At 33.7% G+C, this 57,671-nt stretch carries 44 protein-coding genes (2 of these 44 cut by a window edge); 23 read left to right on the top strand and 21 right to left on the bottom strand.

The features are described from left to right. From J8M14_RS13650 to J8M14_RS13615, 8 genes are all read left to right on the top strand, one after another. On the top strand, positions 1–837 hold the end of the coding sequence (locus tag J8M14_RS13650) for a cytochrome c biogenesis protein CcdA (protein WP_211075364.1). Its footprint begins 1,146 nt before the window's first position; only the last 837 of its 1,983 coding nucleotides appear in the window; the start codon falls outside the window, past its left edge; the stop codon is at positions 835–837. A gap of 93 nt (positions 838–930) precedes the next feature. Further along, entirely contained in the window at positions 931–1,566 is a 636-nt protein-coding gene (locus tag J8M14_RS13645; protein WP_211075363.1) for a Crp/Fnr family transcriptional regulator, read from the top strand. Between the two features lie 201 nt (positions 1,567–1,767). After that, positions 1,768–4,134 carry a spondin domain-containing protein gene (locus tag J8M14_RS13640; protein WP_211075362.1) on the top strand — a complete coding sequence of 789 codons (2,367 nt, stop codon included), beginning with the start codon at positions 1,768–1,770 and terminating at the stop codon, positions 4,132–4,134. A 163-nt stretch (positions 4,135–4,297) separates the two neighbouring features. Further along, positions 4,298–4,897 carry a TetR/AcrR family transcriptional regulator gene (locus tag J8M14_RS13635; RefSeq protein WP_211075361.1) on the top strand — a complete coding sequence of 200 codons (600 nt, stop codon included), beginning with the start codon at positions 4,298–4,300 and terminating at the stop codon, positions 4,895–4,897. A gap of 48 nt (positions 4,898–4,945) precedes the next feature. Continuing rightward, positions 4,946–5,728, top strand: coding sequence for an SDR family oxidoreductase (locus J8M14_RS13630; RefSeq protein ID WP_211075360.1), 783 nt, complete (start codon positions 4,946–4,948; stop codon positions 5,726–5,728). Positions 5,729–5,882: 154 nt separating this feature from the next. Then, on the top strand, positions 5,883–7,775 hold the full coding sequence (locus J8M14_RS13625) for a CocE/NonD family hydrolase (protein WP_211075359.1): 1,893 nt from the start codon (positions 5,883–5,885) through the stop codon (positions 7,773–7,775). A 20-nt stretch (positions 7,776–7,795) separates the two neighbouring features. Continuing rightward, on the top strand, positions 7,796–9,637 hold the full coding sequence (locus tag J8M14_RS13620; protein WP_211075351.1) for a DUF885 domain-containing protein: 1,842 nt from the start codon (positions 7,796–7,798) through the stop codon (positions 9,635–9,637). A 238-nt stretch (positions 9,638–9,875) separates the two neighbouring features. Then, positions 9,876–11,852 (top strand): ATP-binding protein, encoded by a 1,977-nt coding sequence (locus tag J8M14_RS13615; protein WP_211075349.1) that lies wholly within the window; start codon positions 9,876–9,878, stop codon positions 11,850–11,852. 31 nt (positions 11,853–11,883) lie between these two features. On the opposite strand, the gene J8M14_RS13610 is transcribed toward J8M14_RS13615, so the two are convergent. From J8M14_RS13610 to J8M14_RS13585, 6 genes are all read right to left on the bottom strand, one after another. Next, positions 11,884–13,176 carry an HlyD family efflux transporter periplasmic adaptor subunit gene (locus J8M14_RS13610; protein WP_211075342.1) on the bottom strand — a complete coding sequence of 431 codons (1,293 nt, stop codon included), beginning with the start codon at positions 13,174–13,176 and terminating at the stop codon, positions 11,884–11,886. Positions 13,177–13,264: 88 nt separating this feature from the next. Next, positions 13,265–15,469, bottom strand: coding sequence for a peptidase domain-containing ABC transporter (locus tag J8M14_RS13605; protein WP_211075335.1), 2,205 nt, complete (start codon positions 15,467–15,469; stop codon positions 13,265–13,267). A gap of 176 nt (positions 15,470–15,645) precedes the next feature. Then, positions 15,646–17,094 (bottom strand): alpha-amylase, encoded by a 1,449-nt coding sequence (locus J8M14_RS13600; protein ID WP_211075334.1) that lies wholly within the window; start codon positions 17,092–17,094, stop codon positions 15,646–15,648. Positions 17,095–17,120: 26 nt separating this feature from the next. After that, positions 17,121–18,254 carry a SusE domain-containing protein gene (locus J8M14_RS13595; protein ID WP_211075333.1) on the bottom strand — a complete coding sequence of 378 codons (1,134 nt, stop codon included), beginning with the start codon at positions 18,252–18,254 and terminating at the stop codon, positions 17,121–17,123. Positions 18,255–18,284: 30 nt separating this feature from the next. Next, a complete protein-coding gene (locus tag J8M14_RS13590; RefSeq protein WP_211075322.1) occupies positions 18,285–19,940 on the bottom strand; it encodes a RagB/SusD family nutrient uptake outer membrane protein in 1,656 nt (551 codons plus the stop codon). Positions 19,941–19,951: 11 nt separating this feature from the next. Continuing rightward, positions 19,952–22,882, bottom strand: coding sequence for a SusC/RagA family TonB-linked outer membrane protein (locus tag J8M14_RS13585; RefSeq protein WP_211075321.1), 2,931 nt, complete (start codon positions 22,880–22,882; stop codon positions 19,952–19,954). Positions 22,883–23,200: 318 nt separating this feature from the next. Between J8M14_RS13585 and J8M14_RS13580 the strand changes: the two genes are divergently transcribed. From J8M14_RS13580 to J8M14_RS13540, 9 genes are all read left to right on the top strand, one after another. Next, positions 23,201–24,232, top strand: a complete 1,032-nt coding sequence (locus tag J8M14_RS13580; protein WP_211075317.1) for a LacI family DNA-binding transcriptional regulator — start codon at positions 23,201–23,203, stop codon at positions 24,230–24,232. 126 nt (positions 24,233–24,358) lie between these two features. After that, a complete protein-coding gene (locus tag J8M14_RS13575) occupies positions 24,359–25,735 on the top strand; it encodes an MFS transporter (protein WP_211075315.1) in 1,377 nt (458 codons plus the stop codon). A gap of 4 nt (positions 25,736–25,739) precedes the next feature. After that, positions 25,740–26,393: a beta-phosphoglucomutase gene (gene pgmB, locus J8M14_RS13570; protein WP_211075314.1), complete on the top strand. Its 654-nt coding sequence runs from the start codon at positions 25,740–25,742 to the stop codon at positions 26,391–26,393. Positions 26,394–26,513: 120 nt separating this feature from the next. After that, positions 26,514–28,820, top strand: a complete 2,307-nt coding sequence (locus J8M14_RS13565) for a glycoside hydrolase family 65 protein (RefSeq protein ID WP_211075312.1) — start codon at positions 26,514–26,516, stop codon at positions 28,818–28,820. Between the two features lie 104 nt (positions 28,821–28,924). Then, on the top strand, positions 28,925–30,781 hold the full coding sequence (locus tag J8M14_RS13560; protein ID WP_211075310.1) for a glycoside hydrolase family 13 protein: 1,857 nt from the start codon (positions 28,925–28,927) through the stop codon (positions 30,779–30,781). Between the two features lie 26 nt (positions 30,782–30,807). Then, positions 30,808–32,193: an alpha-amylase family glycosyl hydrolase gene (locus J8M14_RS13555; protein ID WP_211075303.1), complete on the top strand. Its 1,386-nt coding sequence runs from the start codon at positions 30,808–30,810 to the stop codon at positions 32,191–32,193. Positions 32,194–32,444: 251 nt separating this feature from the next. Then, positions 32,445–33,431, top strand: coding sequence for a 6-phosphofructokinase (gene pfkA, locus J8M14_RS13550; RefSeq protein WP_211075301.1), 987 nt, complete (start codon positions 32,445–32,447; stop codon positions 33,429–33,431). 46 nt (positions 33,432–33,477) lie between these two features. Further along, the gene (gene gap / locus J8M14_RS13545) at positions 33,478–34,479 is read left to right on the top strand and encodes a type I glyceraldehyde-3-phosphate dehydrogenase (protein WP_211075298.1); all 1,002 of its coding nucleotides are present in this window, start codon (positions 33,478–33,480) and stop codon (positions 34,477–34,479) included. Positions 34,480–34,609: 130 nt separating this feature from the next. Then, the gene (locus J8M14_RS13540) at positions 34,610–35,479 is read left to right on the top strand and encodes a BadF/BadG/BcrA/BcrD ATPase family protein (RefSeq protein ID WP_211075294.1); all 870 of its coding nucleotides are present in this window, start codon (positions 34,610–34,612) and stop codon (positions 35,477–35,479) included. 15 nt (positions 35,480–35,494) lie between these two features. Here J8M14_RS13540 and J8M14_RS13535 read toward each other — a convergent pair whose 3' ends face one another. The 6 genes from J8M14_RS13535 to J8M14_RS13510 form a co-directional block, all read right to left on the bottom strand. After that, positions 35,495–35,869: a hypothetical protein gene (locus J8M14_RS13535; RefSeq protein ID WP_211075292.1), complete on the bottom strand. Its 375-nt coding sequence runs from the start codon at positions 35,867–35,869 to the stop codon at positions 35,495–35,497. Between the two features lie 53 nt (positions 35,870–35,922). After that, complete coding sequence (locus tag J8M14_RS13530; protein WP_211075290.1) at positions 35,923–37,737, bottom strand: ATP-binding protein; 1,815 nt, start codon at positions 37,735–37,737, stop codon at positions 35,923–35,925. 7 nt (positions 37,738–37,744) lie between these two features. Next, positions 37,745–38,329: a DUF4202 domain-containing protein gene (locus J8M14_RS13525; RefSeq protein WP_211075288.1), complete on the bottom strand. Its 585-nt coding sequence runs from the start codon at positions 38,327–38,329 to the stop codon at positions 37,745–37,747. A gap of 55 nt (positions 38,330–38,384) precedes the next feature. Then, positions 38,385–38,762 carry a nitrite reductase small subunit NirD gene (gene nirD / locus J8M14_RS13520; protein WP_211075284.1) on the bottom strand — a complete coding sequence of 126 codons (378 nt, stop codon included), beginning with the start codon at positions 38,760–38,762 and terminating at the stop codon, positions 38,385–38,387. Between the two features lie 53 nt (positions 38,763–38,815). Next, a complete protein-coding gene (nirB, locus tag J8M14_RS13515; RefSeq protein WP_211075282.1) occupies positions 38,816–41,335 on the bottom strand; it encodes a nitrite reductase large subunit NirB in 2,520 nt (839 codons plus the stop codon). 158 nt (positions 41,336–41,493) lie between these two features. Continuing rightward, positions 41,494–42,807, bottom strand: a complete 1,314-nt coding sequence (locus J8M14_RS13510; RefSeq protein WP_211075280.1) for an alginate export family protein — start codon at positions 42,805–42,807, stop codon at positions 41,494–41,496. Positions 42,808–43,032: 225 nt separating this feature from the next. Between J8M14_RS13510 and J8M14_RS13505 the strand changes: the two genes are divergently transcribed. Beyond that, the gene (locus J8M14_RS13505; RefSeq protein WP_211075278.1) at positions 43,033–43,731 is read left to right on the top strand and encodes a response regulator transcription factor; all 699 of its coding nucleotides are present in this window, start codon (positions 43,033–43,035) and stop codon (positions 43,729–43,731) included. A 5-nt stretch (positions 43,732–43,736) separates the two neighbouring features. On the opposite strand, the gene J8M14_RS13500 is transcribed toward J8M14_RS13505, so the two are convergent. Next, positions 43,737–44,564 (bottom strand): type IV pili methyl-accepting chemotaxis transducer N-terminal domain-containing protein, encoded by an 828-nt coding sequence (locus tag J8M14_RS13500; RefSeq protein ID WP_211075277.1) that lies wholly within the window; start codon positions 44,562–44,564, stop codon positions 43,737–43,739. Between the two features lie 404 nt (positions 44,565–44,968). Here J8M14_RS13500 and J8M14_RS13495 point away from each other — a divergent pair, with 404 nt between their 5' ends. The 4 genes from J8M14_RS13495 to J8M14_RS13480 all read left to right on the top strand — a co-directional run bounded on the left by J8M14_RS13495 (position 44,969) and on the right by J8M14_RS13480 (position 49,294). Next, positions 44,969–46,372: a CmpA/NrtA family ABC transporter substrate-binding protein gene (locus J8M14_RS13495; protein WP_211075276.1), complete on the top strand. Its 1,404-nt coding sequence runs from the start codon at positions 44,969–44,971 to the stop codon at positions 46,370–46,372. A 117-nt stretch (positions 46,373–46,489) separates the two neighbouring features. After that, positions 46,490–47,587, top strand: coding sequence for an ABC transporter permease subunit (locus J8M14_RS13490; protein ID WP_211075275.1), 1,098 nt, complete (start codon positions 46,490–46,492; stop codon positions 47,585–47,587). A gap of 10 nt (positions 47,588–47,597) precedes the next feature. Beyond that, positions 47,598–48,461 carry an ABC transporter ATP-binding protein gene (locus J8M14_RS13485; RefSeq protein WP_211075274.1) on the top strand — a complete coding sequence of 288 codons (864 nt, stop codon included), beginning with the start codon at positions 47,598–47,600 and terminating at the stop codon, positions 48,459–48,461. A gap of 11 nt (positions 48,462–48,472) precedes the next feature. After that, complete coding sequence (locus tag J8M14_RS13480; protein ID WP_211075273.1) at positions 48,473–49,294, top strand: ABC transporter ATP-binding protein; 822 nt, start codon at positions 48,473–48,475, stop codon at positions 49,292–49,294. A gap of 214 nt (positions 49,295–49,508) precedes the next feature. Here J8M14_RS13480 and ccsA read toward each other — a convergent pair whose 3' ends face one another. The 8 genes from ccsA to J8M14_RS13440 all read right to left on the bottom strand — a co-directional run bounded on the left by ccsA (position 49,509) and on the right by J8M14_RS13440 (position 56,666). Beyond that, positions 49,509–51,284, bottom strand: a complete 1,776-nt coding sequence (ccsA, locus tag J8M14_RS13475; protein WP_211075272.1) for a cytochrome c biogenesis protein CcsA — start codon at positions 51,282–51,284, stop codon at positions 49,509–49,511. Further along, positions 51,281–52,594 carry a cytochrome c biogenesis protein ResB gene (locus J8M14_RS13470; RefSeq protein WP_211075266.1) on the bottom strand — a complete coding sequence of 438 codons (1,314 nt, stop codon included), beginning with the start codon at positions 52,592–52,594 and terminating at the stop codon, positions 51,281–51,283. The genes ccsA and J8M14_RS13470 overlap by 4 nt, the downstream gene beginning before the upstream one ends. Positions 52,595–52,683: 89 nt before the next feature. Next, positions 52,684–53,043, bottom strand: a complete 360-nt coding sequence (locus J8M14_RS13465; protein ID WP_211075265.1) for a hypothetical protein — start codon at positions 53,041–53,043, stop codon at positions 52,684–52,686. 18 nt (positions 53,044–53,061) lie between these two features. Further along, positions 53,062–53,778 (bottom strand): cytochrome c3 family protein, encoded by a 717-nt coding sequence (locus J8M14_RS13460; RefSeq protein WP_211075264.1) that lies wholly within the window; start codon positions 53,776–53,778, stop codon positions 53,062–53,064. 8 nt (positions 53,779–53,786) lie between these two features. Next, a complete protein-coding gene (locus J8M14_RS13455) occupies positions 53,787–54,827 on the bottom strand; it encodes a ferredoxin--NADP reductase (RefSeq protein WP_211075263.1) in 1,041 nt (346 codons plus the stop codon). Between the two features lie 13 nt (positions 54,828–54,840). Next, positions 54,841–55,335, bottom strand: a complete 495-nt coding sequence (locus tag J8M14_RS13450) for a hypothetical protein (protein WP_247672636.1) — start codon at positions 55,333–55,335, stop codon at positions 54,841–54,843. A 3-nt stretch (positions 55,336–55,338) separates the two neighbouring features. Beyond that, positions 55,339–56,199: a DUF3365 domain-containing protein gene (locus J8M14_RS13445; protein ID WP_211075262.1), complete on the bottom strand. Its 861-nt coding sequence runs from the start codon at positions 56,197–56,199 to the stop codon at positions 55,339–55,341. Positions 56,200–56,237: 38 nt separating this feature from the next. Next, entirely contained in the window at positions 56,238–56,666 is a 429-nt protein-coding gene (locus J8M14_RS13440) for a globin family protein (protein ID WP_211075260.1), read from the bottom strand. A gap of 551 nt (positions 56,667–57,217) precedes the next feature. On the opposite strand from J8M14_RS13440, the gene J8M14_RS13435 reads away from it, so the two are divergent. Further along, positions 57,218–57,671, top strand: partial view of a nitrate reductase gene (locus J8M14_RS13435; protein ID WP_211075259.1) — the start only. It continues 3,068 nt past the right edge of the window; the window shows 454 of its 3,522 coding nt (coding positions 1–454); the start codon lies at positions 57,218–57,220; its stop codon lies off the right edge, out of view.

The following is a 57,671-nucleotide window of genomic DNA, read 5'->3' as shown; positions in this document are numbered from 1 at the left end:
AATTGGCTGAATTCTTTACCAAAAAGTGGAGGATGGTTAAATGCTGTAAAAGTAGTATTAGGATTCATAGAATTGGCATTAGCATTTAAATTCTTGTCCAATGCTGATTTGGTAGAACATTGGGGGATCCTTAAAAGAGAAATATTTATCGGAATTTGGATTATTATAGGGATCGGAATGGTATTGTACCTTTTCGGAAAAATTCGTTTTCCGCATGATAGCCCTATACAAAAGCTCAGCATGGGTAGAAAAACCTTGGGAACCTTGACGTTGGCATTTGTAATTTATTTGCTTCCTGGTTTAACAAATACGGCATATGCTAATCTTAAGTTGCTTAGTGGTTTTCCACCACCATTATTTTATAGTATTTATGAAAAAGAGGCGCATGGACCTTTAGGTCTAAATGCATATACCGATTTTGAAGCAGGTGTAAAAGCTGCAAAAGCTCAGAACAAACCTATTATGATCGATTTTACAGGTTGGGCTTGTGTGAACTGCCGTAAGATGGAAGAACAAGTATGGAGTTATCCCGAAATTATAGATATTCTGAAAAATAAGTACATCCTAATATCTCTATATGTTGACGACCGTAAAACACTTGAAGAACAAGATCAGTTCAAATTTCTAAAACCTGACGGTAGAGTCAAAAGTATAAAAACGATAGGAGATAAGTGGGCAACTTTTCAAACTTTGAATTTTGAGAATAACTCACAACCATTTTATGTATTACTTGATTCAGAGATGAATTTGTTAAATACTACAACTGCATATACTCCAGATACTAATGAGTACTTAAATTGGTTAAAAGAGGGATTAAAGAACTATACAAAACCATAAGAACTTATAGCACTATAGTTTTTTATTATAAAGCTGCTGTAAGTACAAGATAATTTTTCGACTTTATTATTACTAACTCAAATAAGTTGAAAAATGACAATCGACAGTATTGAACTTTCTAAGTGCTTTCCGTTTATAGAAAAAGAATTAAAGGATGATTTCTTGTTGTTTGGAGAACTTAAGAATATCCCAAAAGGTCAGTATGTAGTAAAACAAGGAAGTTATCTTAGTTTTTTGCCAATTATTTTGGATGGATTAATTAAAATGTATGCAGAAGAAGATGAGTTAGAATTCTTACTATATTATATACATCCTAATCAATGTTGTATTCTTAGTTTTAATCATTTGTTTGATCAGGAAGCAGTTCGATTCTCGGCTAAAACGGAGAAGGATACTACCGTTTTATGTTTACCAGTTAACAAAGTCAAAGAGTGGTTTGTAAAATACCCTTCATTTTCTAAGATAGTCTTAAAAGATTTTCAGCGTAATTATGAAGATCTATTAAATACAACAAAGCAAATTGTTTGTTATAAAATAGAGGATAGATTAAAAGAATATCTTTTGCAGAAGGCAAAGTTGACAAGCAAAAACCAAATAGAAGTATCGCATAAACAAATAGCTTCTGATTTAGGAACTTCTAGAGAAGTAATTACTAGAATAATCAAAAAGCTTCAGAAATCAGGAATGCTAATTCAGCATAAAAGACATATTCAGCTTAGTGTAGCTTAACAAAAATAGTCAACTTTACCAGTATAACTCGAGTGCTTGATTTGTGCTCGGGTTTGTTGTGTTTTATTTAATTAAAATACTGAAAATCAATTATTTAAATAACATTTATTTAACGTTTTTTGGTGACAAAAGTCACCGTTTATTGGATAGATCACGTGATACATTTGTGTCAAATAAGATGAACAAATAAAAGTATGTATCATGAAAAAAATTAACATTTATCTAATTATTAGTTTATTGGTTTTTGCCGCGTGTAGCGACGATGACGATTTAGTAATCCTACCTAATGGACCAGATCCGGTGGTGAACAATGTAGTCTTTAATGAAATTAAATTTCAAGGAACTGATCTCATAGAGATTTTTAATCGAGGAAATCAAGAAGCTGATTTAAGCGATTATTGGTTATGCTTGGGTCCGGGAACATATCAAAGAATAGGTGATCTAACACCCGAAAGCGGAAATATAGTTATTCCAGGTGGGGAATACCTTGTATTGTCCTATAATCTTCCAGATACCGAAGGTGGCTTAGGATTATACTCCAGTAATGCATTTACAGACGCTAATGCTATTGTAGATTTTTTGCAATACGGTTCGGGAGCCAGCGCCCGAGAAGATGTGGCCGTCACCGCAGGATTATGGACAGCAGGTGATTTTATACCAGTGGTGAGTAGTGCGGATAATAGTATCATATTTGATGGAGAAGGTAATGGAGTAGAAAACTGGTCAGAAACAACCACTGTGACCTTTGGTGCAGAAAATATCCTTACTATGCCTAATAATGATGTACGTTCCATAGTAATTAATGAAGTAAATTATGGTGAAGATAAGCTAATCGAATTATGGAATAATGGAACCGTTGCTGTCGATATAGCTTCTTATTGGTTATGTTTAGGGCCTGGTCAATATGTTCAGATCCAGAATGCTACTATTATCAATGGAGATACTAATTTAGATCCAGGAGAATTTGTTGTATTCAACTGGGATCAATTAAGTGATAGCGAAGGATTAGGATTATATACTAACAATTCTTTTACCAGTGCAGATGCTATCATGGATTTCGTACAATGGGGAGCTGGAGGAAGTGCACGTGAAAATGTAGCTGTAGCAGCTGGTATATGGAGCTCTGGAGATTTTGTTCCTGGAGTAAGATTAGCTAGCTATAGTATCGCATATGATGGTGAGGGTGATGCTTCTTCAGATTGGACAGAGGCTATTAACCCTACTTTCGGGATAGGTAACGCAACAACAATTAACACTACCACCTTTTCTGTTACAATTACAAATACAGTAAACTATTTGAATGTACATACATTTACAACTCCCGTAGGAGCATCAAGCCCAGGACCTTTAGGTGTAAATGGAGCACAATATCAATTATCATTTAAAGCTGTTCCTGGAACTAAATTTACACCCGTTACTATGATGGGGAATAGTAATGATTGGTTTTTGGCTCCAACCAATCTAAGCGGAATAGATTTATTTCCAAACGGACAGGCATTAAATGGTGTTGATATTGCAGATCAACTTTCTCTGTACGATTTGGGAACAGAAGCTGACGGAGACCCTAGTACTTTTCCCCCTGCAGGAACTGATGTTGGTCCCGCAGATCCAAACTCATCCGTTCGTTTAGTACCTGGTCGCGGTACTGGAGATATTTATATTACAGCAATACTTAATTATACAAATGGAGACGGTAATTCTGCAGGTACATTTACCTTAACTATTACAGCAATCAATGCGCCGGATTCGGGAATAGCACCTAGTCAGGATAATGGGTTTGTAGTCACCCCTGGAATAGTAGTATTACACGCTCAACCTGAGCCTTTATTTACCCTTGGAGACGAAGATAGAGGGGTAGGGCTAGAAAGAATAGCAGAAGACGGTATGCCAGGTGTATTGTATGAATGGTTTACAGAAACGGGTTCTCAAGGAACACCACTTAGATTATCTTCCTCATTAACACCTTTTTCACCTGCATTAATCTACGCTTTTAATACAGAAAGAGACCCTTGGTTTACACAAGGTGATACAGCTAAAACCTCTAGTGGGTTAGAAGAGATAGCTGAAGATGGAAATAGAATGGTGGCTTATAATTACTTAAAAGATTTTGGTATTCCTGTTGCACTTCCAGCAGAGGATGGACCTATTGGACCGGGAGGATCATTTACATTTATTATTGAAGTACCACAAGGGCAAGATTATAAATTAGGTTTTGGAACCATGTTTGTCAAATCTAATGATTGGTTCATTAGTAACAATAATGTTGGTTTGACATTGTTTAATGCAGATGGAACTCCATTCTCAGGAGTTGGAACTAGTTCCAATACGTATCTATATGATGCAGGAACAGAAGAAGATCAACCAGTAGGATTTGGACCTGATCAGGTGATGAATCAAAGCGGTCCTAACTCAGGCGTAGCAGATGCAAATACTACTATTAGACGAGTAGGAGCTCTAGATGATGTACAATTCGGAAAGGGAGTAATCAATAGTACTCCGGGAGTCACTTGGTTTGGAGATCCAAGAGGAGGGTATAATCTAATAGAAGTTGATATTCAACCAAGATAATACCTAACTTAATAGCTATTTTTCTATAATGATATAGATTTTATAAGTGATAGATGTAAGCCTTTGACCACAGGTCAAGGGCTTTTTTGTTATTTATAAATGATATTTATAAGTTTATAGTGAATAAATATTCATTTATTCTTAATTGAATAAAAATTCACTTATGTTTGTATGGAATTTTAGAATAATGCCAAAATTAAAAGATCAAAATAAAGTAGAAGCTATTCATAAAGCTACCATAGAACTAATTACCAAAACTGGTTTTTCTGGTTTAAAAATGGCTGAGGTAGCTAAGAAATCTGGTGTTGCAACAGGTACATTGTACGTATACTATAAAAGTAAAGAAGAATTGATCAATGACGTATACGTGAATACTAAAAAAGAGATTTCGCGAGCTATTATCAACCCTGAATACCTCAAAGATACTTTCTACGATACCTTTAAAGCAATGTGGTATGGGTATTTTGGATATTGTTTGAAACATCCGGAAAAGATGATGTTTGTGGAGCAATTTATCTATAGCGGATTTATTTCTGAAGTTAATATTTCTGTTACGGAATCTTATTTTGAAGCATTGAATCAGTTTCTTATTGATGGACAAAAACAAGGAGTAATAAAGGATGTAGATATGGAGATTCTTAAGGCATACTTACAAGGTTCAATTCATGAAATTGTAAAAATGGTTGTAAAGGGAGCTATAGAACTTCAGAAAAATGATATGCATACTTGCTTTACCATGGCATGGAATAGTATTAGGAAATAATTTTTTTTAACTTTTAAATGAATAAAAATTCACTAAAATAATTTTGAAATGAGAAAAACAGCATTAATTACAGGAGCGTCTAGTGGTATTGGACTAGAATTAGCTAAAGTACACGCTGCCAAAGGTGATAACCTGGTTTTGGTAGCCAGGAATCAAGTTAAGCTTGAAGAATTGAAGGTAGAATTAGAAAGCAAGCATAACATAAATGTGTTGGTAATAGCTAAAGATCTTTCATTACCCAACGCTGCTCAGGAAGTTTTTGATGAAACGATTCATAAAGCAATACCGGTTGATTATTTGATTAATAATGCCGGTTTTGGAGACTTCGGAATGTTCTCCGAGACCAATTGGGAGAAGGAACATAAAATGATTGAGCTTAATATTACTGCTCTTACACAATTCACCAAACTATACCTAAAAGAAATGGTTAAACGTAATAGTGGTAGGATAATGAACGTAGCTTCTACTGCAGCTTTTCAACCTGGACCGACGATGGCAGTATACTATGCAACCAAAGCTTTTGTATTACATTTTTCTGAGGCCATAGCCAATGAGGTAAAAGGCAAAGGAATTACGGTTACAGCATTATGCCCGGGAGCTACTGAAAGTGGTTTTCAATCTGTTGCTGAGATGGAGGAGAGTAAACTGGTAAAAGGGAAAAAACTGCCGCCATCAGCAGAAGTAGCACAATACGGTTATAAAGCCATGATGAAAGGAAAAACTGTTGCCATTCATGGAGTTATGAATAGGATATTAGCAAACTCTGTTCGTTTTATGCCAAGAAATATGGTTACTAAGATTACCAGAAGTGTTCAGGATAAGGCTAATTAATTAGATTTGTTTTTTGATTTTGTAGAAAACCTGTCGGTTATAAAGAACCGGACAGGTTTCTTTTTACCTATGTTTTGAGTTGTTAAAATCTCCTTAAAACTATAATACTCGAGAATCCAATTTTTTATCTTCAGCACAAACTAAATTCAAACCAATGCGATCAATCAGAATACTATTGTTGTCTTTTTCATTCCTTACTCTTTTTGTTTTTTCTTGTACAAAAAAAACTACTGAACTAGAAACTAAAAAAGAAACAAAAGAAACTATTGTAGAAGATTCTTATGATGTAAAAGAATATTATAATAAACAAGAAGTAGATATTGTAATGCGGGATGGAACAAAGCTTCATACTACTATCTATTCACCAAAAGATACTTCAAAGAAATATCCCATATTAATGAATCGTACCCCTTATAGTTCAAGACCCTATGGAGTAAATCAGTTTCGATCAAAAATTGGTCCGAATGAATTTTTAATGAAAGAAGGTAATATTATAGTTTATCAAGATGTTCGTGGTCGATGGATGAGTGAAGGTGTATATGATAATATGAGAGCTTATATTCCTAATAAGACAGAAAAACAATTTGATGAAGCTAGTGATACCTATGATACTATTGATTGGTTAGTTAAAAATGTGGAGAATAATAATGGAAATGTTGGAGTGTGGGGGATTTCATATCCTGGTTTTTATGCTACATATTCACTATTGGATTCACATCCGGCGTTAAAAGCAGTTTCGCCACAAGCTTGTATTGGAGATTTCTTTTTTGATGATTTTCATCATAACGGAGCATATTTGTTAAGTTATTGGAGAGCAACAGCCGTTTTTGGTTATGAAAAGACAGAACCCGTTTCTGAAAGTTGGTATACTTTTCCTGAATTGGGGAGTAAGGATCAATACCAATTCTTTTTGGATGTGGGGCCTTTAAGTAATTTGGACCAATATTATAAAGAGGATAATGTGTTCTGGACGCAGCTTAAGGAGCACCCTAATTATGATGAATTTTGGCAGAGTAGAGGAATTATTCAACATCTAAAAGATATCAAACCCGCCGTGATGACTGTCGGAGGGTTGTTTGATGCAGAGGATTTATATGGCCCATTCGAAACGTATGAAAATATAGAAAATAAAAGCAATAATTATAATATTATGGTTTTTGGCCCCTGGAGTCATGGAGATTGGGCACGTACTAAGAAGCGTCAAGCAATTGGAAATGTATATTTTGGAGATGATATTTCTTTGAACTTTCAGAAGAACGTAGAAACCAAATTTTTTAATCATTTCTTAAAAGGAGAAGGAGACGAAACTGGATTACCAGAAATTCAGATTTTTGATACGGGTAAAAAAGAGTGGAATTCTTATGAAAATTGGCCTCCAAAGAATATTCAGAAAAAAACATTCTATTTATCTGCTAATGAAGAATTATCTGAAAAAGCAGGAACCGGAACTTCAGAATTTATTAGTGACCCTAAAAAACCGGTTCCGTACTCAGAAGATATCAAAATGGTATTCACTCCAAGAAAATATATGACAGATGATCAGCGATTTGCTGCCCGTCGCCCTGATGTTTTGGTTTTTGAAACTCCGGTATTAACCGAAGATGTTACATTATCCGGAGAAATATTGGCAAAACTAAAAGTTGCTACCACAGGAACGGATGCTGATTGGGCGGTTAAACTAATAGATGTGTATCCTAATGATATTGAAGACACAGAAGAGACTCAGAAATACCTTAAAATGGCTAATTATCATATGATGGTACGCAGTGAGGTGATGAGAGGGCGTTTTAGAAATAGTTTCAGTAACCCAGAGCCTTTTATAGCTAACCAAAAAACGGATGTGAATATAAAACTTCAAGATGTTCATCATACCTTTAAGAAAGGACATAAAATTCATATTCAGGTACAGAGTACTTGGTTTCCTTTGATAGACTTAAATCCACAGACTTATGTGCCTAATATTTTTAAGGCTGAGGCTTCTGATTTTACGAAACAGACACATAAAGTATATCATGATTCTGCAATAGAAGTTTCTGTACTAAAATAACTAACCCTAATATAATCACCATGAACAAATCAAAAATCAGTGTGTTATTTCTTTCTTCGTTTTTTGTGTTAAATAGTTGTAAGCAAGAAAGTAAAGAACCGGAAAAAAACGATGTTGCTTCTGTAGAAGAAGTGATTGAGGAACATTCCAAAAAACTAAATGATTGGTTTGAGGCACAATTTCAGGAAGAAGTGTCTGAATCACCAATGATGCAAACCTATTTGGGTGTTAAAACAAAAGATTATGGTAAGTGGGATGATATATCTTCTAAAAAAGAAGCAGAAGACTTAGAGAAAGCTAAAAAACGTTTAGGATATCTAAAAGATTCCGTTGATGTCTCAAAGCTAAATGAAGCTACAGTATTGAGTTATAAATTAATGAAACAAGATCTGGAAAATGAAATAGAAGATTTTCAATATCGATTCTACAACTATCCAGTAAATCAAATGCACGGATTACAAGCGGAAATCCCCGCTTTTTTGATCAATATGCATAGAATAGAGGATAAAAGCGATGCAGAAGCTTATATCTCTAGATTAGACGGTATGGATGAAATGTTTGCTCAGGCCATTGATAATATGAAGATGAGAGAAAAGAATGGAATCCTTCCTCCTAAGTTTGTTTTTGCAAAAGTTCTTGACGATAGCCGTAATATTATAAAAGGAAGGCCTTATGAAAGATCTAATGAAGTAAGTACTTTGTTGGCTGATTTTAAGGGAAAACTAGAGAAAATTCAACTCTCTGAAGAAGAAAAAGACCAATTAATTCTTGATGCAGAAAAGGCTATGGTGCTAGGGGTAAAACCTGCTTTTGAAAATTTGATATCCTTGTTGGAAGATCAACAACAAAGAGCTACTACAGATGATGGTGCATGGAAGTTTCCAAAGGGAGAAGCTTTTTACAATAATGCACTTAAACGAACTACTACAACTGATATGACTGCAGATCAGATTCATGAGCTTGGTTTAAAAGAAGTAGAGCGCATACATAAGGAAATGAGGGATATCATGAAACAAGTGAAGTACGAAGGAACTTTACAAGATTTCTTTAAGTATATGAAAGAAGATAAGCAATTCTATTTCGCTAATAATGAAGCCGGTAAAAAAGCATATCTGGAACAAGCCGTAGGGTTAATTAATACTATGAAATCCAGAATGGATGAGTTATTTATTACTAAACCAAAAGCTGATATTGATGTAAAAGCTGTAGAGGCTTTTAGAGAAAAAAGTGCAGGAAAAGCTTTTTATCAAAGAGGTACTCCTGACGGATCAAGACCAGGAACATATTATGCTAACTTATATGATATGGAAGCTATGCCAAAGTATCAAATGGAGGCTTTGGCATATCATGAAGGTATACCAGGGCATCATATGCAGATTTCTATTGCTCAGGAGTTACAGGATATTCCAAAATTCAGAAAATTTGGCGGTTATACTGCCTATGTAGAAGGATGGGGTTTGTATAATGAATTATTACCAAAAGAAATTGGAATGTATAGTGACCCGTATTCTGACTTTGGTAGGTTAGCTATGGAATTATGGAGAGCTTGTAGATTAGTAGTAGATACAGGAATTCATGCTAAAAAATGGACTAGAGAAGAAGGTATCAAATATTATACAGACAATACCCCAAACGCAGAAAGTGATGCAGTGAAAATGGTAGAACGACATATTGTAATGCCAAGTCAGGCAACTGCTTATAAGATCGGGATGAATAAAATTTTGGAATTACGAGAAAATGCCAGGAAAAAGCTCGGCGATAAATTTGATATTAGAGAATTTCATGACGTAGTATTAACTAATGGAGCTGTACCGCTTAATGTCTTAGAAGAATTAGTTGATGCTTGGGTAACTTCTAAATAAAATCAAAACTTACAATATACATCATAAACCTTAATAACTTTAAGGTTAACTTCTTAGTATGAAAACCTCTTCAAAAATCAATTTGAAGAGGTTTTTACTTGTATTAACATGTTTTTACGGTAAAACCGTAAAATATTTGTAAGAATAATATTACTAAATTTGTTTAAATTTAAAAAAAATAAGTATTTTGAGGATTAAATTAGTTTTTTGACTGATTAACGCCCCAAAAACAAAGAGTATGAAATGGAATTTTTTGACAGTATTGGTATTGATGTTTTCCGGTTTCCTGGTTTTCTCACAAGATAATTTTTCTGATAATTATTTTCTACATAACAGTACCATAAAAGATACTTTGACTTTTAACAAAGCTATAAATCATTTACAAGAATTAGTTGTAGAAAATCAATACGATAGAGCAGAAAAATTGGTAAACAATCTTATTGAGTCAGGCGATAAGTTGAATTATCAAAGAGGGCTGGGTGATGTTTATTTACAAAAGGGTAGAATACTCAATCGTACTAATAGAATTGTTGAAGCAGAAAAAAATTATGAAATAGCAGAAAAGTATTATAAAGACATAAATGAGCTTAGAGGTTTAGCAATGTTGAACAATGATCGATTTATTATTGAAGAAAGCAAAGGAAATTTAGAAAAAAGTGCTGATCATCTTTTAGAGGCTAAAATGTACTATGAAAGATTAAATGACAGCTTAGCAGTGTCTGGTATGTACAATAATTTAGCAATGATTTATGCAGGGTTGAATAAAATAGAATCTGCAGAGGAATATTACCAAAAATCTATAACACTTAAAAAACAATTAGGAGCCACAGGAACAGGAGTTACTATGAATAATTTGGCTTTATTATATATTGAAAACAACAAATCTAAAAAAGCACATGATTTATTATTAGAATCTATAGAAATAAACAGAAAAGAGAATAACCTTAGAAATACTGCTCAATCCTATAGCATTATGGCCAAGGTTGCTTTGTATAATAAGAATTACGAAAAAGCTAAGAAATACTATGACACCACTTTATGTGTGGCGAGTCAAACTAATTTCGAAATCTTATCTGTTAATGCTAAACAACAGCTAGGACTAATTGCTATTGAATCAAAAAATTATAAAAAAGCAGAAGAATTACTAAAAATTACAAGAGAAAAGTTTTCTAGCTTGCAAGCGACACCTTTATTATTAAAAAATTATCAATTTTCTTTTAAATTAGACTCTGCTCGTGGAAATCTTCTAGGTGCTTTAACCTGGCAAAAGGAATACCAAAAACTTTCTGACCAAAGAAAATCGGAAGCATCTGCAAAAAAGATTGAAAGAGCAGAAGCACGATATAAAGCAGAATTGGAGCACTTGAGGTTAATAGATGAACAAGAAAAGAGAGAACAAGAAACAGAAGCTAAACTGCTTAGATATCGAGTTATTACCTATACAGCACTAGGAGTTATTCTGGTGATATTGACTTTTTTAGTTTTAATCATAAGAACAAGAAATGAGCGTAAAAGACTAATAAAACAATTGAACGAATCCAACCAAATCAAAAACAAGCTGTTTTCAATTATTTCGCACGACTTAAAAAATGAGATTCATGGATTGGATAGTAGTCTTAATCTCCTTAAAGAGAATGCATTGTCTGAAGAAGAATTTAGAGAGATTATTCCGTTATTAGCAAACAGAACACATCAGACGTCTATTTTATTAAATAACCTATTAAATTGGTCAAAATCTCAATTAAAAGAACTGAATGCAAAACCTACAAGTTTTGATATTAATGAAGTGATTTCTGATAAATTCACCTTTTTTGAAACCAAGGCAATTCAAAAAAACATACGATTAATTAATGAATTGAATCCAACTAATATTTATGCAGACAAAGCAATGTTTGGTATCGTTGCACAGAATTTAATTGCCAATGCAATAAAATTTTGTAATCCTGGTGATAGTATTGCGCTGGAATCTAATGAAAGAGATGATGGTTACGAAATATGTTTTAGAGATACAGGCGTTGGGATCGATCCTAACCACTTGGATAAACTTTTTGCAGAAGAAACCTTTACAACTGATGGTACACAAAATGAAACAGGAACCGGTCTAGGTCTTAGGATATGTAAGGAATTAGTGGAACTAAATAAAGGTAAAATACAAGTAGAAAGCAAGCCTGGAGAAGGAAGTACATTTTGTGTTTTCTTGCCCAAGGCTGCATGAGTTCTTAAAAAAAGTCTAAACAGTAGCTTTCTTATTTGTCCATTAGTGTTCTAAACTGATAGAAGAAGCGTTCTATAAGACGAAGGTCTTCAGTAATAATTTCTACCATACCTCTCATTTCTTGCTTAAAAGGGATTTCTTTGTTGTAAGAGGTAATTAACTTTTCAGGTAAAGCGACATCAATTAAATATAATCCATCTTTATCCGGAAAAAGGGAAATGTGTTTTACAACACCTTTTAATGTTCCGAACTCATTATCCGGAAAATTCTCTAGTTTTATGTTAGCTGTTTGACCAATTTTAATTTTTCCTGAGTTTTGAGAAGGAGCCTTGATTCTAGCAATATAAGAAGACTCTTCTACAGGTATGATTACAAAAACTACGTCACCTGCAGTTACTGATTGGTTTTTGGTTCTATAGTTCAAAAAAGAAACGCGACCTTCCATATCGGATTTCAGCACGTATTGTAGCTCCCAATCTTTGATGCTTTTCTTAAGCTGATCAAATGACTGAAGTACTCTTTTGCGAAGATTTATATCTTCTTTTTGTTTATTGATTTCAGTTCCTCTAGATGTTTTTGTTGCATTACTAATGTTTTCTTTTATCTGAGAAAGGGTAACATTATTATTTTCATAACTACTTTTGGCCTGTAAATACTCTAGTTCTTTGTTGTCAAATTCTTGCTGAGAAATACTTCCTTTTTCATAAAGTATCTTATGACGCTCAAAATCTTTCTTTTTGATCTTTAGTTCTGTACTTCTTAGGTTCTTTTGTGCCTTTGCGGTTTGATATCTGCGATTTAATTCAGAAATAGATACTTCATTGGCAATAGCTTCATTAAAAAAAGGTTTTAACTCTTTATTTAAGAGATACTCTGAATAACTATTTTCGAATAAGGCATAATCGGTCTCAATATCTCCTAAAAATAATAAAGGAATCTTTTCAATAGGAAAACTAAAAGACTTGCTATTTACAGGAATAGTATCTATAATTGATTTAAGAGAAAAAACATCAAGATAGTTAGCATTGTTTTCTAATATAGCCAGAGGTGTTGCTTTGGATACTATTTGTCCATCTTCAACAAGTATAGACTCTATTTTTCCGCTAACTCTGGCATACTCTTTTTGAGGAGGGATTTGTGTAGTGATCATAGCTTCTGCGGGGATAACATCCGGATACTTGACTAACCAGGAAAGAAATAGCAACATTAATACTAAAACTAATATTAGCACATTCCCCCAGCGAATCATCCAGTGTGGTACACGAGTTAATATTTCTTGGACCTCTTCACTTCTTAATTGTATATCGTCTAAATTATCCGGCATATTTTTATTACGAATTGAGATTTTTGATTTACGATATTCTATTATCAATAAAATCCTTAGATCGTACTTCTAAAATCGTATTTTGTTATTACTTTCCTAATTCAAGTTGGTTTTTAACTAAGTTAAAATAGTTTCCTTTCTTTTCAACTAATTCTTGATGATTTCCAACTTCTACAATTTCTCCTTGATCTAATACTACAATTTGATGAGCATTTTTTACTGTACTTAGTCGATGAGCTATAACCATTACCGTTTTATCCTTAAAGAACATGTCCAGATTCTCCATGATCTTCTTTTCATTATTAGCATCCAAGGCAGAAGTGGCTTCATCAAAGAATAAGAACTTAGGGTTTTTATACACAGCCCTAGCGATAAACAAGCGTTGTTTCTGTCCTGTGCTTAGTCCTACACCTTCCATACCAATTTTTGTATTATAGGATAGTGGTAAAGACTCAATAAATTCTTTAATATTTGCAACTTCAACAGCGTGAGCTAGTTTATTCTTGTCTACATAATCTTCTCCTACGGCAATATTATTGGCTATAGTATCATTGAATATATATCCTTCCTGCATCACTACCCCAAATTGATCTCTCCACGCTTTTTGGGATACATTTTGTAAATCATGTGTACCAATAAATATCTGCCCATTTTCAGGTTCATAAAATTTCAGTAAGAGTTTCATTAACGTAGTTTTTCCACTACCACTCACTCCAACTACTGCTGTAATTTTATTTGCAGGGATGTTAAGATCCAAATTTTCTAAAACCGGTTTGTCGGATCCTACATATCTAAAATTAAGCCCTTTTATCATAAAACCTGAGTTTTCAGGAATTTCTCTAATCTTTTCATCACCAGGATGTTCTTCATCTTCTTTATTATGAATCTCACCTAAACGTTCTAGTGAAATCTGTGCATCTTGTAACTCTCTTAAGAAATTAATAAGCTGTGTGATTGGAGCATTCAATTGACCAACAATAGCTGTAATTGCTAGCATCATACCTAAGGTAATATCGCCATCGATAACCAGTTTGGCGGATAATACGGTGATAAGAATATTTTTTAATTCATTAATGAATGAAGATCCTACACTTTGATATTGTTCAAGAGCCAGATTTTCAATTGATATTTTGAAAAGCTTGGCCTGAACAAATTCCCAATTCCATCGCTTTCTTTTTTCGGCATTATGGAGTTTTATTTCCTGCATGCCATTTACCAATTCAATTACTTTACTTTGCTCCTCGCTAATCTGAGAAAACCTTTTGTAATCTAGTTTCTTTCTCTTTTTGAAAAAGACAAGTATCCACGCAAAGTAGAAAACACTTCCTATGGCAAAAATTGTAAAAATTGGAACACTATAATATATTAGAACAAAGCTATAGACTATTAAATTAACCATAGAAAATAGCGTGTTCAATGAAGACATTGTTAATATCTGTTCTATACGTTTATGGTCATTAATACGTTGTAATAAATCTCCTGTCATTTTCACATCAAAGTAGGAGATAGGTAAATTCATTAATTTGATGAAAAAGTCAGAAATAAGCGAAATATTAATTCTAGTACTGAGATGAAGTAATATCCAACTTCTTAAAACATCAATCAGTGTTCGACCAATAAATAGTGAAAGCATAGCGATCAATACCAGATATACAAAGTCAATATCTTGATTCTCGATCCCTACATCTACAATGCTCTGTGTTAAGAAAGGAGTAATAAGTTGTAATAAACTACCTGCTGCAAGACCAAGGATTAATTGAAAAAGAAATGCTTTGTATTTAAAAACATATTTTGAAATAAACTTAAAGCCAAACTTTTCATCCTCTTCATCTAGATTATCACTGTAAAACTTTGGAGTAGGTTCTAGTAATAAGGCAACACCTTCTTCTGTATGTTCATCTGCATTGTTTCCAATCCAAGCTTTAATAAATTCATCTTTATTGTATGTTATTAACCCATGTGCAGGATCCGATACATAAATGGTCATATCTCCTTTTCGGGAGGTCTTTATCTTATATACAACCACATAGTGAACTTTATTCCAGTGAACAATACAGGGTAGGGGTACTTCTTGTAGTTTATTGAGAGAGAGTTTAACTCCCAGAGACCTGAATCCTATTTCTTCTACAGCATCACTAAGTCCTAACAGTGAGCTTCCCTCTCGGGTGGTTTCACTCAATGATCTTAGCTTTTGGGTATTTAAAATTTTTCCATAGTGCTTAGCTATAATCTTGATACAGGTAGGTCCACAATCTTTAGATTCAGCTTGTTTATAAAAAGGAAATTTTGGCATTCAGAGTTTTAATTTTGTGTAATAAGATCTTCTACAAAGAAAAGTAATTCTTTTCGATTATACTATACCTTAGATTTTGGTATAAAGAAACAAAAAAAGAGTGTTTTTTAAAAAACACTCTTTTGATAAAACTGTAGTCGAATTATTTGGGTTTCATCCCAAATTTTGGCTAACTCCTACTGAGCAATAGACCAGATTGTAAAACTTTTACCTGGTGCATAGATAGTAGTGTTTCCACTTCCATCGGTAACTGGAGTAGCTTTAGAATTATTAGCATAATCAGCCAGTCTTCTATTGTTCCAGTTTGTACTTACCTCATATTGCTTAGTATTACTACTTATATTCATATAAAGAATCAGACCTGGGTTACTGCCAGTACCATTTCTTCTCATGATATATTCATTTTCATTAGCAACTAAAACCTCTACATCTCCTGTAGCAATAGTATTATAGATAAGAATTAAATCCTTTAATTTTCCTTTAAAAGAATCATTTTCATAATCACTATAGAAAATAGTTGGATATCCGTCGTGTGTAAGGATATAAGAATAAGCTAATAACTTGTTAGCATAGCTAATTCTATTATCAGGATTCGGATCTTTTTCTGTATCATGATTAGCTGTAAAAGTAACTGCATTGTCAGGGTCTAACTTTCTTAGCATATTTCCAGCATCGCCTAGTGCTGTTAGATCTTTAGCTCTATCTAGTGTTTCATCTAACCTGTAGAAACATGCAAAATCGAAAGCCGGAGATCCCGAAGCATCTACCCAATCTTTAAGAACTTGCTCATTACCATCAAAATTTTCACCTACAGAGAAACCTCCAACTTTGTCATTCCAAGCTGTTACCCATTTAGGAGCAAAACTCTTTACATAATCAAAACGCCATCCATCAAAACCTAAAGATTTATAAAACTCTGCTACAGAATCATCACGTCCCCATAACCAATCTTGAACATATTGTTGATCATGGCATAAATCTGTTTTTTCAAAAAACAAGGCCTGCTCATCATTGTCATGGATATCATTTGGGTGGAAATGTTCATAAGAGCGGTTAAATTTACCAGAAGCATTACCATTATCTTCATTAAATAAAGAATAAACTTCAGTATCTCCTGGTCTGAAAGGATTCTCTTGAAGACCACCACCAGAATTATGACCCATTACAATATCAGCTACTACCTCAATATTTTTGCTATGAGATTTTTGAATCAAGCTTTCTAGTTCAGCTCTCGAGCCGAAACGAGTTTCAACACTTCCTTGTTGATCAAACTCGCCTACATCAAAATAATCTGAAGGGTCATATCCCATAGAAAAGCCTCCTGATTGACCTTTTCCTGGTGCTGGAAGCCATATTCTATTGACACCCGAAGCAGCCCAATCATCAATTTTACTACTTACTTCGTCATACCATGCACCACGAGGTTCTACATCCCAATAAAAGGCCTGCATCATTACACCAGCATCAGCTTTTCTAAACTGATTTAGGTCTAATTTTACATTTTGTATTACAACATCAACTCCTGTATTTGTAGTAGAATCATCATCTTCTACACAAGAGTATAAACCGAGAGCTAACCCTCCTAGGAGGATAGCTCTGGTTGATATATTTTTTATATTTTTCATCTCTATTTTTTAGTATTTACACTTGGTTATTTAACAATAAAAATGTAACGTCCATCTAAATCATTGAACCAGATGTCATAAGTACCAGCACTTACTGGGATTGCTGGTGGATCTCCGGCAGTTGTCGTTTCACCACTAATTGCAGTCGTTCCTCCCCAGTTACCTGGCCAGTCATTACTATGTCTAAACTTAAGAACACCATCAAATAAAGTAACATCCTGGATATACCATAAATGCTCGTCAAATGATGATTTTGTCATATCAGTATCATCACCACCCCATCCAGTATCATCTCCTGTTCTAGAAGAACCAATAATAGCAATAGTAGCATACGTTGGAGCAGAACTAGCATCAAAAGCAACAATAGAAAATGTATTATCTTCAATGTTAGCAGTAATTTCATAATAACCATCTGTTCCTACACTAAATGGATTAGGATCAGAGCCTGAACCATCATTTACTGATAAGGTACTACCATCATTAGTACCCCATTGTGGTTGCCATTGACCAATAACCTCTAAAAATTTAAAAGCATTACTTCCTCCAAGTAATCTACCGGTATACTTAAACTCATTAACGTTATTTGGATCTCTAACAAGAGGAGGGTTAGGGTGTGTACTAGCTGCAACACCATCATTTTCCCATCCTGGAGCAGTAGCATTACCCACCAAGAAAAGATCTTTTTGCGGTATTACAGCTGGATAAGGAGTTACTGTTAAAACCACAGCATTAGACTCAAAAGAAGACCCACCGTTAGTTCCAATAGAAGAAACCACACGAAGTTCTAAAGTACCTTCCGTATTATCCGCAAGACCGGTAGAAATTGCTAGACTATTTAACTCTTCAATGGTCCAGGAAAAAGAACGAGAACTAGTTTGAGCAGCAACGTTTGGTGTTGCAAATCCAGTACCGCCAACTCCAGCTTCTATAGTATATGTTATTGGAGTAAGAATATTATAAGAAGCATCATCCCATACCAAAGTATACGCAGGGAAATCTTTTAAATCTCTATCTAATGTTACTGCTGCATTTGCAGTTGTAATTGCCGGTCCTGTAGATTGAGTAGGCTCAATCATAAATGTAGGTTCATCGTCTTCTACACAAGCATTAAAGCTAATTACAGCTATAAATGCTAAAATTAAGTTTGATATCTTTTTCATGACTTATATAAATTAAATTTTAAATAATTTTTAGTATCCAGGGTTTTGCCCTAGGTTTTGGTTTGTTGATAAACTTTGTGTCGGAACAGGGAAAAGTTTAAAGTTATCTGAGATCGCAGTACCATTTTGTGGTCCTCCTTTATATGTCCAGTTATATGTTCCTCCGGTATATCGATCAAAACGAATAAGGTCTTGTCTTCTATGACTCTCCCAGTGTAGTTCTCTAGATCTTTCGTCAATTAAGAAATCAAGAGTTAAGTCACCTTCAGCAATGTTTGCAGAAGTATTACCAAATGCTCTTTCTCTAAGTTGATTTACATATCCTGTAGCTGTTGTAATATCTCCACCACCACCTCTTAGATGTGATTCTGCATACATTAAGTATACATCGGCTAATCTAAATAATGGGAAATCTGTATCTGTAAATAATGTATTAGATCCTGCGTCTCCAGTAGAGGTACGGTTCGTATATTTTGCGATTAAATACCCTTGAGAGTTGTCACCAATATTATCAATATCTATTGGTCTGTCAACTGGTGCATCAACACCATTACTATCTTGGGTTACCACAGTATTTCTACCATCATTTGCAAAAAGAGGGTCAGCAGTAAATAACTCTGCAAACTCTTTTCTTAATCTGTACAGACCACCAAATCCACCATCTTGAACACCTAAAGTTGCTCCAGTAGGTTCGAAATCGGTATTACCATTTACGGTACCTTGGATAAGAATGGTTGTTCCTCCAAAATTTTGAGTATTAACTCCGTCATTAACAATTGGGAATATAATTTCATTCTGTGCACCATTAGAATTATTATCTGCCATAAAATTGTACAAATAATTAGGAGCAAGAGAATAACCACCATTAATCAATTCACTACACACGCTTAGACAATCAGCATACCTTCCTTGTCCGGTACCTAAATATACTTCTGCATTAAGGTAGATCTTTGCTAAAATCATTTTAGCCACTCCTTTATCTACTCTAGCATATTCTGAAGCAGAACCTGCATTAATATCTATAAGTGCAGCGTCTACAGCTAGTAATTCACTTTCAATAAAAGCAAACATCTCAGGTCTTAACATTTCAGGCCCTTGTATAAATCCAACAGGATCATTTTCTGTCAATTTTGGTGCTCTACCGAACATGTCCATTAAATGATAATATGCTAGAGCTCTTAATACTCTAGCTTCTGCTCTGAAAGTGGCTATCTCAGCTCTTAAATCAGGACTTACACCTCTTTCATTTAACTTGTCATCGGTGGTTTGACGTAAGAATTCATTGGCTAATGCTACTTGGAAAGTTGCTCTAGCAAAAACTCCTAAAATCAAAACATTATTAGCACCCCAAGAATTTCTTTGCATTCCACGAAGTCCGGGGTCATTTTCAAAAGTCCATATTACTTCATCAGTAGATAAATTCTGTAAGTTAAAAAGTCCTCTCATATATTGACCTGTACCTGCGTCAAGTCCAGAAATATTTGAGGTTCCGGCACCATTTAGTCCTACTAAAGATAAATTTGCATAAACTCCTGCAATCGCACGTTTATAAGCATCAGGACCACTAAATAGATCATCTGATGTGGTTATATCATCGTCTTCCAGCTCTACATCTAAATCTCCTTCACAAGAGGTAAATATACCTATGAACAGAAATGCGTATAAAAATATTTTATTTAGTTTCATTTCTTATGTTTTTAATATTTATAATTTATTCCAAATAACAAAGTACGTCCTCTTGGGAATATTGTGTTGTCTATACCATTATTGGCAATTTCAGGATCTAGACCTGAGTAGTCAGTGATTACAAAAGCATTTTGAACACCACCCCATAGTCTTAGACTAGATACACCCTTCATAACATCTCTTAGCGTATATCCTAGAGTAATATTATCCATTCTTAAGAAAGAAGCGTCCTCTACATAAAAATCAGAAAGAATTACGTCTGGAGTATTTACAAAATTAGTTTCTAAAGCAGATGTCGGGATGTTATTTAATACTGTTCTAAAAACATTCCCTGATTGTGCATTAGAAGAAGCAACATTATTATAAATCTCGTTTCCTAAACTGGCTCTAAGACTAAAGCTAAAGTCAAAATTTTTGTAATTCAAATTTGATTGAAGTCCCATAGTGATATCTGCAGTTCCATTACCAGAGATATATCTGTCATTAGCATTAATTACTCCATCACCATTAAGATCTGCGTATGCTCCTTCTATTGGGTTACCATTAGCATCATAAATCTGAGCACGAGTAAAGAATGAATTAGGTGCTTCTCCTTCTCTTTGAACCTGGATATTGTTACCGGTTCCACCACTAATACCTCCAGTTAAAATATCTTGTCCAAAAGCAAGTGTTTCAATTTCTCTATCAATAAATGTTGTATTATAACTTAAATTCCAGTTTGCATCATCAGTATTGATAATATCAGCGCTAATAGAAAACTCTATTCCTTCTGTTACAAATTTACCAATATTTTGGAAACCTGAGTTAGAGAAGTTAGCACCATCTGCAATAGGTGCCTGTGATAAAAGATCATCAGATTCTTTTCTAAACACATCTACAGCTCCAGTAATACGATCATTAAAGAAACCGTAATCTAAACCAACATTGTATTCAGAAATTTTTTCCCACTCTATACCTTCATTTCTAAATTGAGGCTGTGCAATATTTATTACTTCTCCACCAAGGATATACTGTGAATTAGAATTACCTGTACCATATCTAGCTATGTAATCGAAAGCTGCAGAAATATCTTGCTGACCTGTGATACCATATCCTAATCTAAGTTTTAAATTACTCAATGTAGATGAATTCTTTAAGAACCCTTCCTCACTTATTTGCCATCCAAAAGATACAGCTGGAAAATAACCCCATCTATTGTCTGGTCCAAATCTTGAAGAACCATCTCGACGTATAGAACCTGATAGGAAATATCTGTCATTAAGTTTAAAATTGGTTCTTAAGAAATAAGCCAATAATACTGCGTCTCCAGCAATAGTTTCATCTGGTTCATTATCGGTTGGATTTCTTTGATCAAATGTTTCAAATTTTTCTAGTTCCAGTTTCTGATAAGAATAACCACCAGTAGCTTCAATATCAAAAGAACCTAATGTTTTGTTATATACTAAATAAGCATCCAAAAGTTTATTAGAAACCTCTAAGTCAGTATCTGATTTGGAACCGTTAAATTCTCCTTCAGAAGCATTAAATCCAGTTGCACTATTAATGTCTGTTTCTGAAGTTCGCTTGGTTAATGAGTTATCAACACCTAAGTTCAGCACTGCTCTTAGATCAGGAAAGAAATGTAATTTATAATCAAACTTTATATTACCATAGTATCTTCTTACGTTAGCAATATCTCTGGTTTGTTGTAATTGAGCAACTGGGTTTCTCTGTACGTTGTTCTGTGCAAATCCATTAGCATTTAAATACTCAAAATAACCTCCATAAGGAGAAGAAGGATCAAATACAGGTTGAGTAGGGTTAAATGTTAATGCAGCTCCTTCAACACCAGGTGCAAATCTATTTTTTTCAAAATTCAAGTTACCATTTAAGTCAATCTTAAGATGACCATTAAAAAGTCTTGGGTTTAAAGAAAGTGAAGTAGATGTTCTCTCGAATTTAGAAGTTAATCTTAATCCTTCTTGATCAGATCTTCCAATCGCTAAACGAGCAGGTAAAACATCACCTAATAAAGATCCGCTAATGGATAAGTTATGATCTGCGGAAAATGCATCTCTATATATTTCATCCTGCCAATCTGTACTAGCATTTCCTAACAAATCTACTCTGTCCGGGAAATTGGTAGTTATATAATCACGGTAGTCATCTGCAGAAAAAACATCAATAGTTTGAGGTAATCTGTTTACAGTTGTTTTAGAATCAAGTGATATTTGTAGTTTCTTCCTACCTTTTTTAGTTGTAATAATAATTACCCCATTTGCACCACGGTTACCATAAATAGCGGCAGAAGATGCATCCTTAAGAATAGAAAATGATTCAATATCATTTGGGTTAATAGCAGAAAGAACAGATCTTGAACCATTTGATAGATCACGTGGATCATACAATGGTAACCCATCCACTACAATTAAAGGGTCGTTAGATGCATTTAATGATGCACCACCTCTAATTCTAATTTCAGAGTTTGCAGCAGGACCACCACCAGTATTAATATTAACACCTGCAACTCGACCAGTAACTAGGTTTTCTGCGGTAACATTATTACCTGTGTTAAAATTGTCTGATGTTACTAGTGCTACAGATCCTGTTAAATCTTTTTTACGAGAAGTACCATATCCAATTAGTACCACTTGCTCTAATTGAGCCGTGTCTTCTTCTAAGACTACATTTAATGAGGATTGACCTGAATAAGTGAATTCTTGTGCAATAAATCCAACATAGGAGAATACAAGTATATCTCCATTGTTTACATTATTCACAGAATAAATTCCATCAAAATCCGTTGTAGTTCCGTTTGTTGTTCCCTTAACAATGATATTTACACCGGGAATCGGTTGTCCGTTTCCAGCATCAGTCACTGTACCAGTTACAGTGGACTGCGCAAAAAAGCTCATTGGTATCAACCACAACAAAAACAATGCGCTTTTAGTAAATGTTTTCATATAAAATTTATTAGTTTTTAATTGTTTTTAGCCTTATATTTTCACTTTCTGGATACCAATGTATGTAAATTCTATGTTAAATTTGAAATACGGTGTAGCCGTAACCTTACGAAAACGTTTGCGTGTGAATAACTTTTAAAATTTCGTTAAAATTTTAGGTATAAATATAGGTTTATGACATATTTTCGCCGCGGAATTTAGTTAGTTGGCAAAAAAATCAAAAAAACACCATATTCGAAGAATACTGATTATATTGCGATTGCAGAAGTTTTTTAAGATAAATTTCATAAAAAAAATCAAAAAATTAATAAGAAATAAATGAGACAAAAAGTTACGTTAAAACAAATAGCTAAAGAACTGGATGTTTCTATTTCTACAGTGTCAAAAGCATTAAAGGATAGTGTAGAGATAAGTTTGGATACTCGACAAAAAGTAAAAGCTTTCGCTAAACTGTATAATTACAAGCCTAATAATATTGCTTTAAGTCTTAAGAATAAAAAAACTAAAACTATAGGGGTAATTATTCCTGAAATTGTTCATCATTTTTTTACTACTGTAATAGGTGGAGTAGAGAAAGTGGCTAATGAAAAGGGTTATAATGTGATCATTTGCTCATCTAATAACTCTTTTGATAAGGAGGTGATTAACCTGGAAATGCTGGCCAGCGGAAGTGCGGATGGATTTATTTTATCAGTTGCAAAAGAGACTCAACTTAAAAAAGACTATCACCATATAGAGGAAACTATGAGTCAAGGGATGCCAGTGGTCCTTTTTGATAGGATTATAGATGAAATTGTTTGTGATAAAGTAATTATTGATGATGCTAAAGGGGCACAAACAGCAACGAACCATCTTCTTACATTGGGTTGTAAAAAAATTGCGATTCTTACTACAGTCGATTACATCAGTGTTGGTAAACTTAGGACAAATGGTTACTTAAGAGCTTTGAGGGCGTATGATGTACCTGAGAATGAAGGCTATATCCTTAAAATCGAAGATATAGATAATTGTGAGTCTGAAATATCAGAATTTCTAAAAGATAAAGACGTGGATGCTGTTTTTGCAGTAAATGAATTATTTGCAGTTACCGCTACCAAAGTTTTAAAAGAACACGGTAAAATTGTACCGGATGATGTTTCTGTAATAGGTTTTACAGATGGAATTCTTTCTAAACACTTCATTCCTTCATTAACTACCATAAGTCAACATGGTGAGGAAATGGGTGTTAGAGCTGCAAAACTGCTTATAGATAAGTTAGAAGGGGATGATAGTGTAACAGAAGAATATAAGACAGTTATTATAGATACAAGCCTAATTCAGAGACAATCTACCAAAAAAAAGGAAGTTTAGTTTAAACTATTTAAAAAATATATAATATATTTGACGCCTATCAGAACTTATATTTTCACTTTCTACTAAAATAAGTTTTGATAAGTTTAAACGCTTATCACGTAATAAAACACAAATATTTACTTGATGAACAAGCGTAAATTAGGTTTCTGGGAAATCTGGAATATGAGTTTCGGTTTCTTAGGAATACAATTTGGATTTGCCTTACAGGGTGGATTCATGTCTAGAATATTTCAAACTTTAGGTGCAGATAAAGATGCTATTCCATTGCTGTGGATAGCTGCTCCTCTAACGGGGTTATTGGTTCAACCTATTATAGGTTATCTAAGTGACAGGACTTGGAGCCCTAAGTGGGGTCGTAGAAGACCATACTTTTTAATTGGAGCAGTTTTAAGTTCAATTGCTTTATTTTTGGTGCCTCATTCACCTGTACTATGGGTAGCTGCTGGGTTTTTATGGATTCTAGATGCTTCTATCAATATTTCTATGGAGCCTTTTAGGGCTTTGGTTGCAGATAAGTTGCCTGAGTCTCAGCGTTCTTACGGTTTTGTTACTCAGACACTTATTATTGGTATTGGAACGTGGGTAGCTAGTAATTTACCTTGGATGGTTTCACAAATGGGTGTTAGTGATTCTGCTCCTACAGGAGTTGTTCCAATGTCAGTAAAGATAGCCTTTGGAATTGGTGCAATAGTTTTTCTTGGAAGTATTCTTTATACAGTTTTTACAACATCTGAATATCCTCCAGAGGATATGGAGGAGTTCGAAAGAGAAAAAAAGAAGAAAAACCAATTCATTTCTGATATTGTGAATAATATTGGGAGTATGCCGTTAACGATGAAAAAATTGGGATTAATCCAGTTTTTTTCATGGTTTGCATTTTTTACTATGTGGAGTTTAGCTAACCCTGCACTTACAGAGCATGTTTTTAATACACCGGTACCTGTTGAATCTTCATTTGATATGAATGTTCCAGAGTCTGCCGCAGCATTTAAAGAAGCAAGTACCGCTTTTCAGAAATCATCTAATGATGTTGGTAGATATATGGGTACATATGGTTTATCATCGATGGCGTTTGCATTAATTTTAACTTTTTACACTTCCAGAAAAAGAATAAATAGAAAATTAGTACATCTTGGATCACTTGTTTTAGGAGGGATTGGTTTTATATCCATGTATTTTATTCCTTCGCCGGAATGGTTAATCCTTTCATTTACATTGGTTGGTTTTGCTTGGGGTAGTATATTATCTATGCCATATGCGATGTTATCTAGTTCTGTAGATCCTAAGAAAATGGGAGTTATAATGGGTATATTCAATATGTTTATTGTTATACCTCAGATTATTGCAGCAGTTGGAGGTGTTAATTTTGCCTATAAGCTAATTGGCGAAGAAACTATTAATGCGATGATCATAGCCGGAATAAGTTTAATCATAGCAGGTCTTTGTAATTTATGGATTACTAATAAAGACGCAATAACCTATAATCCAAAAGAAAATTAGATAGATGAAGAAAGGATTTATATTTGATCTTGACGGTGTAATTGTTGATACAGCAAAATATCACTTTTTAGCTTGGCAAAATTTAGCCAATAGCTTAGGTATTTCTTTTTCTGAAGAACAAAATGAACAACTAAAAGGAGTTAGCCGAGTACGATCTTTAGAAAAAATTTTAGAATGGGGTAACAAAACCATTTCAGAAGAAGAGTTTACCAGATTGATGACGGAAAAGAATGTTGAGTATCTACAGTATATTGATAAAATGGATACTACAGAAATTCTCCCAGATGTTCCAAGAGTGTTGGAGTATTTGATTGACAATCAACAATTGATAGCTTTAGGGTCTGCAAGTAAGAATGCAAGAGTGATTCTTGAAAAAGTTAAACTTAGTAAGAAATTTCATACTATAGTAGATGGTAATGACGTTTCTAAAGCAAAGCCGGATCCAGAGGTATTCCTAATAGGAGCGGAAAAATTAGATTTAGCCCCCGGAAATTGTATAGTTTTTGAAGACTCTGTTGCAGGGGTTCAAGCGGCAAATATTGCGAATATGGTGAGTATTGGTATAGGTGATGCTCAAGTGTTACATGAGGCAGATTATGTGTTTGATGATTTCACACAGATCACAGAAGAATTTATAAGTAATTTAATTAAGGCTTAACTATTAAAATGGATGAGCTATGTTTTAATCAATAGCTCAAAATGAAAGTTTAATGGCTCTCTGAAAAAAATCAGAACCATTTGTATTGATAACTAAAATGTATAAAAAAGAAACAGATAGATGAACCAGGATTATATTAAACCAGATAACTGGTCGATTATTGAAGAAGGATTTGATGCAGAAAGGGTTAAATCCTCAGAAAGCTTATTTAGTATTGGTAATGGAGCGATGGGACAGCGTGCTAACTTTGAAGAGGCGTATACTGGACCTACATTCCAAGGAAGCTATATAGCAGGAGTTTATTATCCCGATAAGACCAGAGTAGGTTGGTGGAAAAACGGATATCCTGAATATTTTGCAAAAGTACTAAATGCTCCTAATTGGATTGGTATTAATGTAGAAGTGAATGGAGAAAAATTAGACCTTAACCGATGTAGATCTGTGTCCGATTTTAGAAGAGAGTTAAACATGAAAGAAGGTTGGTATCAACGTTCTTTTAAAGCTGTTTTGATTAATAAAACTGAAGTATCAGTTAAATCGACTCGCTTCTTAAGTCTGGATTTAGACGAGGTGGGAGCAATTAAATATGAAGTTACTCCGTTAAGCGAAGATGCTGTAATTAAGTTTACACCATATCTCGATGCTGGTATTACTAATGAAGATAGTAACTGGGATGATAAGTTCTGGGATACTTATGAGGTGGCTCATAAAGGTAATTCAGCTCATATTTCTTCAAAAACAATGAAGACAGAATTCCATGCGTGTACAGGAATGCTGAACCAGATTTTCTTAGATGAAAAATTACAAGATACTTATCCAGAAGTAGAGACAAATAAAACTTTTGTAGGGTTAACGTATCAAATAGATGTTCCAAAAGGAAAAGTCGCAAGTGTTATTAAATATGGTGGATATACTGTTTCTTTAAATCATAAAGAAGAAGATTTAGCATCCGCAAGTGCAGCTGTACTAAAGCAAGCTTCAGAATCTGGTTTTGACGCTTTGCTTGATTTACAGAAGCAAGCTTGGTCAAAGATATGGGAGATGGCTGACATTATTATTGATGGTGATGTAAAAGCACAACAAGGTATTCGTTTTAATATTTTCCAATTAAACCAAACTTATTTAGGGAAAGATGCCAGGTTGAATATAGGTCCTAAAGGGTTTACAGGAGAAAAGTATGGAGGAAGTACATACTGGGATACCGAAGCCTATTGTATTCCATTCTATATGGCTACCAAGGATCAATTGGTTGCTCGTAATTTATTGACTTATCGTTATCATCACTTAGAGAGAGCTATTGAGAATGCAGAAAAGCTTGGTTTCACTAACGGAGCAGCATTATACCCAATGGTAACCATGAATGGTGAAGAATGTCATAATGAGTGGGAAATTACTTTTGAAGAGATTCACCGTAATGGAGCCATGACTTTTGCTATTTATAACTATGTTAGATATACTGGAGATTACAGTTACGTACCTGAAAAGGGACTAGAAGTAATGATTGCTATTGCTCGTTTCTGGCATCAGAGAGCTACATTCTCTACTGACAAAGATAAATATGTGATCCTGGGTGTTACAGGTCCTAATGAATATGAAAACAATATCAATAATAACTGGTATACTAACTATTTAGCTAAATGGTGTATAGAATATTGTGTTGAAAATATTAATAAAGTAAAAGCTGAATACCAGACTGATTATAGCAGAATAATTGAAAAAACTGATCTTGGTCAGGCTGAAATTGACGCTATGATGAAAGTTGCAGAAAAAATGTATTTCCCTTATTCAGAAAAACATCAAGTATACTTACAACAAGATGGTTTCTTAGATAAGGAATTGATTACTGTAGCTGATTTGGATAAATCTCAAAGACCAATTAATCAAAAATGGAGTTGGGATAGAATTTTAAGATCGCCATATATTAAGCAGGCAGATACACTTCAAGGGTTTTATATGTTTGAAGATCAGTTTTCTAAAGAAGAGTTGAAGCGTCATTTTGATTTTTATGAGCCGTTTACGGTTCATGAGTCGTCTCTTTCTCCTTGTGTTCATAGTATCCAGGCAGCGGCATTGGATCAAATGGATCAGGCATATACATTCTATCTTAGGACTTCCAGGCTGGATCTTGATGATTATAATAAGGAAGTAGAAGAAGGCTTACATATTACAAGCATGGCTGGAACCTGGATGAGTATTGTAGAAGGTTTTGGAGGATTAAGGATTAAGAATGATAAGTTATCATTTACACCTAAGATTCCAAAGGAATGGAAAGGTTATACTTTTAATGTGAATTTTAGAAACCAGATACTTAAAGTGAAAGTTTCTCAAGAAGGGACATCATTTAATCTAGAAGGAGATCAGGAATTAGTCATCTATGTTGATGGTAAAGAGTTTACAATTTCTCCAAATAGTTTAATCAATATTTAAAAATTGTATTGATGAAAATAAAAATACCCCAAAGGCTTTGTTTTTGGGGTATTTGTTTCTATAACAATCACACAAACTTTGTTTTGAAATTAAAAACTTACAAGATGAAAAACAGATTAGCCATTCTATTTTTACTATGCGTTGTTTCAACAATTCAGGCACAGGTAGAAAAAATAGAACCTCCTTTTTGGTGGAGTGGCATGAAAGGCGAAACACTTCAGTTGATGTGTTACGGAAAAAATATCTCTAAATATAATGTTGATATTGAAGGTGTTACTATTACTGATATCACCAAGACTGAAAATTCTAATTACTTATTTGTAACTATTGAAGCTAAAGATATTTCTGTAGGAAAGGTTTCTATAGATTTTAAGGAAAGCGATAAGGTAGTGTTTTCACAGGCATACGAGTTCAAAGCTAGAAGAGAAAATTCAGCGGAACGCAAAGGTTTTGATAGTAGCGATGTAATGTATTTGATTATGCCAGATCGATTTGCCAATGGGAATCCTAAAAATGATTCAAATTCGGATACTGTGGAGAAAGCAGACCGTTCTAATCCTGGAGGGCGCCATGGCGGAGATCTGCAAGGAGTGATTGATCATTTGGATTACTTAAAAGATTTAGGAGCTACAGCACTATGGAGCACACCTTTACTAGAAGATAATGAACCGGTATATTCATACCATACCTATGCGCAGAGTGATTTGTATAAGATTGATCCACGTTATGGAACTAATGAAGATTATAAACGTTTGGCTTCAGAAATGCATAAGTTGGATATGAAATTAATTATGGATTATGTTACCAACCATTGGGGTTCAAAGCATTGGATGATTAAGGATTTACCAACTACAGATTGGATTCACCAATGGCCTGAAGGTTTCAGACGTAGTAATTATCGTATGACCACGCAATTCGACAGTAATGCTTCTAAGATTGATGCTAAAGGATGTATGGATGGATGGTTCGATACTACTATGCCAGATATGAACCAAAGCAATCCTTTGCTATTAAATTATATTACACAAAATGCAATCTGGTGGATAGAATATGCTGATTTGGATGGTTTTAGAGTAGATACCTATTCTTATAATGATAAAGAAGGAATAGCAAAATGGACTAAAGCTATTATGAATGAATATCCTAACTTTAATATTGTAGGGGAAGTTTGGATGCACGATCAGGCGCAGATGGCTTATTGGCAAAAGGATAGTAAAATAGGAGCTTTAGATAATTATAATTCCGGTTTACCATCCGTTATGGATTTCACACTTCATGATGCTATTATGATCATGTTTAATGAGGATGAAAATGCCTGGGACAAGGGTATGATTAGGGCATACGAGAATTTTACAAATGATTTCTTATATCCTGACATCAATAATATTCTGTTGTTTGCAGGTAATCACGATACTAATCGAATCAATGAGATTTATCAAAGCGATATTAATAAGTATAAAATGGCAATGACATTAATCTTCACAACTCGTGGTATCCCTCAGATATATTATGGTGATGAAATAGGTATGTTAGGTAATCGTGATAAAAAAGGTGATGGTGATATACGTAGAGACTTTCCTGGTGGATGGTCGGGAGATGTTCAAAGTGCCTTTGTGTCATCAAAAGAAAAGAAAGGAAGAACTAATGATCAAGAGGCATATCATGCTTTTACTAAAAAAGTGCTAAACTGGAGAAAAGACGCAGAAGTTATTCATAAAGGCAAACTAATGCAGTTTATTCCGTTTGATAATGTATATGTATACTTTAGGTATAATGAAGAAAAAACTGTGATGGTAATCATCAATAACAGTTCAAAAAATCAAGAAATAGATATCACTCGTTTTAAAGAAGGTTTGAAAGATTTTAAAATGGGTACAGATATCATAACAGATTCTAATATTGATGTTACCGAAAACTTTAAAGTTCAGGCTAAAACACCAATGATAATAGAACTGAAATAATATACAACCACAGATAATTTTAACAAATGAAAAAAGTAATTTTAAGTTTAGTAACTATAGGTGTCTTATTTTCCTGCGGAAAAGTAAAAAGAGAAGAAACTGTTGCAAAAGTTGATACCACTCAGGAAGAAGTACCTGAAACATTAGCTCCTGTTAACGATGAAATGATGGAAAATGCTGTTATCTATGAGGCAAACATCCGTCAATATTCTGAAGAGGGTTCTTTTGATGCTTTTACTAAAGATATCCCTGAATTAAAAAAACTTGGAGTAAAAGTACTTTGGGTAATGCCAATTTATCCAATTTCTACTACCAAAAGTAAAGGTTCTTTAGGAAGTTACTACGCAATCTCTGATTATACTAAAGTAAATCCTGAGTTTGGAACTATTGAAGATTTTAGAGAGTTGGTAAAAGCTGCTCATGATAATGGAATCTATGTAATTTTGGATTGGGTGGCTAATCATACTGGCTGGGATCACGTTTGGTTAAAGGACCATCCTGAGTATTATACTAAAAATGATAAAGGAGAAATTACGCATACAGTAGGAACGGATTGGACAGATGTAGCCGATCTTAATTATGATAATAAAGAGATGCGCTCAGATATGCTTGCGGCAATGAAGTATTGGCTTCAGGAAGAGGGAGTTGATGGTTTCCGTTGTGATGTTGCAGGAATGGTGCCTGTAGATTTCTGGGATAATACTGTTGCGGAGCTAAAAAAAATCAAACCAGTATTTATGCTAGCTGAAGGATGGGAGCCTGAATTGATGGAGAATGCCTTTGATATGGGGTATGGTTGGGATACGCATCATAAGATGAATGATATTGCTCAGGGAAAAGCAGATGCAAAAGAATGGGATAAAAGAATGGTTCAGATAGATACTATGTATGCTGCTGATGATATTCTAATGAATTTTACTTCTAATCATGATGAAAATTCATGGAACGGAACTGTTGAAGAGCGTATGGGGGATGCTAAGGAAATGTTCGCAGCATTATCATATGTTGCACCCGGTATGCCTTTAATCTATTCTGGTCAGGAATATGATATGGATAAACGCCTATTGTTCTTCGAGAAAGACACCATTATCAAAAAGAAAGGAAAATTCTTTCCACTGTACGAAAAACTGGGTAAGCTTAAAAATGAAAATCCTGCTTTGCACGGAGGAAAAAAAGCTGCCTCTTATGAACGTATTAAAACTTCTGAAGATAATAAGGTGTTAGTTTTTAAAAGAGAAAAAGATGGTAGTAAAGTATTGTTTGTGGCAAATATGACTAATGAGACTGTAGAATTTACTGCAGAATACTCAGGTAAGTTTACTGATTATCTTTCTGGAACAAAATATGAAGGAAGCCCTGAGCAAAAATATGGATTGGATCCGTGGCAATACTTGATCCTGATTCAGGAATAATCAAAATACTATATTATATATTGAATAAACGACCTGTGTAAACGGGTCGTTTTTGTTTTTAAAACAATTTTTGAGATGATAAAACCTTTAGAAAATGTGATTTGAGGTATTACCTTTTTCTTAACGCAATCATTGAAAATGTGTTAAAATAATGTCTTTTTTGTCGGTAAATACTGAATTTATCAACCGAAAACGTTTTAGTTTTTTAGCAAATTAGGTTATTAAACTCTTTAACGATAGATTTGGCTTCAATGACAAAAAAGGTTAAAAATATAGCTGTGCTGACTTCTGGAGGAGATGCTCCCGGAATGAATGCTGCAATTCGCGCTGTTGTTCGTGCTTGTAGTTATTATAAGGTACAATGTTTTGGAGTTTATAAAGGATATGAAGGTCTTATTCATAATGAGATCGAAGAATTAAATGCACGTTCTGTTCGTAATATTATTAATAAAGGAGGAACCTTTCTTAAGTCTGCACGATCAAAAGACTTTAGAACTGTAGAAGGAAGGCAGAAGGCCCATGAGAATTTGATTAAAAATAATATTGATGCTCTTGTAGTAATCGGAGGTGATGGAAGCTTTACCGGAGCATTAAAATTATCAGAAGAATTTAATTTTCCAGTAGTAGGAATTCCAGGCACTATTGATAATGATATTAATGGTACCGATTATACGATTGGCTATGATACAGCATTAAATACAGTTGTAGAAGCAATTGATAAAATCCGTGATACGGCAAGCTCTCATAATAGACTGTTCCTTATTGAGGTGATGGGTAGAGATGCTGGGGATATTGCTCTTAATGCAGGTATTGGAGCAGGAGCAGAAGAGATTTTAATTCCCGAAGAAGACATGGGGGCTGATAGATTATTAGAATCCCTTAAAAAAAGTAAAAAAACAGGAAAAACCTCTAGTATCATTGTAGTTGCTGAAGGTGATAAGTCGGGTAAAAATATTTTTGAATTAGGCGAATATGTTGAAGAGAACCTTAATGACTATGAAGTAAGAGTTTCAGTCTTAGGTCATATTCAAAGAGGAGGAGCACCGAGTTGCTATGACAGAGTTTTGGCAAGTAAACTTGGAGTAGGAGCGGTAGAAACTTTATTAGAGGGGCAAAGTGAAGTAATGATAGGTATTGTTCATAAGAAGGTAACAATAGTCCCGCTTAAGAAAGCTTTAGAAAAGAGAGCGCACAAACACGATGGATTAATAAAAGTAGCCGATATCACTTCGGTATAATATTTAACCACATTTTTTTAAATCAAAAACAACTAAATTATTAAATATGAGTACGTTAAAAATTGGAATTAACGGTTTTGGTAGAATTGGAAGAATTGCATTTAGAATTGCTTCTAAGCGCAATAATGTAGAGATTGTAGCTATCAATGATTTGTTGGATGTAGAGCATTTAGCTTATTTATTAGAATATGATTCTGTACACGGAAGATTTGATGGATCTATTGAGGTGAAAAACGGAAATCTTGTAGTTAACGGAAAAGAAATTCGTGTAACTGCAGAACGTAACCCTGAAGATCTTAAATGGGATGCTGTAGGTGTAGATGTTGTAATGGATTGTACAGGTATTTTTACAACTTTAGATACTGCTGATGCTCATCTTAAAGCTGGTGCAAAGAAAGTTGTTATTTCTGCTCCTTCTAAAGATGCTCCGATGTTTGTAATGGGAGTGAATCATAATGATGTTAAGGCAACAGATAATATTGTTTCTAATGCTTCTTGTACTACAAACTGTTTAGCTCCTTTGGCTAAAGTAATTGATGATAATTTTGGTATTGAAGAAGGTTTGATGACTACAGTACATGCTGGAACTGCTACTCAAGCTGTAGTAGATACTCCATCTAGAAAGAATTACAGATTAGGTCGTAGTGCTTTGAATAACATTATTCCATCTACAACAGGTGCTGCAGTAGCAGTTACTAAGGTTATACCTGCACTTAAGGGTAAATTAACAGGTATGGCGTTTAGAGTACCTACAGCTGATGTTTCTGTAGTGGATCTTACTGTAAAAACTAAAAAATCAGTATCTTATGATGATCTTAAAGCTGTCGTAAAGAAAGCTTCAGAAAATGAACTAAAAGGGATTCTTGGATATACAGAAGAAGACGTGGTATCTCAAGACTTCGTTGGAGAATCTCAAACTTCTGTTTTTGATGCTAATGCCGGGATTGCACTTAATGATAACTTCTTCAAGTTAGTGTCTTGGTATGATAATGAATTTGGATATTCTACTAAGTTAGTTGACTTGTCAACTCACGTAGGTAATCTATAATATATAAACACTAAGTGTAGCTGTCACCTTGAGCGTAGTCAAAATATAATTAATTCTTTTGACTACGCTTGACAAGACAGATGGATTAGGGTGTTATTTTTCTCTTTGCTAACAACAAATAAATTTTCAAATGATTTTATTAGCTGATGGTGGTTCTACTAAATGCGATTGGATTCTTCTTGATGATTCAGGAGAAATCGTTTTTAAAACCCGTACAGAAGGTTTAAATCCTGCTGTATTTGAGAAAGCTCTTTTGGAAGAAAGAATTAGAGCTAATAAAGAGCTTTCTTCTTATAAAGAAAGGGTAGAGGTCATTAATTTTTATGGAGCAGGATGTGGTACTCCTAGACCCGCTGCTATGCTTACAAAAGTTTTTGAAGAGTTTTTTATCAATGCAGAGGTTGTTGTAAAAGAAGATATGGTTGCCGCAGTCTATGCAGCAACTACTGAGCCAGGTATTGTTTGTATTTTGGGTACTGGTTCTAACAGTTGCTACTATGATGGAGATGATATTCACATGGCGGTAGATTCTTTAGGATATATTCTGATGGATGAAGCCAGTGGAAATTATTTTGGAAAGAGATTAATACGAGATTATTATTATAAAAGAATGCCTCCTGAGGTAGCTGCTGAATTTGAAAAACGATTTGACCTTTCTTCTGATGCTATAAAAGAAAATTTATACAAAAAAGACAATCCAAATACGTATTTGGCTTCTTTTGCAGAATTTATTTTTACTAGCGAGCGTAATGGGTATTTCTATAAAATTGTAACCGAAGGTATTCAGGAATTTGTAGAAAATCGCGTGTTGTGTTTTCCTGAAGCTCAGAATGTGCCTATTCATTTTATAGGATCCATTGCTCATTTTAGTGAAGATATTATTAGAGCTGCTGTTTGGCCATATCATCTTACAGTAGGAAATATTGTAAGAAGACCAATTGATGGGATTATTGATTATTACCGTAATGAAGTGATAAAAAAAAAGACTGATAAGGTCTAATCACGAATGTATTCATCAATGATAATGCTCTAGAATGATAAGGTTATCTCCTTGTTTCATCTTCCATAGACTTGCAACAAAAAAATAACCTCCTTTAAAATCTTCATATTCGCATCCGACAAAGTAATCATCATCATCTTTGATAATTTGTTCGCAAATATGGTTTTGGATTTTATCGTTCCATAAACCTATATTTTTCTCTTTTTCTAACCAATCTATAATATCTCGTTCTGAAATAATTCCTAGTTGAGTGTCCTCCTCTTTAATGAGTTTATGAACTTCTTTTTCATTAAGATACTTGACAAACTTTTTACTAATAATTTCCTCTCTCCTTATTTTTTTTGCACTCCAGTTTACGACATATTTTATGTCTTCCTTTTTTACTTTCAATCTGAATTAGTTTTAGGGTATTGTGCAAATAAAATACATTTACATCAAGTATGCTAGAGGATATTATAATTAAGTGTTACTCTCGTTCCTTTTCCCGGAGTAGAGTTTATAAATATCCTACCGTTGATATAGTTCATGCGTTCTTTCATAAAGAATAGACCCATTCCTCCTTCTGCTTTATTGGTTGGTTTTGAAGGTATTTTGTTTATGTCAAATCCTTTTCCATTATCATCAATAGTAATGCTCAATATAGTATCAGAATGATTGACTGTGATCATTATATAGTCAGATTTAGCATATTTAATGGCATTATTTACTGCTTCTTGAGTCACTCGATATAAATTGGTTTCTACAAGTGTATCATAACGGTGGTTAAAATCAGATTTGTTTTCAAAAAGGATGTTTTTACCAGTCAATTTAGATAACTCTTTGGCCATTTTTTGAAGCGCAATAGAGATTCCGTAATCTTTAAGCTCCGGAGGAGTAAGATTAAATGTAGCCATTCGGATTCCTTGAATTAGATCTTTGGATAATTGCTTTAAACCTTCAATTTTGCTAGCCGCTTTTTCTGTATTATCAAGATTAATTGATTCTATATTAAATTTTAATGCGGTAAGCATTTGACCAATACTATCATGAATTTCTTTTGCAATACGTTCACGTTCTTCCTCCTGTGCTTCAACAATCTGACTGGCATTTGATTTTTGAATTTCTTCCTTTTCTTTATACCTCGAAGCATTCAATCTATCAACTTCCTGTTGAGCTTCTTTACGTTTAGAAATGTCTGAACAAAGTACTAGTCTTTCGGGTTTACCAGACTCCCTAAAAACAGTAAGTATGGATACGTCTAACCAAAGCTTTTGCCCGGAAACTGTTGCGAACTCAAACTCTTCATTAAATATATCGCCATTATTTTGTGAAATAAGTTGAAGCAATCTATTTTTCTGAACTTCTCCTAACTCCATAATGTCAGCTAAGTTTTTTTGTTCATAATTGTGTTCGGTACTTAGTAATTTTGCAAATCTATCACCTAAACTTTGAATCACACCATTTTCATTTACTCTCGCATATAACAGGGTCTGATCAATTGCTTTGGTAAGTGCAACTAATTCCTGAACGTTTTTTTCTTGAGCTTTCCTTAGGTTTTCTGTTCTAGAAGCCATTTCCTCAGTTTTTTGTTGAGAGGTTAACAAGTTGGATATCGTTTTTTTTATACTTAAAGCTACAGGTCTGAACAGTAGAAAAAACTCGAAAATTAGAATTAATATAATTACTGAGAATAATAAATACTCAACTTGTTTTAGATAAGATACTTTTTCTTTGGCTTCTTTATCATATTGGGATACAATCGCATCCATTTGCTTTAAAAAAAGAGCTTCGTTTTTGATAATTGCATCAAGACTTATTTTTAGTTCTGCAGTATCAACAGAATCTTGCTTAAATTGATTTAGAGCCTTTTTACTATTACTATAAATAGTTTGAAAGTATGGTTCTAAAACCACAAACATTTTTTGTATCTCAATACTATCATTACTTTCCAGTTGTATTGATTTATTGTATTGTAGAAGTGCCTGATGTGATCCTTTCCATAAATCAATCGTGGACTCCAGATCTTTAATATGATTTTCTTTTAAAGTTTTATTTTTTAGATCAGTGAGTAATAGAATTTCTTTAGTTAGCTTTTGACTTAGCATACGTTGTCTTCCGGAAAGGTTAATTATCCTGGAATCGTCTATTTGAGAATTTAAATATCTCTGGATAAAAAATTGTCCACCAATAGTGAATAGTGCGATTGCGCCTAAAGCAATAATGTAGATCTTGCTAAGGCGACTAAAAGTTTGGTGGTCTAAAGATTCTCGTTTACTCAATGTAGAACTATAATAAAGCTTGTTTTACCAAATCTAAAGCTTTTTCTGAATATGAAAGTTGTAAAGCTGCCTGATGACCTTTTTCAGACATTTTTCTCCAGGTTTTTTGTAGAATGTCGATAACCTTTTCTTTGGTGTGTTTTTCTAAAAAAGGTTCATAGTAGAAGTTTAAAAATACCAGACAAATTACATCTTCAAGAGTTTGTGTTTCTTCATCTTTTTTTAACTTCTTCTTTTGGAGCAAGAATGAAACTCGTTCAATAGTCTCAGCATTATAACCAACCTTTTCTAATATGTTTGAAGCTTTTGCTGCATGAAATTTCTTTAGCTCTTCTCTCCATTTTAAATAACCTACACGATCCATTGGATAACTATCACGAGGGATTTCCCAACGACAAATATGTTGTGATCTTGCTGCTAGTTTTAATGCTTCTGAAGCTTCAGGGTCAAATGATTCTAGAGTTTGGCTCATTCGTTGACCGTATATCAATTCTTTGGCAATTGATTGTCCGTTAACGATTTCTTTGTTGGGGTCGTCTGCATTTACTCTGTCAAAGAGAGAAAATGCTTCGTTTAGTTTTGTGGTTGGCATAAAAGTAATGATGTTAAAAAGCCTGCTAATTTAATGTTTTTAGCATTAAAAAGCATTACTCTTCAAACCCAATGAACACGATTCCATCCTCTATTTTAACAGGATAGGTAGCAATGGGAGCCAGGTCTCCATTTAGATTTTCACCACTTTCTAATGAAAAAGTTTTCTTATGAAGAGGACAGGCAACCTTAGGTATTCCATTTTGATCACCAATCATTCCTCTGCTTAATACCATTTCCATTTTATGTGGACATACATTCTGGCATGCATACCACGCATTCTTTCGCTCAAAATTGAAGACCGCAATTTGCTTTTCCTTGTATTTCACGCAAGCTCCTCCATTTTTAGGAAAGTCACTCACTTTTGCAGCCTCAAACCATACTTTTACATTTTCTGTAGCTATAGTTTTATATATTTCTAAAATTTCTTCCATAGTCTTCTTGTGTTTAGTTTCATCTAATTTTGATGTACCATGGTATAAGATTATTATTTCCAAGGTTCTGGCATTTTTTGTTCTCTCATAGGAACAAAAGCAATATTGTCATCCTCTTCATCACTATTAACAAAATGATTAAAACGTTTCATCATTTCAGGGTCATTGATGGCTTGGGTCCACTCACATTCAAACTTGTTAACTAATGTTTTCATTTCTTTTTCCAAATCTTCGGCGATACCTAGTTTATCATCAATAATAACCTCTTTTAGATACTCTAACCCACCTTCTAAACGTTCTTGCCAGGCAGCTGTTCTTTGTAATGGTTTTGCTGTACGCATATAGAACATTAAGTAGCGATCTAAGTATTTTATTACAGTTTCATTATCAATTTGTTCGGCAAATAGTTCTGCATGTCGTGGTGTTGCACCACCGTTTCCACCAACATATAGGTTCCATCCTCCTTCTACTGCAATTAAACCAAAATCTTTGCCACGCGCTTCAGCACATTCTCGTATACATCCTGAAACTCCTCCTTTAATTTTATGTGGAGCACGAATTCCTCTGTATCGATTTTCGAGCTCAATACCAAAACTGACACTTTCATCCATTCCGTAGCGACACCAAGTAGAGCCCACACACGTTTTTACCGTACGTAAAGATTTACCATACGCGTGGCCACTTTCAAAACCGTTATCAATTAGATCTTTCCATATTAAAGGTAATTGATTCAAAGTGGCACCAAATAAATCAATACGAACACCACCGGTTACTTTGGTATATAAGTCATACTTTTTAGCAATTTCTCCTAGCGCAATAAGTTTTTCTGGAGTAATTTCTCCTCCAGGAACTCTAGGAACCACAGAATATGTTCCGTTACGCTGAATATTAGCTAAGAAACGATCATTAGAATCTTGAATAGCATATTCTTTATTAGCCGTATCAGCGTGAATGGTTGCCATTAACGAAGCAATAAGTGGTTTGCATAATTCACATCCGTGACCTCCATTTCCATGATTATCTAATACTTCATCAAATTTGGTGTATCCTTTTACTTGAATAATTTTATATAAATCTTGTCTACTTAGTTCAAAGTGTTCACAAACTCCATCCTTAATTTCAATACCTAAAGATTTTAGAGCTGCATTTGTTAGGTCGGTAACCATTGGTTTACATCCACCACAACCAGTTCCTGCTTTTGTACAACTAATTACTCCAGCAACATCTGTAGCTTCTCCGCTTTCAATAGCACCACAAATTTGCCCTTTGGTTACGCTTTCGCAAGAACAAATTTGAGCTCCATCTGGTAAATCCATTACATCACCTAATAAGCCTCTATCATCGCCTCCACGGCTACCCAGGATAAGATCTTCGGGTTCTTCCGGAAGTTTCATTCCATTGATATATATTTGGAAAAGAGAATTATAGTCTGAAGAGTCACCTACAAGAATTCCTCCTAAAAGTTTTGTACCGTCTTTAGAAACGTTTATTTTTTTGTAAACTCCTTTACGTCTATTTTCATAGGTAATTTCATCAATATCCTTTTTGGCATCGTTTAACGCATCTCCAAAACTTGCTACTTCAGTACCAATGAGTTTTAGTTGCGTTGACATATCGATATACTCAGGCATTGCACTTGTACCTCCAGTAATTTGATTTACGGCAACTTCGGCCATATCATATCCCGGAGCAACTAAACCATATATCATACTATTTAGGAGTGCACATTCTCCGATAGCATAGATATTCTGATCAGAGGTTTGCATTTGTTGATTCACTACAATACCGCCTCTGGTACCTACTTCTAGTCCTGCTTCTCTGGCAACTTCATCGCGAGGACGTATCCCTGCAGAAACAACAAGCATATCTACTTTTAATTCGGTGCCATCGATATATTGTAAACCTTCAATGGCTTTATCTCCTTGGATGAATTGAGTTTGTTTCGAAAGGTGAACTTGTAAACCTAAACTTTCGATCTTGGCTTGTAACATATCGCTGGCGCCCTTATCTAGTTGTCTAGGCATGAGTCTTGGCGCGAATTCTATAACATGTGCGTTTAGTCCTAAGTTTTTAACTGCATTTGCAGCTTCTAGGCCTAGTAATCCTCCTCCAAGTACTGCGGCTTCTGTTTTTCCGGCTGCTTTTAATTTTTTAGCATATGCTTCGGTAGCTTCTAAGTCTTCAATGGTTCGATACACAAAAACTCCTTCTTTATCAACTCCCTGAATAGGAGGAACAAATGCTGATGATCCTGTTGCTAATACTAAATAATCATATGAGTACGTATCACCACGATGGTTAGCTACTGTTTTGTCTTCTCTATTAATCTCAGTAATCATTTCTGAAATATGAAGATCAATATTGTTTTCTGTATACCAACTAGCGGTCGACATGCTTAAATCTTCTGCAGTTTTACCATCATAAAACTCACTCAGATGTACTCTATCATATGCACGTCTTGGTTCTTCTCCAAATACTATAAGTTTATATTCGGTAAATTTTTCTGATGATACAAACTTCTCACAGAACTTATAACCTACCATTCCGTTACCTATTACTACAACCTTCTTCATAAATTACGTATTAATAGTTCAAAATTAAGTATTAATACGTATTTTAATAGTAAGAATTACGTAATTATATGGGTGTCAAATTAAGAATGCTTAAATAATAAAAGCAAAAACCTGCAAAATTATTTGCAGGCTTTTCGTTGTATATTTTTGTAGTTGGTTTATTCTGAAGGCTTAGGGCTCCATTTTAAGAAGTTTGGCTTTACAACAAGCATTGCCCATCCCCAGTTTTGTAATCCAGAAGGATCAGGTTGGTTCTTCAAGAATTCCATATTCTCACTAGCAAACATCTGAGAATATCCTACTTTTAAAGTAGCATATGGTAATAGTTTTTGTGTAAATACAATATCAACCTCTGTTCCCAGGTAAGAATCTGCTTCCGACCCATCATTATCATTAATGAGTGTAGCTGCAGCTCCAAAATAATGTGCTTTAACCAAAAGACTTGATTTTTTACCTGTTTTGAAGATTGCTTTTCCGTATATATCCGTTAACCCTACACTATTAGCGTGGTTGCCAACATAGAAATAATCCATATACCCATTAAACTTGTGATTGGTGCCATAAAGTGGGAAGAAAGATTTGTTTTTATCATCAGTACTATTTTGGTCGGTACCACTTTGTATCTCAAATCCAAGCCCTATTTTGGTAGCCCCAGCTTTATAGATTCCCTCTGCAGACAGTAAGTATGCACTGAGGTCTGTGTTTTGATTAGCTTTTCCGGCTTGATAATACGCGCTAGTTGCTAGTCCAACACCTCCTAATTTAAATTTTCCATATGCACCAAATGTGTGTCTATGAAAAAAACCTTCTACAGCAATACCATTTTCTATATTCTGAAAAGTATTATTCATTGCTAAAATACTAAGGCTATTATTTTCTGTAAAAGCGATATTATAATGAGCAAATTCTAATGCTTTGTAGGTAAAAAAGCCAGTAACATCAAATACGTTACCAAATTCATTTGCAGGATTTGCTGAACCGGAGTTTTGACTAAAAGAAAACCCTACATCAAGTTTTGATTTTCCTTTTGCATATTTAATTAGTGCAGCATCATGAAAACGCCCTTGCATAGCCCAGTCAAGACCTCCTAAAATTCTTTGATCGTCATACGATAGGGTTTGTCGTCCTACTTTTGTGGCCCAGGATTCGCTAAGTTTTAATTGAACCCAAGCTTCTGCTATTTGAAAACTATCATTACTATCCGTTGGTAAAATTTGTCTTGTATCTCCCCATACACTGACATCCTGAAAACTTAAATGTGCTTTAAATTTTTCTGAAGTATATCCAAATTTGAGTCTCGCTCTCTGCTCGACTAAAGAAGCTGGTTCTACACCTTGTGGAACCAAATTGTGAAATCCGTGTCGATAATCATATCTGGCTCTATAATCAGCATCAATACTTAATTCTTGTGCTTTTCCCTTAAATGCTAAAACTAAAAATATTAATATAGTAAAATTTAATGTATTCTTCATATGAACGTTTTTTTGCTTAAAATACAAGTGCGATAACCTGTGTTGATTACATTTCTTAATAATGTTCTATTAGTTTGATAATTATTGAAAGCAAATCTAAGTATAAATACTTATTTTTATTGTGTTTATTACTTAAAAATACGTAGTTAAAATTTTGATATACTTAAATAATGACAAGTGTTTTTGAAATATTCATATCTTTGAGTGACTATATATATTAAGGATATGATAAGCATAGTATTGGTAGATGATCATTTTTTGGTAAGAGACGGTATTCGAGCGCTCTTAGAAGATGAAGATCAATATAAAATCATCGGAGAAGCCTCGGATGGGAGAGAGGCAATTGCATTAGTGCAGTCACTTAAGCCGGATATTGTTATTTGTGATATTCGAATGCCTGAAATGTCGGGTATAGAAACTGTTAGAGAACTAGTAAGTCAAGGTGTAAGCTCTAAAACGATTATGTTATCGATGCACGACTCTGATGAATATATTCTTCAATCTATTAATGCCGGAGCAGATGGATATCTTTTAAAAGATGCAGGAAAACAGGAGTTTCTAAAGGCTTTATCTACTATAAGTAAAGGGGAGAAATATTTTAGTGGTGATGTTTCTTCTATTTTGGTAAAGAAAATTCGATCTGAGGATCAGGTCAATTCTAAAGATTTTGAAGACCAAAGTGATATAGTTGCTAAGGAATCTAAAAGCATTGTTGGTAACCCGTTTGATCTAACTAAAAGGGAAAGTCAAATACTTCAACTAGCTATCTCGGGGATGACTAATAAAGATATAGCGACAGAATTGAATATAAGTAGACGTACGACAGAAGTGCATAGGTTTAATCTAATGAAAAAAATGGGAGTAAAAAATATTCTAGAGCTTAGTAATAAGGCTAGAGAACATGGTATGATCTCCAGCCTTTAGAAGGCTTATTTTTTTGATATTCCTTCATAAATTCCGGTTATTTTATTAAAGCTTTTTGTAAGGGTATTGGTGATTTTAAATACTTCTTCCAAAGGAAATTTTCCGTTCATGAATCCTCTTCTATCTGATTGAAATTTTTCCCATATAGACATGATGTTTCCTAATTCTTCTTCGATATCAGTTGTGTTATAGCTACTTATTAACAGATTACCAATTGCAGTATCAAATTCGTCATAAACTATGCTTAGTATTTTGCCATATTCCGAATTTTCATTCTGAAATAAAGTGTTAGCTATATAGTATAAACACATTCTTTGGGCCAGCATACGTTGTTTTCCTGATACATTTATTGTGGAAATTAAATCTTGATTTTCATTTTTAAAAAATCGATTGTTGTAATTAGAACTTTGTTCTATGCTTGTTACAAGGTCATCACAAGCTGCTAAAAGCTTTGTGTTTAGCTTCATTATTCTGTAAGAGTTTTCGAGATTAGGGGTAGAGCTGATTATGCTTTTAAACTGAATCCATAATTTCTGTACATTTTTAATAGATAGTTTAATCGTTGTGGATGTGGCGTTCTTAGATAGTATTTCTAATTGTTTTTTGAATACAAACTTGCTGGAGTTTAGTTCTTTTTGGATTTCGGAGTTGTTGATCCTATTGCTAATCAATAAGAAAGCCTTTGACATTTTTTGAGACAGCATACGCTGTTTTCCGGATACATTTATTGCTTTACTATAGCTGATGGCTCCATAATTCTGTGATTGACCAGATAAGTTAGTTATTGATATTAGTATAAAAACTGTCAAAATGGATAAAAATTTTAGCTTCATGGGTAAAAAAGTTTGGTTAGTAATGTGTTTTGAAAAAAGCATTTTTATAAGTAAATATACTTATTTTTAAAATCTATACAAGATGTTTTTTCCTTTATTTCTTTCTATATAGATAATTCCAGTTTAAATGATTAAAATTCTTTTAGTTACAATGTTTAAATATTTTAAAATTATTTAATTCATTATTTATCAGTAGTTTACAGATGTTTTTGTTTTATGAATTTATTATTCTTTAAAAAAATATATTCTTAATTCATAAATATTCATTTTATGAGAATTAAAATTTAGGAATATGTAATAATGATATAAATACGTACTTTTTTATACGTAGCATGATTATTTATTAAGTAATAATACTTAGTTTTGAAATGTTCTATTAGCTAAATATTCAAAAACAGAGGATTATGAAAAAAATACATCTTAAAATTGTAATGATCTTTACAGCAATGATATTAGTGTCATGTGGTGGAGAAAAAAAGAAAGAAATAGCATCCAGTGAAGCTTCTGCTAAGGATGACCCTAAATTACTTATAGAGAAACCGCAATTAACTTTCGGTTTTATAAAGTTAACGGATATGGCTCCTTTAGCAATAGCAAAGGAAAAAGGCTTCTTCGAAGATGAAGGGTTGTTTGTTTCTGTAGAGGCGCAGTCTAACTGGAAAAATGTTTTGGATCGTGTTATCGACGGACAATTAGATGGTTCGCATATGTTAGCCGGTCAACCAATAGCTGCAGGAGCTGGTTTTGGTAGACAAGCAGAGTTGGTAACTCCATTCTCGATGGATTTAAATGGTAATGGTATTACGGTATCAAACGATGTTTGGTCTAAAATGAAACCAAATGTTCCTAAAGGAGAAGATGGTAAACCTATTCATCCAATTTCGGCAGACGCACTTAAGCCTGTAATAGAATCTTATAAGAATGATGGAAAAGCGTTTAAGATGGGGATGGTATTTCCTGTTTCGACACATAATTACGAAATAAGATATTGGTTAGCTGCGGCTGGAATTAATCCGGGAATGTACTCTAAAGATAATATTCAAGGTCAAATTGATGCAGATGTTTTATTATCAGTTACTCCGCCACCACAAATGCCAGCAACACTTGAAGCAGGTACAATATATGGATACTGTGTAGGTGAGCCGTGGAATCAACAAGCAGTTTTTAAAGGTATTGGTGTGCCGGTTACTACGAATTATGATATCTGGAAGAATAACCCTGAGAAAGTTTTCGTAATGACCAAGAAATTTGTTGAGCAATATCCTAATACTGCAACTGCAGTTACTAAAGCTTTGATAAGAGCAGGAAAATGGTTAGACACCCCTGGAAATCGTAAAGAAGCAGTGAAAATTTTATCTATGCCGGAATATGTAGGTGCGGATGAAGTTGTCTTGGCAAATTCTATGACAGGTACTTTTGAGTTTGAAAAAGGAGATAAAAGAGAGATGCCGGACTTTAACGTGTTTTATCGTTATGATGCTACCTATCCTTTTTACTCAGACGGAATTTGGTTCTTAACCCAAATGAGAAGATGGGGACAAATTCCAGAAAGTAAGCCAGCGGAATGGTATGACAAAACCATAAAGGATATCTATCGTCCTGATATTTGGACAAAAGCTGCTAATTTGTTAGTGAAAGAAGGTCATCTAGAAGCTTCAGAATTACCTAAAACAGATGGGTATAAACCTGCAACTACTGATTTTATTGATGGTAATAAATATGATGCTAAAGATCCGATTGGATATATTAATAGTTTTGGTATCGGGAACAAAGAAAATGTGGAAGGTGTTTCAAGCATTGAGAAATAAAAAGGGATTCCCCTTTTTATTTCTCTTCCATACAAAAGAATTAAATGAACTCTAATGCAGAATATGCTATAGCATTAGTGAAATAATGAAAGAGAAGTAAGTTTTAAATAAAATAAAATGAAAGACAGGTCTATACATATTCTCAATTTTGTAGGGTTAGGTTTTTTTGAACCAGCTATTAGATTGGCAACCGGAGAAGAAATAAAGAAAAATTTAATTGCTTTATTTAAAAAAGTATTATTGCCAATATTATCCGTAGGGTTATTTTTGATACTATGGTATACAGGAGCAACATATCTTTATAATGTTGAAAAAGATGCTAGAATCGAAAAAGCTATGACTGATCAAGGAGAGGCAGCAGCTTTAGAAATGCGTACCTGTATAGATTCGGGAGATATTAGTTGTCAACCTAATACCTTGCCATCGCCAGCTCAGGTTTGGACGGCTTATAAGTCATTATTGGCGGATCACGCAGTTATTTCAGATAAGAAAGCTGCCTTTTCAGACAAAGTAGCAGCTACCAATGCTCAAAGAGAAGCACAAGGTTTGGCGCCAATAACATATACAGGGAGACCGTCATTTGTAGACCAAATATTTACAAGTCTTAAAACGGTGTTTGCTGGGTTTTTGTTGGCACTGTTTATAGCAGTCCCTATTGGTATTATGCTAGGATTAAGTAAAACACTAAGATCATCAGTAAACTGGTTGATCCAGATTTTTAAACCTGTTTCTCCCGTTGTGTGGCTGTTATTGGTGTTTATGATTGTAAAAACTTTAACACGTGGCTCAGATTCTGATAGTTCCTTTATTATTTCTTTTATAAGTGTTGGGCTATGTTCGATGTGGGCAACATTGGTCAATACTAGTATGGGGGTTTCTTCTGTAGATAAAGATTATATAAATGTGGCTAAGGTGCTTCAGTTAAGTGTAGGGCAAAAAGTGTTCAAGATCATTTTGCCATCTTCATTTCCATTAATTTTTACGGGACTAAGAATCACATTATCCGTAGCTTGGATGGTGTTAATTGCTATAGAGTTATTAGCACAAAGTCCGGGACTTGGTTCTTTTGTTTGGGAAGAATTTCAGAACGGAGCTAATGATTCTAATTCCAAAATTATTGTAGCGATGTTTGTTATTGGAATTATAGGATTTTTGCTTGATAGAATAATGTTAACTATACAGAAGTTTGTAACGTTTACTGAGGAAACAGCTTAATATCAATAGTATGGCGTATATAGAATTAAGAAATGTATCAAAATCTTTTGGTACCGGAAAAGATCGTACTCAGGTATTGTCAAATATCAATTTAGAGATTGAAGAAGGGGAGTTTGTGGCGATCGTTGGGTTTACCGGTAGCGGAAAAACTACATTGATAAACCTAATATCCGGATTAATGATGCCTGATGAAGGACAGGTTTTGTTTAAAGGAGAACCTGTTACGGGGCCTAGTCACGAACGTGGTGTGATTTTTCAGAATTATTCATTATTACCTTGGTTAAACGTCAGGAATAATGTAGGTATGGCGGTTAAAGAAGCGTTTAAAAAAATGTCTAAAAAAGATAGAAATAAGCGTGTAGAAGATTATGTGGAGATGGTAAATCTTTCGCCCGCTATAGGTAAACTTCCTAAAGAACTTTCTGGAGGGATGCGTCAGAGGGTTTCTGTTACCAGGGCATTATCTATGAGTCCTGATGTGATTTTAATGGATGAACCTTTGAGTGCGTTAGATGCGTTAACCAGAGGAAATTTACAGCAGGAAATCCTTAAAATCTGGAATAAAGATAAAAAAACGGCGCTGTTGATTACCAATGATGTAGATGAAGGGATTTTAATGGCAGATCGTATTATTCCATTAAAACCTGGTCCAAAAGCCACTCTTGGACCAGAATATAAGATCAACTTGGATCGTCCAAGAGATAAAACCGCGTTGAACCATAATGAGGAGTATAAAAAACTACGTAATGGTATTATGGAATATCTCATTCAGATAGGAGAACAAAGGGCTTCTAAAAAAGAAAATAATCACGTTTTGCCAGATATTAAGCCAAGGATTAAACCAGCACCATTTAGAAGATTAAGTTTTAGTTAAAAGACAGTACTATGGAAACATTAGAAGAATCAGAAGTGAAGAGATCCGATAACGGATTGTTTGAAGATAAATACATGCTGGATATTTCTCAATTGACTAAAATTTATCCAACTCCCAAAGGAGATTATGTGGTTTTAGACGACCTTGATTTGAAAGTGAAACATGAAGAGTTTATCTCAATAATTGGTCATTCCGGTTGTGGTAAGTCTACGTTGCTTACTATGATAGCAGGTCTTAATCCTATTTCTAGAGGAACAATTGTAGCTAACAATCAAACAATTAAAGGTCCTGGGCCAGATCGAGGAGTTATATTTCAATCACCCAGTTTGTTGCCTTGGATGACAGCATATGATAATGTATTGTTGGGTGTTAAACAGGTATTTAGTCACGGAACTAAAAAGGATCGAGATGATATCGTTAAGTATTATTTATCCAAAGTGGGGTTGGAAGATGCAATGCATAAGAAAGCTAAAGAATTGTCTCAAGGAATGCAGCAACGAGTTGGGATAGCCAGGGCATTCGCTTTGAAACCAAAAGTATTACTACTGGATGAGCCATTTGGGATGCTGGATTCTCTGACCAGAGGAGAGTTACAAGATGTGCTTATTGAGGTTTGGAATCAAGAGAAAATTACCGCGATTATGATTACTCATGATGTAGATGAATCCATTTTTCTGGCAGATCGAGTAATTATGATGACAAGTGGTCCTAGAGCTAAGGTTGGTGACATTTTAGAAATTGATTTTGAACGCCCTCGTTTAAGAAAAGATGTTTTAGAACATCCGGATTATTATAAGTATAGAGAACATTTGATTAACTTTTTAGAACATTAAGTATTTTAAGAGTAATATTTTATTACTAAAAAACTCCTTATTTTTCATCTCATAATATTTTGACTGAAAAATAGGGAGTTATTTTTTTTGTGTTTTTAGCAGTTTTTTTACATAATAATTAGAAACTTAGTTCATTTATTCAGGTGTTTCAATAAATTGAAGTATAATAAAAGGGCTCTAGTTGTTGTTTCAGATGTTTTTGATTATAAATCGTTTATAACCTGTTTTTGTTGATAGATAGTGTTTTGTTTTTGAATAATGGGATAATTGCAATTATACAAACTATTGGAGTTATAATATAGATCCATTTAGGGATGGGAAAAGGATCTCCTTTTGCATAAGAATGCAATCCGGATAAGTAGTAGTTTACACCGAAAAAAGTCATAATAAGACTTCCTAAAGCAAATAGACTACAAACATTATAAATATATATATAATTTTTTGGGATTATAATTCTGATATGAAGTACAAATGAATAAATAATAATGCTAATTAAAGCCCAGGTTTCTTTTGGGTCCCAACCCCAATATCTTCCCCAGGATTCATTAGCCCAGATACCTCCTAAGAAGGTTCCGATTGTAAGCATATATAAACCGATAGTGCTGGTAAGTTGATTGATGTTGGTAATAGTTAGAACTGTATTCTCTGTTTCTGGTTTATTGTTAAATGTATTGATGCACATAAGAATTAGCGCAATCAAAGAAAGTAAAGACCCTAAGGCCAGAAAGCCATAACTTCCTGTTATAATGGCTACATGAATTAAGAGCCAATAGGATTTTAGTACAGGGACTAGATTTGTAATTTCCGGATTCATTAAGCTTCCATGTGCTATTCCAAGGAGACAAATAGCTAATATCGAAGCAGCAGCCGGTGCAAATGAACTGTTTTTAGAAAAAACAAAACCGGCTAGCATTCCTATCCAGGCTATAAAAATACTAGCTTCATATCCATTGCTCCAAGGAGCATGACCAGATATGTACCATCGCATACCAATTCCTAGGGCATGCACAATAAACATACCTATTAATAAAATGGTAATTCCTTTAATGATTTTGTCAATTGTTCTTTTACGTTTTTTAAATATCCTAATAAAGCTGAATAACATTAAAACAATACCAAAGCAAGTATATCCAATCAAACACCATAAAAAGATGTGATTATTATTGAGCCAGATTTCTAAATTAACTTTTTTATTAGTTAATATAATTGCTGATCCGTTTTTGAGCTGAAAACTTTTTATTAATTCAATAACTTCATTTGCTTTTTGCCAATTTCCGGCTTCAATTCCAGTAGTAAGATGAGTAAAATAGGTAGGAATTATTTTGCTAAAAAAAAGTTTATCATCTTTGTTGAATTCAGTTTCCTTAGCTATAGGGGAATACCAAGTTAGATCAGGATCATTTATTTTTGGAAATATTTTAAGAAACTGACCATTAAAAATGCTCCAAACAATATTAATACGCTCATCTATTTTAATAATATCTTTATCAAATACAGATCTTTTTCCTGGAGCTTTAGTGTAGGCAGAGGCGACTAATGATTTGAGCTTGTAATTTCCTTGAAAATCAAAAAATTGTGAAGCGCTTGCGTATCCCAACTGATTTATTTTTATTAAATCTTTTAGTTGCGAGATTGCTTTTTTATCAATTTTAATAAATTCTAATAGCTGCCAAGAATCAGGTTTGTATTGCATTCCAATAAATACCTGTGTAGGTGTTAATTGCTTTTTTTGATACTCTTTATCGATGTAGCTAAAACTACTTTTTCCATGTATTTTTCTTAATAATTCTAGTGATAAGGTGCTAATGGGTTTGATTCTACCTTGAAAATCCTGAACTTGAATAGTAGCAAATTTTTCAGCATGATTGACATCAATAAGTTGTCTGTGAATAAGTTCATAAGGTTTTAGGTTGTGTAATTGTTGTGCTTTTACGGTATTTAGCAAAGCTAAAATCAAACTTATAATACTATGTAGGATCGCTTTTTTCACCTTAATAGTTTTAGTATTAATCCAAAATGAGAGTTTTTCCAGAATAGGCTTAATAACATACCAAGAAATAATAAACCATATCCTATATACGTAATTAGCGTTCCCCAATAATCACGGTTTACTGAAAGGATAGTACCGCTTTCATCTGGTAAATAAGCGGATTGAAAAAAACGATAGCCTTGATGATTTAATACGTTATTCATGAATATAGTGTAATTGAATACTCTATTTTTTTCCTGAATCTCAAGATCGCTATAAAATGCTGATGGGCTATCTGATCCTGGATAGCGTTCCAGAATAAAATCTTTTAAAAAAATAGAAAAAGGCAGTTGAATTGGTTTGGCACCATATCTTAGCTTTACATGCAAATCATTAATAAATAGAGTGTTGAAAGGGTTCATGTAACCAGGACCGCCAAATAATGTAATTTCTTTATTTTCAGCTCCGGATTGTATGAAAAGTGTAACCGCAGCTTCGGGATTCTTTATTTCCGGGTTTTTTTCGACAGAAACAAGTTTTCGAACTTTGTTTTGAACTATTTCATTGAATACTATTGGGATGTCATTTATTTGGCTTAGAGCTTTAAATTTAAGAGGTACAATGCTGTCTTTTGGATATGAACCGGCCTTATTCAATAGCATAGAAAAATAATCTGTTACTTCAGGAAAGGATGCTTGCCAGGTTTGGTTCTGTTTGGTGATAAAAATATCTGTTTTGAGTTTGTTTTGTGTATTGAAAGCGATTGGTATTCCATATATGATTTCTCTAGTTCCTTCCTGGATATAAAAATCTTTCCTGTTTTCATTTTCAGCAATCACCATGTGTAGATACGTATTTCCAGAGATAGTATCTTTCAATTCATATTTCGCTCTGGGAACATATTTTTTTAACCGGATTTGAATATTTTTCTCCTCAAAATTAAAACTCTCATTTATATCATTAAATCCTAATTCACTCATTAGAATAGGTTCGCTGATGTGGTTTTTGTTTATGGAACCATTGCTTGTAATCACCTGGAGATAATTATCTATAGAAATCATTTTATCATTGGATTCACCTTCATTGATGGTTATTAAGGCTTCATAACCTCTATAGCGAGTAATTCCGGCTCCCAAAATGGTGATAATAAAAGCGACATGAAAAAGGAGTATGGGGGCTTTTTTTATACTGAATAGGTTGTATTTAACAATATTGCCAATAAAATTGATAACTAATAATAGTAAAAGTATTTCGAACCATTTGGCGTTGTAGATTATAGCTTTTGCCGTTTCTGTGTTGTAATCGTTTTCGATAAAAGTAGCCGTCCCCATTGATATTGCAAAAATGAGAAGCAATAAACCACTAAAGCGATTGGAGAAAAGTATATTTGTTATGTGTATCAATTAGAAGTTGCTAGTAGTTAATTTTTCATTCCAGTTTTCACCCATTTTTTTATTAGTTCTATATTACAACTGTCTATTTTGATTCCTTTTTTATAAGGCATTGCAATGAAACCTGTACTGTGGGTAATGGATCCAACCAGTACTCCAGACTCTGCGTGCTTTTTTAGATTTTCATAGTCAAATATCTTGTTTCTGGAAGCTTTAGTTTTATAGACATCAGGAGCATGACATAAAAAACAATCCGTTTCTATGATAGTTTTAATCTGATTAGAATAGGTAACTTCTTCAGGGATTGGGCATGGTTCTTGGTTTTTACAAGAATGTAAGTATGATATTGCTAAAAAGAGATAAAATGAGATGGCTTTTTTGGAAGTCATAGATGTATGTTTTTAGTTCTAGTTGGCATATTTCTGTTTCATTTTTAACCATTCTTCTTCACTAAGCGGAAGATGCTTTTTTTTGGAAGAAAAAGGATCCATTCCTCCTTTTAGATATTCCTGTATTTGTTGTAGAGGTATTGTATCTTTTATTTTATCTGCTACCTTATAAATGTGATTACCATGGAAATCATGACATTGCAGGCAGGTATTCCACTGTTTATTCTCAATTAGAGTAGCGTGCGGAACGTCTATTGGATCATTTTTAACTTCTAAGTCATAATGACAGTTCACACAAAAATTAGCGTTTGCAAGAACAATTCTAGTGTCATTATGCTCTCTGTGACAGGTTTCGCATTGTGTAGCATCAATATTGGCAATTGCATCTTTGAATCGTGGTTCCAAAAATCGATGTGTTGGGTGACGGTCATTAGGTCTGTCATGACATGCTAAGCATTTTTTATTATCAACATTTTGTGTTCCAAAGTCAGCTTTTGTTTTTCTAGCACCAAATGTGTATGCTATATTCGATTGTATTTGCTGGATCAAACTTCCTTTAGCATCAGTATGACAGGCGCTACATGATAAGCCTTCATGTCCTGTATTAAGAGGTCCTAAGCTTAGAAAATCTTCTGATTGCTTTAAAGGGAGAATGATATACGCAACAATTGTTACAGCAATTCCAATTAGTGTACCTTTATATTGTCTTTTTCGTAGCGGATTTTTATTAAGCATGTGCTTATTTAATCATTTATAAAACTTATGCTCACATTGTCAGAAGTAGGAAAACTTATACAAGTGAGTATATGTCCTTCGGCTACTTCTTCTTCAGACAGTAGATGACCATCTATCATTTTTACAGTGCCAGATATACATTTGGCTTTACAACTACTACACATTCCTGACCTACAAGAATATGGTAGCATTATATTATTAGCCATGGCTGCTTGTAAAATAGTTTTGTCTCCTCCTATATCTAGTGTGTGTTTTTGGTTGTCGTGATATATGATTACTGAGCTTTTTAATTTTTTGGCATCGCTAGATGTTATGAAATTAGCACTGAAAGCTTCTAATTTAATTTTGTCTCTGGTAATCCCTCTTTCCGCAAGAATTTCTTTGGCTTTATCCATAAATCCCTGAGGGCCACACATCATATATTTGCCATCTTCATAGGCCGTATTATGCTTTTTTAAGATATCATCAATCAGTTCTTTATTCAATAAATCCTGATGGTAATTAGGTTTGTCAGATTTCTTTTTTTCTAGGATATGCTCTACAGCAAAGGAATTCGGGTAATTTTCTTCTAAGTTTTCAATTGCTTTTTTGAAAATGGTAGATTCCTCATTTCTATTCGCATAAATTAGAATTATTTTGGATAAAGGTTCTTTTTCTAAAACCGTTTTAATGATAGAAAATATTGGAGTTATTCCGCTTCCACCGGCAAATAATATGTACTTAAATTGAATATTTTTGTTTGGTACGATAAAAAAGCTACCGGCAGGTTTTTCAACCTCTATTTTTTGACCGGGCTTTAGAGTGTTACATATGTAATTGGAGACTAAGCCTTTCTCAACTTTTTTTACAGTAATTTTCAGAAAGTTATCTATTACAGGGCTGCTACTAAAAGAATATGCTCTTTTTTCAACTTTGTTATTAATAAGGATTTTGACGGTAAGAAATTGACCGGCTTTGTATTTAATTTTGTTAAAAAAAAAGTTGTTTTTTAATATTACGCTAACAGCATCATCTGTTTCTGGGATTATTTCTTTAACGGTTAATAGCATAAGATTCAATTTTTTATTCGTAATAAAAGACGACTCCAATATGAAAAAGGACTAAAAATGTAATGACAAAAGAAAGTGCTACATGGGTAATCATCCAAGATTGAAAAATCCAGTTTTTTGTACTCTTTATGATATCCAGATTTATAGTTCCCAGTATCATATTGATGAAAAATATATAGGATAATAGCGCTAAGTATCCATATCCAAACTTCATAGCATGTAGATAGAAAAAAACTGGAGATAATATGCCTATCCACTTATGGATATATGTGAATTGTAAAGCATATTTCCTCAACTTTTTTGATATTCTGATTATAGTGAGTGCCCATTGAAATATTATAAAAGCGCTAACAAATACTCCTGACCATCGTTTATAATTTTCATCAAGTTGTAAGTCGTATAATGTATTCCATCTAATATTAAGGATATATTGTAAAATATATGCCAAGAATAGTATACTACCAACTAGGACGAAGCTTACTGATTTTTTCACCTTTGATTTAATCATTAATTAGTTAGAGGCTATATCATTATTTTTCTGCTTGTCAGAGCCTGCTAATAATTTTTCTAAACTTTTATAAGAAGTTAATTTTCTAACGCTATCTATAAACACTTCTGCAGTTGGAAGATAAAAACCTTTAGATGGCCATTTATCTCCAATAGATGGTTTTGTGCTGTCTATTTTAAAGGCTGCTATCTCATTAAGATATGCATTATATATTGCTTTTGTGCCATTTCGATATGCTTTGATTACATCTATAGCTTCCTTATATGAGAGCGAGTCTGATGGGTATTGCCAGGTAGTTGCCCCCATAACGTCTCCAAGTTTCCAATCGGTTTTTGTAGTGTTTTTATGTTCATTATGACAATTCACACAAGGAGCAGCAACTGCTAAATCTGCAAACATAGAGGTGTATAATTTTTGATCTTCTTCAAAAAAGTGTTGAGGCTCTTTGTTAGTTTTTATTTTTTCAAAAAGTTCAGCTTGCTTTCCCTGGAATTTATTTGAAGCATTAATTGGAAAATCTGACCCTAGATAAAGACCTAAAGGAACCGGGCTTTTTCTAATATCGGATGATATTCCTCTTAGAAATAAAGCTGGAAGAGGGCCAGCTTCTATTTCATCATCTTGCCAATCTTCGTCGAATTTAAGTCCTTGTTTTTTTCCGGCTCCAACTATTCCTTTGGTATATAGCGTTCTAGTAATGTCATTTTCCTTAGCAACCAAGGTGAGTATATCCGCAACTGCAAATACTTTATCTGAAGTTCCGTCAGATGAAGTTTCTTCCGGAACTCCTCCACAAGATTGGATAATAATTGTAATAAATAATAGTGATAAGAAAAATATTCCCTTTGACCTTAGATGATTCATTTATATGTGTTTTAAGTTAATAATATCTACCATAGTTATTAAGCTACTTCTCCATATGCTGCAGTTTTCATAACAGATGCCATTACACCATATGTATCAGACCATGCTGTTTCTATTTCTGGAGTGAAATCGTCTCCAAGCCCTACAGATAATGTGCTAAGTAATGCTGCGCCAACTGTGTCATAATGAGAAGATTCTACTTTGTAATCCACATGTCTTTTTCCTAAATCTTGTAAAATAGGTATGAGCTTATCAAGATTGCTAAGGCCTGCTACTGCGGAGGAAAGCATAGTCATTAATTTATTTCCTTGACCTTTCATTGCTTCTGGATCATCTGCTGGAAATATCTTTTTTAATTCAGGGTCTAATTCAAAAAGTTTATCATAGAAAATTTTTGCAGCAGTTTCTGCAATTGGAGCGACTTTTTCAAAAGAAGACTGTACTAATTCAATTGTTATTTTTTCCATATTTAGGTTTTTGGTTAAAAAAATATACTTAAGTATTAATACTTAATTTTTGATCAAATATACCTGAACAAAATATAAATCACAAATACGAAATTGTCAATAAAACTTATGTTTAGATTGTTTTTGATTTTGTGTTTGTTTGTTTTTTGACTAAATAATTTATTTTTTAACAAAAAACTTGATAATAATGTAAAATAGAGTGTTTTAATTTTTGATGATCATAAAAATGAGACTTTTGATAGTTTTGTAATATTCTTAAAATCATTCACTTGAAACGTGTTTTTTGATAAATTATGCAGTTGATAAAGCATAATTTATTTTTCTAAGTGAGATATGTGTAATGTAATGTCTACCTATCGTTTTGCTTATGATCTCTATTTTATATTTATGATTTTGAATGCGTTTTTATTTTTAATTTTTCTTTTTGCAAGACTTCTTTTGTCAATTTCATAATTAATTTGTCTTTAATCTATTTCCTAGTTGTCTGAAGCTATTTTTTACGTAATAATACTTAATTTTGGTTTTTAGTTAAAAACTTGATAAAACTCTTTATGTCGGCATTTAAATCATATAAAACAACATGTTCATATTGTGGCGTGGGCTGTGGAATTATTGCTAAGAAGGATTCTAAAGGAACAATTACGGTAGAAGGAGATCCAAATCATCCGGTAAATCGAGGAATGCTTTGCTCTAAAGGAATGAATCTTCATCACGTGGTACAGGATAAGAGCGATCGAATTCTATATCCTGAAATGCGCTGGAGTAAAGGACATCAAAGACAACGTGTTTCCTGGGATCAAGCTTTTGATAGAGCTGCTGCTGTTTTTAATACGATTATTAAGAAATACGGGCCAAATAGTGTTGGATTTTATGTTTCCGGACAATGTTTGACAGAAGAATATTATTTGGTGAATAAATTGACTAAAGGTTTTATAGGAACCAATAATATTGATACTAATTCTAGATTATGCATGAGTTCTGCTGTTGTTGGGTATAAACAAGCTT

Source organism: Aquimarina sp. MMG016 (genome assembly GCF_018100805.1).
Classification (GTDB): Bacteria; Bacteroidota; Bacteroidia; order Flavobacteriales; family Flavobacteriaceae; genus Aquimarina.
This window is presented reverse-complemented; position numbering and strand designations above follow the sequence as displayed.

Bases quoted from the DNA above. Each gene is read 5' to 3' on its own strand.
- J8M14_RS13600 (WP_211075334.1), bottom strand. From the start codon at position 17,094: ATGAAAAATATAAAAAATATATCAACCAGAGCTATCCTCCTAGGAGGG.
- J8M14_RS13615 (WP_211075349.1), top strand. From the start codon at position 9,876: ATGAAATGGAATTTTTTGACAGTATTGGTATTGATGTTTTCCGGTTTC.
- J8M14_RS13555 (WP_211075303.1), top strand. From the start codon at position 30,808: ATGAAAAAAGTAATTTTAAGTTTAGTAACTATAGGTGTCTTATTTTCC.
- J8M14_RS13485 (WP_211075274.1), top strand. From the start codon at position 47,598: ATGGCGTATATAGAATTAAGAAATGTATCAAAATCTTTTGGTACCGGA.
- J8M14_RS13575 (WP_211075315.1), top strand. From the start codon at position 24,359: ATGAACAAGCGTAAATTAGGTTTCTGGGAAATCTGGAATATGAGTTTC.
- J8M14_RS13585 (WP_211075321.1), bottom strand. From the start codon at position 22,882: ATGAAAACATTTACTAAAAGCGCATTGTTTTTGTTGTGGTTGATACCA.
- J8M14_RS13645 (WP_211075363.1), top strand. From the start codon at position 931: ATGACAATCGACAGTATTGAACTTTCTAAGTGCTTTCCGTTTATAGAA.
- J8M14_RS13490 (WP_211075275.1), top strand. From the start codon at position 46,490: ATGAAAGACAGGTCTATACATATTCTCAATTTTGTAGGGTTAGGTTTT.
- J8M14_RS13455 (WP_211075263.1), bottom strand. From the start codon at position 54,827: ATGCTATTAACCGTTAAAGAAATAATCCCAGAAACAGATGATGCTGTT.
- J8M14_RS13630 (WP_211075360.1), top strand. From the start codon at position 4,946: ATGAGAAAAACAGCATTAATTACAGGAGCGTCTAGTGGTATTGGACTA.
- nirD (WP_211075284.1), bottom strand. From the start codon at position 38,762: ATGGAAGAAATTTTAGAAATATATAAAACTATAGCTACAGAAAATGTA.
- J8M14_RS13510 (WP_211075280.1), bottom strand. From the start codon at position 42,807: ATGAAGAATACATTAAATTTTACTATATTAATATTTTTAGTTTTAGCA.
- J8M14_RS13470 (WP_211075266.1), bottom strand. From the start codon at position 52,594: ATGGGGACGGCTACTTTTATCGAAAACGATTACAACACAGAAACGGCA.
- J8M14_RS13580 (WP_211075317.1), top strand. From the start codon at position 23,201: ATGAGACAAAAAGTTACGTTAAAACAAATAGCTAAAGAACTGGATGTT.
- J8M14_RS13505 (WP_211075278.1), top strand. From the start codon at position 43,033: ATGATAAGCATAGTATTGGTAGATGATCATTTTTTGGTAAGAGACGGT.
- J8M14_RS13445 (WP_211075262.1), bottom strand. From the start codon at position 56,199: ATGAATCATCTAAGGTCAAAGGGAATATTTTTCTTATCACTATTATTT.
- J8M14_RS13620 (WP_211075351.1), top strand. From the start codon at position 7,796: ATGAACAAATCAAAAATCAGTGTGTTATTTCTTTCTTCGTTTTTTGTG.
- J8M14_RS13495 (WP_211075276.1), top strand. From the start codon at position 44,969: ATGAAAAAAATACATCTTAAAATTGTAATGATCTTTACAGCAATGATA.
- J8M14_RS13450 (WP_247672636.1), bottom strand. From the start codon at position 55,335: ATGATTAAATCAAAGGTGAAAAAATCAGTAAGCTTCGTCCTAGTTGGT.
- J8M14_RS13525 (WP_211075288.1), bottom strand. From the start codon at position 38,329: ATGCCAACCACAAAACTAAACGAAGCATTTTCTCTCTTTGACAGAGTA.
- J8M14_RS13540 (WP_211075294.1), top strand. From the start codon at position 34,610: ATGATTTTATTAGCTGATGGTGGTTCTACTAAATGCGATTGGATTCTT.
- J8M14_RS13480 (WP_211075273.1), top strand. From the start codon at position 48,473: ATGGAAACATTAGAAGAATCAGAAGTGAAGAGATCCGATAACGGATTG.
- J8M14_RS13500 (WP_211075277.1), bottom strand. From the start codon at position 44,564: ATGAAGCTAAAATTTTTATCCATTTTGACAGTTTTTATACTAATATCA.
- J8M14_RS13440 (WP_211075260.1), bottom strand. From the start codon at position 56,666: ATGGAAAAAATAACAATTGAATTAGTACAGTCTTCTTTTGAAAAAGTC.
- J8M14_RS13605 (WP_211075335.1), bottom strand. From the start codon at position 15,469: ATGCCAAAATTTCCTTTTTATAAACAAGCTGAATCTAAAGATTGTGGA.
- J8M14_RS13635 (WP_211075361.1), top strand. From the start codon at position 4,298: ATGTTTGTATGGAATTTTAGAATAATGCCAAAATTAAAAGATCAAAAT.
- J8M14_RS13610 (WP_211075342.1), bottom strand. From the start codon at position 13,176: ATGCCGGATAATTTAGACGATATACAATTAAGAAGTGAAGAGGTCCAA.
- J8M14_RS13465 (WP_211075265.1), bottom strand. From the start codon at position 53,043: ATGACTTCCAAAAAAGCCATCTCATTTTATCTCTTTTTAGCAATATCA.
- J8M14_RS13560 (WP_211075310.1), top strand. From the start codon at position 28,925: ATGAAAAACAGATTAGCCATTCTATTTTTACTATGCGTTGTTTCAACA.
- J8M14_RS13640 (WP_211075362.1), top strand. From the start codon at position 1,768: ATGAAAAAAATTAACATTTATCTAATTATTAGTTTATTGGTTTTTGCC.
- J8M14_RS13565 (WP_211075312.1), top strand. From the start codon at position 26,514: ATGAACCAGGATTATATTAAACCAGATAACTGGTCGATTATTGAAGAA.
- J8M14_RS13625 (WP_211075359.1), top strand. From the start codon at position 5,883: ATGCGATCAATCAGAATACTATTGTTGTCTTTTTCATTCCTTACTCTT.
- J8M14_RS13590 (WP_211075322.1), bottom strand. From the start codon at position 19,940: ATGAAACTAAATAAAATATTTTTATACGCATTTCTGTTCATAGGTATA.
- pgmB (WP_211075314.1), top strand. From the start codon at position 25,740: ATGAAGAAAGGATTTATATTTGATCTTGACGGTGTAATTGTTGATACA.
- pfkA (WP_211075301.1), top strand. From the start codon at position 32,445: ATGACAAAAAAGGTTAAAAATATAGCTGTGCTGACTTCTGGAGGAGAT.
- gap (WP_211075298.1), top strand. From the start codon at position 33,478: ATGAGTACGTTAAAAATTGGAATTAACGGTTTTGGTAGAATTGGAAGA.
- J8M14_RS13595 (WP_211075333.1), bottom strand. From the start codon at position 18,254: ATGAAAAAGATATCAAACTTAATTTTAGCATTTATAGCTGTAATTAGC.
- nirB (WP_211075282.1), bottom strand. From the start codon at position 41,335: ATGAAGAAGGTTGTAGTAATAGGTAACGGAATGGTAGGTTATAAGTTC.
- J8M14_RS13460 (WP_211075264.1), bottom strand. From the start codon at position 53,778: ATGCTTAATAAAAATCCGCTACGAAAAAGACAATATAAAGGTACACTA.